Annotated in this window: 58 protein-coding genes (2 of these 58 only partly in view); 34 read left to right on the top strand and 24 right to left on the bottom strand. The window is 52.1% G+C overall.

All coding sequences use genetic code 11. From position 1 onward, the window contains the following. The 4 genes from DZC79_RS19180 to DZC79_RS19165 all read right to left on the bottom strand — a co-directional run. On the bottom strand, positions 1-691 hold the 5' portion of the coding sequence (locus DZC79_RS19180; RefSeq protein ID WP_198666951.1) for a quinone oxidoreductase family protein. The gene continues 344 nt to the left of window position 1, outside the view; 691 of the gene's 1,035 nt are visible here — the first part of the coding sequence; it begins with the start codon at positions 689-691; its stop codon lies off the left edge, out of view. A 173-nt stretch (positions 692-864) separates the two neighbouring features. Further along, entirely contained in the window at positions 865-1,344 is a 480-nt protein-coding gene (locus DZC79_RS19175; protein WP_118953237.1) for a GNAT family N-acetyltransferase, read from the bottom strand. 143 nt (positions 1,345-1,487) lie between these two features. Then, positions 1,488-1,913, bottom strand: a complete 426-nt coding sequence (locus DZC79_RS19170; RefSeq protein WP_118953236.1) for a VOC family protein — start codon at positions 1,911-1,913, stop codon at positions 1,488-1,490. Between the two features lie 39 nt (positions 1,914-1,952). Beyond that, complete coding sequence (locus DZC79_RS19165) at positions 1,953-2,687, bottom strand: helix-turn-helix transcriptional regulator (protein WP_118953235.1); 735 nt, start codon at positions 2,685-2,687, stop codon at positions 1,953-1,955. Between the two features lie 1,035 nt (positions 2,688-3,722). Here DZC79_RS19165 and DZC79_RS19160 point away from each other — a divergent pair. The 15 genes from DZC79_RS19160 (at position 3,723) to DZC79_RS19090 (ending at position 13,100) form a co-directional block, all read left to right on the top strand. After that, on the top strand, positions 3,723-4,136 hold the full coding sequence (locus DZC79_RS19160) for a hypothetical protein (protein WP_157977282.1): 414 nt from the start codon (positions 3,723-3,725) through the stop codon (positions 4,134-4,136). A gap of 43 nt (positions 4,137-4,179) precedes the next feature. Then, positions 4,180-4,620: a hypothetical protein gene (locus tag DZC79_RS19155; RefSeq protein WP_118953233.1), complete on the top strand. Its 441-nt coding sequence runs from the start codon at positions 4,180-4,182 to the stop codon at positions 4,618-4,620. Positions 4,621-4,764: 144 nt separating this feature from the next. Further along, positions 4,765-5,205: a hypothetical protein gene (locus DZC79_RS19150; RefSeq protein ID WP_157977281.1), complete on the top strand. Its 441-nt coding sequence runs from the start codon at positions 4,765-4,767 to the stop codon at positions 5,203-5,205. Between the two features lie 44 nt (positions 5,206-5,249). Further along, entirely contained in the window at positions 5,250-5,684 is a 435-nt protein-coding gene (locus tag DZC79_RS19145; RefSeq protein WP_118953231.1) for a hypothetical protein, read from the top strand. A 33-nt stretch (positions 5,685-5,717) separates the two neighbouring features. Then, positions 5,718-6,158 carry a hypothetical protein gene (locus DZC79_RS19140; protein ID WP_118953230.1) on the top strand — a complete coding sequence of 147 codons (441 nt, stop codon included), beginning with the start codon at positions 5,718-5,720 and terminating at the stop codon, positions 6,156-6,158. A gap of 11 nt (positions 6,159-6,169) precedes the next feature. Then, complete coding sequence (locus DZC79_RS19135) at positions 6,170-6,610, top strand: hypothetical protein (protein WP_118953229.1); 441 nt, start codon at positions 6,170-6,172, stop codon at positions 6,608-6,610. A gap of 19 nt (positions 6,611-6,629) precedes the next feature. Further along, entirely contained in the window at positions 6,630-7,073 is a 444-nt protein-coding gene (locus DZC79_RS19130) for a hypothetical protein (RefSeq protein WP_118953228.1), read from the top strand. A gap of 47 nt (positions 7,074-7,120) precedes the next feature. Further along, positions 7,121-7,561 carry a hypothetical protein gene (locus DZC79_RS19125; RefSeq protein WP_118953227.1) on the top strand — a complete coding sequence of 147 codons (441 nt, stop codon included), beginning with the start codon at positions 7,121-7,123 and terminating at the stop codon, positions 7,559-7,561. A gap of 112 nt (positions 7,562-7,673) precedes the next feature. Further along, complete coding sequence (locus DZC79_RS19120; protein WP_118953226.1) at positions 7,674-8,096, top strand: hypothetical protein; 423 nt, start codon at positions 7,674-7,676, stop codon at positions 8,094-8,096. Between the two features lie 90 nt (positions 8,097-8,186). Further along, positions 8,187-8,624 carry a hypothetical protein gene (locus DZC79_RS19115; protein WP_157977280.1) on the top strand — a complete coding sequence of 146 codons (438 nt, stop codon included), beginning with the start codon at positions 8,187-8,189 and terminating at the stop codon, positions 8,622-8,624. Between the two features lie 41 nt (positions 8,625-8,665). Next, positions 8,666-9,103 carry a hypothetical protein gene (locus tag DZC79_RS19110; protein ID WP_118953224.1) on the top strand — a complete coding sequence of 146 codons (438 nt, stop codon included), beginning with the start codon at positions 8,666-8,668 and terminating at the stop codon, positions 9,101-9,103. Positions 9,104-9,126: 23 nt separating this feature from the next. Beyond that, positions 9,127-9,579 carry a hypothetical protein gene (locus DZC79_RS19105; protein WP_118953223.1) on the top strand — a complete coding sequence of 151 codons (453 nt, stop codon included), beginning with the start codon at positions 9,127-9,129 and terminating at the stop codon, positions 9,577-9,579. A gap of 46 nt (positions 9,580-9,625) precedes the next feature. Continuing rightward, entirely contained in the window at positions 9,626-10,063 is a 438-nt protein-coding gene (locus DZC79_RS19100; protein ID WP_157977279.1) for a hypothetical protein, read from the top strand. Between the two features lie 90 nt (positions 10,064-10,153). Next, entirely contained in the window at positions 10,154-10,594 is a 441-nt protein-coding gene (locus DZC79_RS19095) for a hypothetical protein (RefSeq protein WP_118953221.1), read from the top strand. A gap of 100 nt (positions 10,595-10,694) precedes the next feature. Continuing rightward, positions 10,695-13,100, top strand: a complete 2,406-nt coding sequence (locus DZC79_RS19090; RefSeq protein WP_118953220.1) for an outer membrane beta-barrel protein — start codon at positions 10,695-10,697, stop codon at positions 13,098-13,100. A 100-nt stretch (positions 13,101-13,200) separates the two neighbouring features. Here DZC79_RS19090 and DZC79_RS19085 read toward each other — a convergent pair whose 3' ends face one another. The 3 genes from DZC79_RS19085 to arr all read right to left on the bottom strand — a co-directional run bounded on the left by DZC79_RS19085 (position 13,201) and on the right by arr (position 16,800). Then, complete coding sequence (locus tag DZC79_RS19085) at positions 13,201-14,763, bottom strand: T9SS type A sorting domain-containing protein (RefSeq protein ID WP_118953219.1); 1,563 nt, start codon at positions 14,761-14,763, stop codon at positions 13,201-13,203. A gap of 291 nt (positions 14,764-15,054) precedes the next feature. Further along, positions 15,055-15,987 (bottom strand): hypothetical protein, encoded by a 933-nt coding sequence (locus DZC79_RS19080; protein WP_118953218.1) that lies wholly within the window; start codon positions 15,985-15,987, stop codon positions 15,055-15,057. Between the two features lie 369 nt (positions 15,988-16,356). Next, on the bottom strand, positions 16,357-16,800 hold the full coding sequence (arr, locus tag DZC79_RS19075; protein WP_118953217.1) for an NAD(+)--rifampin ADP-ribosyltransferase: 444 nt from the start codon (positions 16,798-16,800) through the stop codon (positions 16,357-16,359). A gap of 266 nt (positions 16,801-17,066) precedes the next feature. On the opposite strand from arr, the gene DZC79_RS19070 reads away from it, so the two are divergent. Both DZC79_RS19070 and DZC79_RS19065 read left to right on the top strand, forming a co-directional pair. Then, the gene (locus DZC79_RS19070; RefSeq protein ID WP_118953216.1) at positions 17,067-18,035 is read left to right on the top strand and encodes an aldo/keto reductase; all 969 of its coding nucleotides are present in this window, start codon (positions 17,067-17,069) and stop codon (positions 18,033-18,035) included. Positions 18,036-18,132: 97 nt separating this feature from the next. After that, positions 18,133-18,888 carry a helix-turn-helix domain-containing protein gene (locus tag DZC79_RS19065; protein WP_232831883.1) on the top strand — a complete coding sequence of 252 codons (756 nt, stop codon included), beginning with the start codon at positions 18,133-18,135 and terminating at the stop codon, positions 18,886-18,888. A 46-nt stretch (positions 18,889-18,934) separates the two neighbouring features. Here the strand turns inward: DZC79_RS19065 and DZC79_RS19060 are convergent, their stop codons facing one another. Both DZC79_RS19060 and DZC79_RS19055 read right to left on the bottom strand, forming a co-directional pair. Continuing rightward, on the bottom strand, positions 18,935-19,396 hold the full coding sequence (locus tag DZC79_RS19060; protein WP_118953214.1) for a hypothetical protein: 462 nt from the start codon (positions 19,394-19,396) through the stop codon (positions 18,935-18,937). Between the two features lie 31 nt (positions 19,397-19,427). Next, positions 19,428-20,471 carry a hypothetical protein gene (locus tag DZC79_RS19055; protein ID WP_118953213.1) on the bottom strand — a complete coding sequence of 348 codons (1,044 nt, stop codon included), beginning with the start codon at positions 20,469-20,471 and terminating at the stop codon, positions 19,428-19,430. 324 nt (positions 20,472-20,795) lie between these two features. Here DZC79_RS19055 and DZC79_RS19045 point away from each other — a divergent pair, with 324 nt between their 5' ends. Further along, positions 20,796-21,410 carry a hypothetical protein gene (locus tag DZC79_RS19045; protein WP_157977278.1) on the top strand — a complete coding sequence of 205 codons (615 nt, stop codon included), beginning with the start codon at positions 20,796-20,798 and terminating at the stop codon, positions 21,408-21,410. A gap of 11 nt (positions 21,411-21,421) precedes the next feature. Beyond that, complete coding sequence (locus DZC79_RS19040; RefSeq protein ID WP_118953210.1) at positions 21,422-22,180, top strand: leucine-rich repeat domain-containing protein; 759 nt, start codon at positions 21,422-21,424, stop codon at positions 22,178-22,180. Between the two features lie 86 nt (positions 22,181-22,266). Here DZC79_RS19040 and DZC79_RS19035 read toward each other — a convergent pair whose 3' ends face one another. Continuing rightward, positions 22,267-22,635 carry a hypothetical protein gene (locus DZC79_RS19035; RefSeq protein WP_118953209.1) on the bottom strand — a complete coding sequence of 123 codons (369 nt, stop codon included), beginning with the start codon at positions 22,633-22,635 and terminating at the stop codon, positions 22,267-22,269. Between the two features lie 117 nt (positions 22,636-22,752). On the opposite strand from DZC79_RS19035, the gene DZC79_RS19030 reads away from it, so the two are divergent. The 4 genes from DZC79_RS19030 (at position 22,753) to DZC79_RS19015 (ending at position 26,475) form a co-directional block, all read left to right on the top strand. After that, the gene (locus DZC79_RS19030) at positions 22,753-23,187 is read left to right on the top strand and encodes a GNAT family N-acetyltransferase (protein ID WP_198666950.1); all 435 of its coding nucleotides are present in this window, start codon (positions 22,753-22,755) and stop codon (positions 23,185-23,187) included. Positions 23,188-23,285: 98 nt separating this feature from the next. Next, positions 23,286-23,777 (top strand): hypothetical protein, encoded by a 492-nt coding sequence (locus DZC79_RS19025; RefSeq protein WP_118953207.1) that lies wholly within the window; start codon positions 23,286-23,288, stop codon positions 23,775-23,777. A 101-nt stretch (positions 23,778-23,878) separates the two neighbouring features. Continuing rightward, positions 23,879-25,000 (top strand): vWA domain-containing protein, encoded by a 1,122-nt coding sequence (locus tag DZC79_RS19020; RefSeq protein WP_118953206.1) that lies wholly within the window; start codon positions 23,879-23,881, stop codon positions 24,998-25,000. Between the two features lie 20 nt (positions 25,001-25,020). Then, positions 25,021-26,475, top strand: coding sequence for an AAA family ATPase (locus tag DZC79_RS19015; protein ID WP_118953205.1), 1,455 nt, complete (start codon positions 25,021-25,023; stop codon positions 26,473-26,475). Positions 26,476-26,537: 62 nt separating this feature from the next. Here the strand turns inward: DZC79_RS19015 and DZC79_RS19010 are convergent, their stop codons facing one another. The 3 genes from DZC79_RS19010 to DZC79_RS19000 form a co-directional block, all read right to left on the bottom strand. Continuing rightward, complete coding sequence (locus tag DZC79_RS19010) at positions 26,538-27,281, bottom strand: pseudouridine synthase (RefSeq protein ID WP_118953204.1); 744 nt, start codon at positions 27,279-27,281, stop codon at positions 26,538-26,540. A 271-nt stretch (positions 27,282-27,552) separates the two neighbouring features. Beyond that, positions 27,553-28,104 (bottom strand): ferritin, encoded by a 552-nt coding sequence (locus tag DZC79_RS19005; RefSeq protein WP_118953203.1) that lies wholly within the window; start codon positions 28,102-28,104, stop codon positions 27,553-27,555. 129 nt (positions 28,105-28,233) lie between these two features. Further along, positions 28,234-30,657 (bottom strand): TonB-dependent receptor, encoded by a 2,424-nt coding sequence (locus DZC79_RS19000; RefSeq protein WP_118953202.1) that lies wholly within the window; start codon positions 30,655-30,657, stop codon positions 28,234-28,236. Between the two features lie 222 nt (positions 30,658-30,879). Between DZC79_RS19000 and DZC79_RS18995 the strand changes: the two genes are divergently transcribed. The 4 genes from DZC79_RS18995 to DZC79_RS18980 all read left to right on the top strand — a co-directional run bounded on the left by DZC79_RS18995 (position 30,880) and on the right by DZC79_RS18980 (position 36,356). Further along, entirely contained in the window at positions 30,880-32,154 is a 1,275-nt protein-coding gene (locus DZC79_RS18995; protein WP_118953201.1) for a lipase family protein, read from the top strand. 347 nt (positions 32,155-32,501) lie between these two features. Beyond that, the gene (locus DZC79_RS18990) at positions 32,502-34,556 is read left to right on the top strand and encodes a gliding motility-associated C-terminal domain-containing protein (RefSeq protein ID WP_118953200.1); all 2,055 of its coding nucleotides are present in this window, start codon (positions 32,502-32,504) and stop codon (positions 34,554-34,556) included. A 130-nt stretch (positions 34,557-34,686) separates the two neighbouring features. Further along, the gene (locus DZC79_RS18985) at positions 34,687-35,091 is read left to right on the top strand and encodes a hypothetical protein (RefSeq protein WP_118953199.1); all 405 of its coding nucleotides are present in this window, start codon (positions 34,687-34,689) and stop codon (positions 35,089-35,091) included. After that, positions 35,088-36,356, top strand: a complete 1,269-nt coding sequence (locus DZC79_RS18980; protein ID WP_118953198.1) for a hypothetical protein — start codon at positions 35,088-35,090, stop codon at positions 36,354-36,356. Before DZC79_RS18985 ends, DZC79_RS18980 begins: the two co-directional genes overlap by 4 nt. Positions 36,357-36,392: 36 nt before the next feature. On the opposite strand, the gene DZC79_RS18975 is transcribed toward DZC79_RS18980, so the two are convergent. Genes DZC79_RS18975 through DZC79_RS18960 form a run of 4 tightly spaced genes read right to left on the bottom strand, consistent with a single transcriptional unit; the run spans position 36,393 to position 39,792 of the window. Next, positions 36,393-37,076 (bottom strand): LytR/AlgR family response regulator transcription factor, encoded by a 684-nt coding sequence (locus DZC79_RS18975; protein ID WP_118953197.1) that lies wholly within the window; start codon positions 37,074-37,076, stop codon positions 36,393-36,395. After that, positions 37,069-38,109, bottom strand: coding sequence for a sensor histidine kinase (locus tag DZC79_RS18970; protein ID WP_157977277.1), 1,041 nt, complete (start codon positions 38,107-38,109; stop codon positions 37,069-37,071). Before DZC79_RS18970 ends, DZC79_RS18975 begins: the two co-directional genes overlap by 8 nt. Position 38,110: 1 nt before the next feature. Next, positions 38,111-38,875 carry an ABC transporter permease gene (locus DZC79_RS18965; protein WP_118953195.1) on the bottom strand — a complete coding sequence of 255 codons (765 nt, stop codon included), beginning with the start codon at positions 38,873-38,875 and terminating at the stop codon, positions 38,111-38,113. Further along, on the bottom strand, positions 38,872-39,792 hold the full coding sequence (locus DZC79_RS18960) for an ABC transporter ATP-binding protein (protein ID WP_118953250.1): 921 nt from the start codon (positions 39,790-39,792) through the stop codon (positions 38,872-38,874). Before DZC79_RS18960 ends, DZC79_RS18965 begins: the two co-directional genes overlap by 4 nt. A 186-nt stretch (positions 39,793-39,978) precedes the next feature. Between DZC79_RS18960 and DZC79_RS18955 the strand changes: the two genes are divergently transcribed. Further along, entirely contained in the window at positions 39,979-40,338 is a 360-nt protein-coding gene (locus tag DZC79_RS18955; RefSeq protein WP_118953194.1) for a class I SAM-dependent methyltransferase, read from the top strand. A gap of 382 nt (positions 40,339-40,720) precedes the next feature. On the opposite strand, the gene DZC79_RS18945 is transcribed toward DZC79_RS18955, so the two are convergent. Beyond that, positions 40,721-41,644, bottom strand: a complete 924-nt coding sequence (locus tag DZC79_RS18945) for an alpha/beta fold hydrolase (protein WP_118953192.1) — start codon at positions 41,642-41,644, stop codon at positions 40,721-40,723. 179 nt (positions 41,645-41,823) lie between these two features. Between DZC79_RS18945 and DZC79_RS18940 the strand changes: the two genes are divergently transcribed. Genes DZC79_RS18940 through DZC79_RS18930 form a run of 3 tightly spaced genes read left to right on the top strand, consistent with a single transcriptional unit; the run spans position 41,824 to position 45,120 of the window. Beyond that, the gene (locus DZC79_RS18940; RefSeq protein WP_118953191.1) at positions 41,824-42,723 is read left to right on the top strand and encodes a hypothetical protein; all 900 of its coding nucleotides are present in this window, start codon (positions 41,824-41,826) and stop codon (positions 42,721-42,723) included. Between the two features lie 52 nt (positions 42,724-42,775). Further along, the gene (locus tag DZC79_RS18935) at positions 42,776-43,795 is read left to right on the top strand and encodes a phosphotransferase enzyme family protein (protein WP_118953190.1); all 1,020 of its coding nucleotides are present in this window, start codon (positions 42,776-42,778) and stop codon (positions 43,793-43,795) included. 26 nt (positions 43,796-43,821) lie between these two features. Further along, positions 43,822-45,120 carry an aminopeptidase P N-terminal domain-containing protein gene (locus DZC79_RS18930; RefSeq protein WP_118953189.1) on the top strand — a complete coding sequence of 433 codons (1,299 nt, stop codon included), beginning with the start codon at positions 43,822-43,824 and terminating at the stop codon, positions 45,118-45,120. Between the two features lie 76 nt (positions 45,121-45,196). On the opposite strand, the gene DZC79_RS18925 is transcribed toward DZC79_RS18930, so the two are convergent. Next, positions 45,197-45,958, bottom strand: coding sequence for an MBL fold metallo-hydrolase (locus tag DZC79_RS18925; RefSeq protein WP_118953188.1), 762 nt, complete (start codon positions 45,956-45,958; stop codon positions 45,197-45,199). 92 nt (positions 45,959-46,050) lie between these two features. On the opposite strand from DZC79_RS18925, the gene DZC79_RS18920 reads away from it, so the two are divergent. Further along, a complete protein-coding gene (locus DZC79_RS18920) occupies positions 46,051-46,428 on the top strand; it encodes a winged helix-turn-helix transcriptional regulator (protein ID WP_118953187.1) in 378 nt (125 codons plus the stop codon). A gap of 5 nt (positions 46,429-46,433) precedes the next feature. On the opposite strand, the gene DZC79_RS18915 is transcribed toward DZC79_RS18920, so the two are convergent. Beyond that, a complete protein-coding gene (locus DZC79_RS18915) occupies positions 46,434-47,990 on the bottom strand; it encodes a T9SS type A sorting domain-containing protein (RefSeq protein WP_118953186.1) in 1,557 nt (518 codons plus the stop codon). A gap of 282 nt (positions 47,991-48,272) precedes the next feature. Between DZC79_RS18915 and DZC79_RS18910 the strand changes: the two genes are divergently transcribed. Both DZC79_RS18910 and DZC79_RS18905 read left to right on the top strand, forming a co-directional pair. Further along, entirely contained in the window at positions 48,273-48,827 is a 555-nt protein-coding gene (locus tag DZC79_RS18910) for a hypothetical protein (RefSeq protein ID WP_118953185.1), read from the top strand. A 232-nt stretch (positions 48,828-49,059) separates the two neighbouring features. Continuing rightward, positions 49,060-49,248 (top strand): hypothetical protein, encoded by a 189-nt coding sequence (locus DZC79_RS18905; protein ID WP_118953184.1) that lies wholly within the window; start codon positions 49,060-49,062, stop codon positions 49,246-49,248. Positions 49,249-49,548: 300 nt separating this feature from the next. Here DZC79_RS18905 and DZC79_RS18895 read toward each other — a convergent pair whose 3' ends face one another. The 4 genes from DZC79_RS18895 to DZC79_RS18880 all read right to left on the bottom strand — a co-directional run. Further along, positions 49,549-50,568 carry a C10 family peptidase gene (locus DZC79_RS18895; RefSeq protein WP_157977276.1) on the bottom strand — a complete coding sequence of 340 codons (1,020 nt, stop codon included), beginning with the start codon at positions 50,566-50,568 and terminating at the stop codon, positions 49,549-49,551. Between the two features lie 111 nt (positions 50,569-50,679). Next, the gene (locus DZC79_RS18890; protein ID WP_118953181.1) at positions 50,680-51,051 is read right to left on the bottom strand and encodes a hypothetical protein; all 372 of its coding nucleotides are present in this window, start codon (positions 51,049-51,051) and stop codon (positions 50,680-50,682) included. Between the two features lie 9 nt (positions 51,052-51,060). Next, the gene (locus DZC79_RS18885) at positions 51,061-55,341 is read right to left on the bottom strand and encodes a DUF6443 domain-containing protein (protein WP_157977275.1); all 4,281 of its coding nucleotides are present in this window, start codon (positions 55,339-55,341) and stop codon (positions 51,061-51,063) included. A 12-nt stretch (positions 55,342-55,353) separates the two neighbouring features. Next, positions 55,354-56,209, bottom strand: the 3' end of a protein-coding gene (locus DZC79_RS18880) for an RHS repeat domain-containing protein (RefSeq protein ID WP_118953179.1). Its footprint extends 2,750 nt past the window's final position; 856 of the gene's 3,606 nt are visible here — the last part of the coding sequence; the start codon falls outside the window, past its right edge — the gene reads right to left on this strand; the stop codon is at positions 55,354-55,356.

Genomic DNA, 56,209 nt, shown 5'->3' with positions numbered 1-56,209 from the left:
TTGCTTTCCGGATATAGGAGCCGCCTGCCGAATCAAACATCACGTCGATCGCCTTGGCCCCTTCCAGCTGCTCATATTGCGCAAACACATCGCCTTTGCTGCGGTTCAGCGTAGCATCTGCACCCAATGACCTGGCAATCGTTTCCTTCTCTTCTGTGCTGACAATGCCATAAACTTTTGCCTGGTGCAGCTTACAAAGCTGCACGATCAACGATCCTACGCCACCCGCTGCGGCTGTAACGATCACCCGTTCTCCCGCATATACGGTACAAGCTTCCCGGGTGCAATACCAGGCGGTTGCAGCCTGTGTTGCCAATGCCAGCGCATCCGTGAGCGATGTAGCCGCGTCTATCCTGACCACAGCACGCTGATCCGTAACGGCATATTGCGCATAGCCGCCGAAGCGGGTCATAGCGGTAACCCGATCGCCGACAGCAATAGCTGTTACTTCCTGACCTTTGTCCACCACGGTTCCGCAGACATCGTATCCCAGCACACAAGGTAAAGGAGGCGCATCCCGGTATTGCCCGCGGATCGCCATACCATCGGCATAATTCAGTCCAAAAGCTTCCACCCGTATCAGCACCTCGTTAGCAGCTGGTCGGGGAACCGGTACTTTTCTGGTCTCAAATGCCTGCGCCACTTTACCTTTCCTTACCTGGACCACCGCATTCATCATCTTGCTATTCATACTGCAAAATTGGGAAAAGATCATCAAGGAGCCTAGGAATACCCCTTAAGCAATTATTCCTGCCTAAAGTCTCCGCCCCAGGTGGCTCGCTGAATGCCCGCGCCCGCTATATCGGAGCTGCCCGCCACTGTTGGTGTTAGCACCAGCAGCAAACAAGCACCATTTGGCAGCCGTTAACCGAGCCTGTAAATAAATTCTTCTATCTCGGCTTGTCTTGCATTGGCGAAACCCCTGTCCGTGCCAAGCCTTATAAAACCACATTTTTCCAGCACTTTCTGCGAACCTAAATTATCAAAGGCAACCCTGCCGAAAACAGGCCTTGTCTTTTCGATAGCCAGGAAGCTTTTAAGCGCTGCCGATGCAATTCCCTTTCTCCAGTAACTTTTGTCAATCCAATAAGTAATTTCCGTATCTCCTCTCGTTTCAAATTTGGCAATGCTGCCTACAATCGTGTCGCCAAGCAGAATGGTCTGCATATTGATGGTCGGATCATTCAGATGCTTCGTAAATTTTTCCAGGTAAGCTTCTTTATCCAACGGATCTTTTGAGGTGAATGCGGCTAAATAATTCGCCTCTTTGTCCAGCTGAAATTGAAACAAAACGGCTAAGTCAGCGATTTCGGTTGGCCTGAGGCTTGGTTGCAGATGTTGCATCGTGATCGTATTTTAATAGAGGATGAAGTAATAAAGTTTTTCGTGACGCTTTGCATGTGCCGGCCACTATAAGTCAAATGTAAGATCAATGTTCTTCTATCGTTTGCCTATCGCCATCGATGAGGATGGGTATCGGGGCTTTCTCACTCCAGCTTATCCGGCCAGCCGTTCTTAAACTTTGCAATGGCTTCTGGCGTTACTGGTGTAAAGAGGTTCACGAGATGACCATCGGGATCTCTTAACAACAAAGACCGATTTCCCCAGGGCATAGTTGTGGGCTCCTGTACTATGCTGTCTTTTATTGCAGCAGGTAATTGCTCAAAATGTTGCTGCACATCGCCGACCAGGAATTCAATAATAACACTGTGGTTGTGGACAGGCCGGGCGATGTCGTCACCGCCAAAAAACTGCAGCGTATTTGTGCTGCCGATGGCCAGGGTGGCCGTTGGCGTCTTTATTTCGGCGAAATCGGGCGTATACCGGGTGGCTGTTACCCCTGTTACCTGTTCATAAAAGCGGACGAGCTCCTCTATCCTGGAAGTGATGATGCGGACGGATACTAAATGCATAGCTGATTGATTTAATTGTCCGGCTAAGGTATAGGGAGGCTATGACAACTGTTTGTCAGGGCTTATGAAATTTATTTCTTTTTCCTGCAGATATTCCTGGAGACTAAGCTGGTGTGGTGAAAACTTAAGATGGGTAGTATTAACCGTTACGATCCTGTCCAGCCGGAACATCCTGAAGTCATTTCTCAGCCGGCAGAAGGCGATCAGCGTCCATTGCTGCCGGCTGCTGTAATAAAAAGCGAAGGGCTCAATCAGCCTTTCCGTACTTTCCTTTTTACCCGCTGCCAGGTAAGTCATGCGCAGCACGATGAAGCTGGTAAGCGCATCCTGGATGGCCGATAAGGAGCTGCTGGTGGGCTGCTCCAGGCTTGCCAGGCTTACCGCAACACGCCCGGGAAGCAGCGCTATTTTATCTTTTGTTGTATAGTTCAGCACTGCTTTCACTTTATCCACCGCGTCGTTATAGGAGCGGATCAGGGAACTGTCTTTGTTCAGATTGACCAGCTGTCCGGCCGTGATCAGGGCATTGGCCTCCTGTTCTGTAAACATGACCGGGGGGATTTTGTATCCTTCTGCCAGGGAGTAGCCTTTACCTTCAATGCTGGCTATCGGAACGCCGATCTGGTCCAGCACTCTTATATCGCGGTAAATGGTCCGCACGCTCACGGCAAACTTTTCGGCCAGGTCGGTTGCGTTGACGATCCGTCGGGTCTGCAGCTGCAGCAGGATGGCGCTCAGGCGGGTAAGCCTCTTCATATCGGTATGGTTGCTCATAGCTTAACGATCCATCTTCAAAGATACAAAAGCAGCAGGCTTTGCGGGCATTCTGCCCATCCGCATATCCTGCTGGAGTCAATGTTATTATCTCTTAAATCGGTGGTGCGCATCTGTATGCGGTTGCACAACCTGCGATGCCTGTTCATGCATTAATATGCCCGCGGCTTTGACGACAAGCAGAACCGAACATCTGCTCCATGTACACATGCCATTATCCCCGGATTTATCATGATAATCTTAATTTTTACAGCTGTTCCGGTTGCTCATTGGGATAAGGTATCCTTTTATGCAGCATAGCTTATGTCCGTTGCTTCAATATTTCCATTTGTTATTTCAGGTATTATAAACCGTTTATAAGAAAAAAAATACCGTTAGTAAAGAAACCTTTGGTTATTTAAGGTTTTCACCCTTATTTTCAATACTGGTTATATCAATTATATCCTTCAACCAAACACTAACATCTAATTTATGAACGCGCCATTATCCTTCCAGGTGCCTCCCCGCACATTTATATTTATATTACCAGGAGCACACAAGCTTCTGCCAAAATAACCGGGCGCAGCAGCTCCCGGACAATTGCCTTTGCTTCTTCGCAGTGCACCCCGCGAACTTCGTGACTGGCATGTCCCGACTGGCATACAGGCCAAAGTATCTTATACGGATACGGCAACCGGCCTGACCGCAAGCATTTAATATCAACAATACCCATCCCGGATGCGTTGGCGCTGTTCCCGCCTGTTTTACAGCAGCAGCGCCACAGACAGCTCCGGCAGCATGCAGTTTCCGGCGCAATCGGCATATCGCTATGGCAGCGCATGGCTAATGGCCCCCGGTGATCTTGTTTTGCTACAAGCGCTTTCGCTATGCCTATGCTTTGCAGAGAGGACATGCAGGTATCCCGGACTGTCCCGGGCAATGCTCCTTCGCGCTTACACCGCACGGACAAATGCATTCGTTTACCCCACAGTTTAGCGGGGCCCTTTCATCTTCAAGCCTGTTTTATTTTTTAACCTTAAAATTCTATTTGTCCTTATGAAAAAACTATTCATGATCGCCTGCTGCTCCTTGCTGGTACTAAGCTCCAGGGCTGCGTTGTTCATCACCAATAACACGGCTTGCGATGTGTACATCGTACTCCAGGCCCACGATCAGAACCATGGTACCTGCCTGATGCAATCCAACCGTTTCCTTGTCGCTGCCTTTGGGTCCCAGGCATTCAACAATGTGACCTCCCTGAATACAAGCCCCGGCTGGCAGAACGGTCCTGCGGTCACTACCGGCAGCGGCTGGGATTCGGCGCTTTTCGGCGGTGTCAGCATTGGCGGCAACCTGGGCCCCAACTGTGGCGGCAGCACATCCATAACGGTGCCCAACGGTTGCGGGACTACGACTGTACAGGCCGACTGGTACACCATCGGGGGGAATACCTTTATTGACTTTTATTAAACCATACGCTCGTTTTCCTTTATTAAAACATAAAAACCAAACTATGAAAAAACTGCTCCTTGCCGCTTCACTCTTCGCGCTCGGCGCCCAGGCCAAAGCGGCCCTGTTTATCAATAACAACACCGGCTGTCCTTTAAACATTACCATGTTCGCCTTCGACCCGGCCCATCCCGGATGCTGGGGGCTGCAAAGCAACCTGATCACCCTGGGACCCAGCTCCTCCGTTTCTTATACTACGGTGGCCACCCTGAACACAACAGCGCCGTTCTGGTATGGCGGCGCCATGGCGTCCATTTCCGGCGGGCCGACTACCTGGGGCTGGAATGCTGCCAAAACTTTCTTTACCGGTGGTGGTGGCGGCAGCGTAGGCGTAGCCAGCTGCGGGGTACCGGCTTCCGTTACGAGCACTGCCTGCGGTACCAGCGTAACCTTAACCTGGACACCTTTACCGGGCACCAACAACATTCTTGTCGAAGCCAACTAACTGCTTCCTGGTATGGCCGGCCGGCGGGAACGATTTGCAGGCAACTGTATATCGCTCCCGCTACGGTCAAAGCAGGATGTGGAGATACGGCCGCAGCGGAAGCTGGCTGCCTGTTTATCCGTTAGCCAATCTAAAACCATTGCTATGAGAAAACTATTCATCGTCTTGCTGCTATCGTTATCGGCCGCCAGTGCCAAAGCAGCCTTATTCATTACGAATAACACGAACTGTATTATGGTCGTGCTGATCTACGCCCATGACCAGAACCATGGTACTTGCGGACTGGAATCGGGCCGTCTGCAGCTGGACCCCGGCGCCTCCACTGCCTTTAATAATGTGGCAACCATCAACACCACGCTGCCCTTCTGGCAAAACGGCCAGACGGCGACCACCGCCGGCGGCACTGCGATATGGGGCTGGGATGCAGCCATCGTCACCAACGGCGGAACCATGTGGGCGCAAATAGGCAATCCCGGCAGCTGTTTCCCTACGGCATCGGTTACTACGCCGAATGCCTGCGGCACCAACAGCGTAACTGCCGACTGGACCATTTTCGGCGGCAATACCTTCATCGATATCAATTAAAAATCACCCCCTTCTTTAACCAAATCCATCCTAAAAAAAAGCTTATGAAAAAACTGATCCTTGCGGCTTCGCTGCTTGCGCTCGGCGCCCAGGCGAAGGCTGCGCTCTTCCTTAATAACAATACCAATTGTACGGTAATTGTCCAGGTCTATGCGCACGACCTGAATCATGGTATCTGCGGCCTGCTCTCCGGTCGCATCGTTGTGCCACCTATGACGGCACTTCCGTTCAATAATGTAGCGAGCCTTAACACGAACCCGGGCTGGATGGGACAAACGGCCGTAACTACCGGCGGAGCCGCAGTATGGGGCTGGGACGGCATCACCTTCAACGGCGCCAACGGCGGCCCTATAGGCAACCTTACCGCCTGCTTCACCACCGACAACCTGACCGTACCCAATGGCTGCATACCTGTAGCCAACGTAACGGCTACCTGGACTTCCATCAGCAGCACTGCTGCAATAGTGGACTTTAATTAATGCATTTACGCTATCACTCATGAAATACATCTTATGAGAACCTTCCTCATCGCCTTACTGCTATCATTGCCGGCCATAGGCGCTAAAGCGGCCTTGTTCATCACCAACAATACGAATTGTAGCGTCACCGTCACCATATATGCCCACGATCAGAACCATAGCGTCTGTGGCCTGGAATCCGGTAGCCTGCAGCTGGCCGCCGGAGAATCTGCCGCCTTCAATAATGTGGCTACGCTCAACACCACATTACCCGGCTGGCAAAATGGCCAGATGGCTACTACAGCCGGTGGCACTGCGGTATGGGGCTGGGACGGCGCTTTCGTCACCAACGGCAGCACACTGTGGGCACAAATAGGGAGAACCGGAAGCTGTTTCCCAATACCCGTGCTCGCGACACCAAATGCCTGCGGTACCAGCTCCGTAACGACAGCCTGGCACGTGGTAGGTGGTAATGCTTTCCTCGATATCATTTAAAAAGTTTGTCTATGAAAAAAATGATCCTCGCAGCTTCGCTTCTTGTGCCCGGTGCAGGGGCTGAGGCGGCCCTGTTCATTAACAACAACACGGATTGCACGGTATACGTCCAGGTTTATGCGCATGATCTGAACCACGGCACCTGTGGCCTGATCTCAGGCCGGGTGACCGTACTGCCCAATTCCTCCGCTGCATTCAATAATGTGACAAACCTCAATACGACTCCGGGCTGGCTGGGGCAAACAGCTGTAACCACCGGAGGGACTACGGTATGGGGATGGGATGGCGCCGCATTCAACGGCTCCCTCGGCGGCCTGATCGGCAATACCACCGCCTGTTTCAGCACCGACGTGCTGACGGTACCGGATAACGGCTGTGTACCTTCAGCCAGCGTGACCGCGACATGGACTTCTATCAATAGTACTACTGCGATCGTTGAATTCACACCTTAATTCACTTAAAACCATTTTTATGAGAAAACTCTTTATCGCTTTACTGCTATCGCTGTCGGCCGTGGGCGCCAAGGCAGCCCTGTTCATCACCAACAACACGAGCTGCATCATGGTTGTGGTTATACGCGCTCACGACCTGAATCATGGTATCTGCGGACTGGAATCCGGCCGCCTGCAGGTAGACCCCGGCACATCTGCCGCCTTCAATAATGTGGCGACCATTAATACCACGAATCCTTTCTGGATAAATGGCCAGACGGCTACCACTTCCGGCGGCACTGCCGTATGGGGCTGGGATGCGGCCACTGTTGTCTCCCTCGGCGGAACGATGTGGGCAGAAATAGGTAATCCCGGCAGCTGTTTCCCTACGGCTTCGGTTACTACGCCGAATGCCTGCGGCACCAATAGCGTAACTGCCGACTGGACGGTAATGGGCAGCAATACTTTTATCGACATCAACTAAATCCGGGTTCATCTATTCTTTAACCCAAACTTTTTAAAAACCTGCTTATGAAAAAACTGTTTCTTGCTGCTTCGCTGCTTGTGCTCGGCGCCCAGGCAAAGGCCGCCCTGCTCATCAATAACAATACCAACTGTACGATAAACATTACCATATTCGCCTTCGACCCGGCCCATCCCGGATGCTGGGGGCTGCAAAGCAACGTGCTTACGCTGGGCCCCAACAGCTCGGAGTCTTACAATACGGTGGCCACGCTGAATACAGCAGCTCCTCTCTGGGGTGGCGGCGTCATGGCTTCTATCGCCGGCGGACCGACTACCTGGGGCTGGAATGCCGGTAAGTTCTTCTTTTCTGGTGGTGGCGGCGGCGCTACTGTAGGCGTGACCAGCTGCGGGCTTAACCAACTGGAGTCGGTACCCAACCCCTGCGGCGGTACGGCTACCGTAACCTGGCAGCCTTTCGGCAGCAATATTCTGCTGGAAGCCAACTAAGGGCTTTCGTATAGGATCCGGATCATTGGGAGCGATATAAGGCTGTCCGTATATCGCTCCTGTGCCGGTCAATCCTTGTCAGGTTTTTTTCTGTAACATCAAAGATAGAACTATGAGAAAATTATTCACCGCAGCATTGCTCTTCCTCCTCGCCCCTGCTGCAAGGGCAGCCTTGTTTATCAACAATACCAGCAAATGTACCGTGCAGGTGCGTGTCTACGCCCATAGTGAAAAAGGTAAAGCCTGTGAGCTGGAATCCAAAATAATGACCATCCCTTCTATGGGAACGATGGCATTCAATAATGCCGGCCAGGTAGCCGAAAACCCGGGCTGGGAAAAGGGAATGACCGTGGCTGGTGATCCTAAGGCAGCCGTATGGGATGCCCTGGGCTTTCACAATGGTACCAGCACATTGAAGGTAGGAACAGGCTGTGCAACAGTAACTACCGGGGTCGTCAAAGATGCCTGCGGCGCCGACCTGAATGTGAAATGGACCATTGCAGGGCGCAATATCCTGGTGGAGCTATATAATTAAAAAGCCACCACATGGGATACTCCAGGCCCTCTCATGTTCTCTGTCGGGAGCGTTAAGCGTATACCATTTATCAAAAACCTAAAAAAGCGAATGATGAAAAAACTACTCTTTTTTGTTGTGATGGCCTTATTGGGCATGCAAGCCCATGCCGCCCTGATCATCACCAACAACAGCAACTGTACGATCCAGGTACGGGTGCTTGCGCATGATGCCAACAATACAAGCTCCTGCGCCCTGCGCTCCAATGTGATCACCATAGCCGCCAGCGATTTTGTCATGTATGCGGATGTCACCACATTGAACGCTGCACCAGGCTGGCAGGGCGGCACTACGGCCACTATAGCCGGCGGTACTGCGGTATGGGGCTGGGACGCGGTGGAGTATAACGGCGTCGGCAGCATGATCATAGGACATCCCAATACCTGCGCCCAGGGCGTAAGCAATGCAGCGGAAGATCCCTGCGGTGCCGATGTAGGCGGCTATTTCTATGTAGTGGGCACCAATACCGTCGCTGACTTCTTCTATTGATGCCTTATACTGCCTGTCTTTTCACGCTTAAAAGAAGAATAATGAAAAAGATCTTAATCCTGTTACTGTGTTCACTGGGCACGGTCGGCGCAAAAGCAGCGCTGCTGCTGTCGAACAATACGACCTGTACTATTCCGGTTATTATCAAAGCACATGACATTGCACACCTGACCTGCGGACTGCAGTCCAACACATTCATGCTGGGCCCGGGCGTGGCTGCCGTTTTCCAGGATGTGACCAGCCTGAACGTCAGCCCCGGCTGGATGGGAAGCGCCCTTGCTTCCACTGCAGGCGGCACAGCCGTCTGGGGCTGGGATGCAGTTGCCTTTACCTTTCCCATGCTGAGCAGCCAGGTCGGACCACCTACAGGCTGCGCTACCGGTTATTTTTTTACTTATGCCAATGCCTGTTCGGGCAATCCCGTAACGGTTACCTGGACGGCGATCGGCACAAACACTTTAGTAGAATTTAATCCTTAACCTGTAATCAAACCAAACATTTTATGAAAAAACTATTCCCCAAACTGCTCGCCGGAGCACTGCTTGTTACAGCCAGCTCCCAGGCCAGGGCCGCCCTGTTCATCACCAATAACACCGATTGCGACCTGACCATCGAGCTCTATGCGCACGATTTCAACCACGCCACCTGTATGCTTCATTCCAACTGGTTTGTGGTACCGGCAAACAACTCGATCGCCTTTAACAATGTCACCACGCTGAACACAGGAACGCCCTCCTGGATCAATGGTCCGGCCGTACTCACCGGCGGTACCACCGCCTGGGGCTGGGACGCCAGCAAATTCTATTTCACCGTATCCAGCATCAGCGGCGTAATCGGCAATACCGGAAGCTGTGTCAGCAATATGTCCACAACGATGCCCGGCGGCTGCAATGGAAATAATGTAACAGTTATCTGGACCAACCCTGGCGGAAATTCGGTCATCGATATCAATTAAGCAAAGCCCTGAGGGCATTTTCCAATCCACCTTAAAATTCATGATCATGAAACGTTTCCTTATGATTGCCTTAATGGGCTTGTTGTCCTCAGGAGCACAGGCCGCCTTGTTCATCAACAACAATACGAGCTGTACTTATGAGGGCTATATCGTAGCCTACGACATCAACGTGCCGGGCTGCGTGATGCATACCAATCCGATGATCATCCCGCCCATCTCTTCCTTTGCATATAACAATGTAAGCTCTCTGAATGTTTCTCCCGGCTGGGGCGGAGGCTATATGGCCACGACCGCGGGCGGAGCCGGCAGCTGGGGCTGGCGTTCGTTCCTTTTCAATTTCCAGGGGAGCACCGTCGGCGGCACCGTCGGAGACCTTACCTGCACCACAACGAATACAGTAACCGTCCCCAATGTATGCCAGGGCTCCGGTAATGTCGTTGTTACCTGGCTTCCGGGGGCTAATGTCGTTATCGATATCAACTGATTGCTGCATAGTCACCCCGGAATATTATACTCCCTTGCTCATTTTTATTTTTCATTCTTAATCAATCATCCAGTTTAAACATCAAAATCTATGAAAAAGGTTCTCGCACTGGGCATGCTCTGCATGGCCGCCGTTTCTGCCAAAGCGGCTTTATTTATCACCAACAATACCGCCTGCCCGATCAACATGAGCATCCGCGGACATGATGCCGGCCATACGGGCGAATGCACGCTTCAAAGCTTCGAAGTCACTGTGCCTGCTTTCGGCTCCCTGGCCTACAACAACGTGGCCTCCCTGAATACTACCCCAGGCTGGCAAGGTGGTATTACAGCAGTAACTACAGGAGGAACTACTGTATGGGGCTGGGATGCCGTTAAGTTCTATGCCTTGTCCGGCGGTGTATTCGGTGGCGGCCTGGGATCTGCCTGCAGCTCCCCCACTTCGGTTACTTTTCCCAGCGCCTGCGGCGGTGTAACCGTAACCGGCACCTGGACGGCTATTGGCGGCAATACCTTTGTCGATTTTAACTGATGAATGCTTATGCCCCGGAGGCGGGCATATCCGGCGAAGCGGCTCCGGCCGCTTCGCTTACTTCTTTTCATTGAAAGCTTTGTTATCTTAACGAACTGGTATGCTTCAGCGCTTCATAATTGGCCTTATCTTCCTGCTGCTGTCTTTGGATTTATCAGCGCAGGAATCGTATTCACTGAAAGATACTATTGAACTGAAAGAATTCGTCATCGTAAGCCGGAAGGCGATAAGCCGTAAGGGCGATACGACGATCTATGTGGCGGATTCCTTCTACAACGATGCTTCAGCCGTAACAGAAGATATCCTGAAAAAAATGCCGGGGATAGACGTCAGCTCTTCCGGCAGGATCGCTGTGCAGGGAAGAGATGTGACACGCATTTTTGTCAACGGCACGGAGATGGAGGTTAACGACATCCGTTCGATCACCCAGAACCTGCCGGCCGAGATCATTGATAAAATAGAAGTGACCAACCTGTATTCGGAACAGTCGCGCCTGTCAGGGATTAAGGACGGCATCGGGGAGAAAATCATCAATATCCGGATGAAAGAGGACCTGGACGGCGGTGTTTACGGGCGGGCATCGGCCGGCGCCGGTACCCGGCGCCGCTATGCCGGAAATAACTTCCTGAACTATATGAGCGGCAGGCTCCGCATCACTTCTACCGGCTATATTACCAATACCAACAATACAGGGCTCAACGACGATAATGACGCCGGCGGGCAAAGTCCGCCGAACCAGGGCCTCGTGGTCCAGAAAGACATTAACGCCAACTATGTGTACAATAACCCGGGATCTAAGCTGAAGATATCCGGCAACGTCGAGGCCCTGAGCAGGCAGAAGACCCTCGAAGAGCAAGCAGGACGCAGGACCTTCCTGCCGGACGATATTTATTACCAGAACCGGACCGGCAACCAGCGCAATACCAACGATCTGTATAAGCTGAATACCAGACTGGAATACCAGGCCGATCCTTCCAGCACGCTGACCATGGCGCTCAACACCAATTACACCCGCATGGACGGCTTGCAGCACAACCTCGATTCCAACTATTACGGCAGCGGCGCAGGCGGACACTTTTCCCGCCTGGGCGATGCGCGCACTACCCGGAATACACCGGCGGTATCGCTGCTGCTTTCCTATATGAAGCGGTTTGCCACGCCCGGCCGTACCTTATTCATCAGCCTGGACAATCGTTACCAGAGCGGCAATATAGACGGATACAACAACAATACCAGCTTCAGCGACGGCGTGCAGAGTGGCGATCCCAACAAGAGCACCACAGACCAGCAAACCCGGGAACGGAACACCATGCTTTCCCTGCAATATACAGAGCCGCTGGGCGACAAACACCGGCTGGCGGTCGACTACTCCATGCAGCTTTTCAGCAGCAGGGACCAGAAAGATGTCTTTACACCGGAGGCAGGCGGCGAGCATCTTTTCGACAGCCTGCAGAGCTATATTACCCAATTCAGCTACCAGCAACATACGGCTGGCATCAAATACCAGCTGTCCGCCAAAAATCTTACTGCCGGTATCGGCTTCAGAAGCCAGTTCTTTTCGGGCAACAACCGGAATATATATGAGGCAAGCGTTATCCGAAACAGCAAGGTCAGCTATATGCCTGTGCTGAACCTGCGCTACCGGCTGGCCAGCAGCGACGAGCTGGAGTTCAGCTATTCGGGTAATATGCAGCCTCCGGATATCAGCATGCTGAGAACTGCTCCCAATTACCAGGACAGCCTGAACATATTTACCGGTAACCCTGACCTGAAACCGGAGGTGCAGAACAATTTTGCGCTCAACTATAACCGGCTTAATGTAAAAACAGGATCCTCGCTCTGGGCTACCCTCACCTATAACCGTACCGCTAACCGCATCGTCAATAAAATAACGATATCCGGCAACAAGCAATACATACAGCCGGTCAACGTGGATGGCAGCAATATGACGGCTTCCATCAACTATTCGAAAAACATCATCAAGCCGTTGCGGATCATGTTCGCCATGCAGGCCGGCATGACCAGTAACGGGAATATCACAAACGCGGTGGAGCAGACTATACGGGAATACAACCTGCGGCCGACGTTCCGCGCCAACCTGACCACTGCGCTGCTGGAGGGCCAGGTCTCCTATACCTACAGCATGAGCAAGACCGAAAGCCCGCTGATGTATGGCAGCAACAACATCAATACGCAGCTGCTGTCTGCTGATTTCAAATTGCACCTGCCGGCTTATATTACCCTGAGCGGCAGCGTAACCTATTCTGCCAACCAGGGCTATTCCGATGGCCTGGACCGCAACTTTGCCCTGATCGGCGCAGGGATCAGCAAGGAATTTAAAAAGGTGCCGGGCCTGTTTGTGAAAGCACAGATCGCCGACCTGCTCAACAATGAGCCCAATATCCAGCGCACCGTCAGCGACAACTACATCGAAGACCGTAGCTATAACCGGCTGGGACGCTACTTCCTGTTCTCTGTGATGTACCGGTATAAATATTTCCGCTGACAGGAGCTTATAAAACGACATTCACCAGAAATACAATAGCCACTCTAAGAGTGGCTATTGTCGCTTTGCATTCGCTGATATCCTGTTTCACCAGGTAGTCTTACTGCTTGGTTATTTTTTTACTGATCACATTTTTACGGCCATCCACAATATGCAAAAAGTACAGGCCCTTGCTATAGCCGCCCAGGTCGATCTGCTCGGCAGCATGCTGTGCAGTAATCGCCCGGAGCTGATGGCCTGTCGCATCCAGCAGGAGCAGGCTGCTGCCTGGCGCCAGCCCGCTAACGGTAACGTGATCTTTAGCCGGATTAGGAGTCACTGTAGGAACAGGCTCCAGAGAACACTCGCTGCGCAGCTTTACGATGCGGCTATGGTAGGTAATGCTCCCATCACGATCCCGGGTGACGAGGCGGAAGAAAGCATCGCCGCGGGCGATGTTCTCTATCATAAAGCGATATTGACCGGAGGACGCATCGGAACAGGCCATTTCTCCTGCATCCTTATACGATTGTCCGTCCCTGCCATACTGGATCACAAATTTTTCAACGCCGATGATGTTGGCTGCCGCCCATTCCAGGTGAGCAGCACAGCTTCTGTCCATATACCCGGCAAAAGCCGTAATGTCCAGTGGTAAAGGTATTTCCAACACATTGCCTACCGCAATAGCGCTGTATTGGCTCATATCGGGTACGGTGCCCGTAAGCTGGCTGCCTTCCGCAAGTCCGGAGGCGCCGGTGCTGCCACTCAGGTTGTCCCATTGCTGTGTCGTTATGTTCCAGCCGACCAGGCGCACTGCTGTAGCGGAGGAATATCCTCCGTTCCCCGAAAACTCAGGCAGGGATACGGTAACCGTCAGGGAAGAAGTACCGCTTACGGCTATCCAGTCCCAGAAACCGATGGGGGAAACAGAGACCAGCTGATCGACACCCGCCGTACCTGCCGGGTTAAGCGAAGACCTGCTCTGCGTTCCGGATGGTGTAGGGTCCAGGGCCGCCGCTGCGTCGCCTGTCCAGTAGGCGATGCTCAGCTGATCCGTAGCGCTTCCGGGAGCGCTGATCTGCAACGTGCGTACATTATTGCCCGCCTGGCTGCCCACAGGAAAGGTAAACGCACTATTCCCTGTTTTGCTGACATAGCCGTTCACATATTGGGCATCGCCTAAAGCCGAATTGGAATAGGTCGCTCCGTTGGCAAAACGCAACGCGCCATTGCTGTTCAGGCTGCGTACCGTACTTGTAATACCATTGCTGAAGGATAAGCTCGTGGCGATGTTGACGCCGCCGGTATTCGTAATGTCCAGCGGCTGCGCAGCGCCATTAGTAAAGCTGGCGATATCGAAAGTGGGCGCTACGGAACCGGAAATGGTCTTGGTTGCATCAGCCGGAGGCCAGGTGGCCGAGCCGTTGCCGGGAAAAGAATCCCGGGAACCGCCGCCGGCAGTATAAGCACCATCCGTATGGAAAATACTGCCGCCATGCACCGTGAGCGCGCCTGCAGCAGCAGTATAGTTGCCTGCAGCCGTAACCACGGCAGAGTCCTGGAAGTAAGACACGGTACCACCGTTATTATAATGATTCAGCCCGTCAAGATAAAACTGTGCCCTGGCCGGAATCAATCCTATAGATAAACAAAGCGTCGTTAAAAGGCAATGTCTGGTTTTCATACACGACGATTAAAAGGTGAAAAATGGAGATATACAGGTTTGCTGCGTTCAGGCACACATACCGTTCAAGGAACCGATCATGATCTGCAGCACACAGAACCCGTTACCGGTAACAAATCTGCGGCTATACGTATAAAGGCCTACGCTTCCTTTGCGTTTCGCCTTCAGCACCGGGAAGACGCTGGCATGGCTACAGGTCCTGCTGTCCACTTCAAGCCTAACCCGTCAAGGTATAGAGCATCTGTTGCTGCATGCCAGCCTGAACACGGTAAACCGGCGCTGAGAAAAATGCTAATTGGCGATCTTATAACCGTAAAGAGAGCTGACTACTACCTGGTATTCGGTTCCTGTTGTGACCTGAGCTACACCGGACATGCTTACCGTTTCACCGGCATTCAGGTACACGATAGCGGAGACATTATCGCCGACGAGCGTACCCGGATTGGCTTTATAGGATTGTACCAATATTGTTCCGGAAGGGCCAGGATTCTTGACCAGGTACAATACTGTCCAGTTGAAGGCGGGTGTGCCCGGTACTGCACCATTGTCAAACTGGGTAGCGCCATAGAATAAATAGAATCCATTTGCGGGAGCGGTAAAGCGCCCGTTGCCGGTATTCAGTACATTACCGGTATTGATAACGGTGCCCTGGGGATAGATAATTTCCGTTTGCACATAAGGACCGGTGCCTACCGTACTCGTACAGGTCTGCCGGCTTGTCGTAGCTGTCGCTGAAAAAGGATATGTGGATGCCGCAGCAGGAACGCTGTTGGAGCTGGAAAGCAGCACCAGTTCCCAGGTAGTGCCCGTTGTGGTGCCTTTGGAGATGAAGAAAGCATAGTACCCGGAAGGGACATCAACCGTGCCGACCCCGGCTCCGCTTTGATTGTCGATCAGCTCCGCTCCATTAGCAGCTACTGTAAGCGTCGCCGTGCCGGTGTTCTTAAAATGATACATACGCCCCAGGAAATTTCCTGCTCCGCCGATGGCAGCAGGCAACGTCAGCGTGCCGTTCGTGCTGCCATTGTAAGCGAGGTAAAAATCATTGGCGCCTACCGTTCCGCTGGCGGTAACTACAGTATATGGCGCTCCGAAGGAACCGTTTACCGTTAGCCTGGAACCCGGAGTAATAGAACCGATGCCGGTATTTCCGCTCTGGCCAAAGGAAGAGTATCCGGATAAAATAGCGCACAGCGCTACAGCATTGAATAAAATTTTGCGCATAGAATTGAAGCTTTGGTTATGGATCGCCGAAAGTACCTAAAATCCGATATGGAATATTGCCGGTACATATATTAATAGCATTGTTTAATTGTTAAGATCAACTTTTCTATCAAAAGCAGACGCAGCACCTGGTACGCCGGGACACATACCCGGAGCCGGAAGGCCTGGTGATATTGATGCAGCTGCAATATTCCCTGTCCCTCCCGGCGCCGGGAAGAACGTGCCCGCCTGCTTGTTAAATTAATATCAAAGACTAAAAGACGCGACGCGATGGGAGATATGCCGGACAAGCCTGCGCAGATTAATGTACAGGGTACGCCGCATCCTTTAAGGATCTTTAAGGACGTGATGTGAAAGCAGCAGCTTCATTTATTCCTCTATCACCAGGCTCCCTTGCCGCCGCAGCTTTTCCAGCCCCTCTTTCATGGCCTGGATCTGTTCTGCTGAATGCCTTTGCCACACCGTAACCTCGCCAACCACTTTGAAAGGATAAATGGAGCGATAGGACATCGTCGGGTTGCCCGGGAATTTTTTATCCGTCACATTGGGATCATCTTCCAGCGGGCCGGTTGCTTCTACCAGGTATATTCGTTCACGTCCCTCCCCCGATGCCAGCACAGCACCCCATATCGCCGCGTTCAGGGTAGCGGACAGGTAAATGTGCTTCAATTTCCTGTCTACAAAATTGGATGGAAAGCCGGTCTCTATAAGGTCGCCGATGCGCAGATCCGCTTTGGTTCCATGAAAGAAAGTCTGGGAAAAGGCATCCTGGACAGGTGTCTGCGTCTCGTGTACTGCGTTGGCTGTTTCCATTGTATTATGATTTTTAGCGGTTAAATATCCTGGTGAAATTTATCTTATTTTGTAATTATCTTAGTTACAAAGATAAATAAAAGAGTGCGATCAGCCAAAAAATGTGGTTTTGTTTAGCCGGAAGTAGCATAACTCCTGTTTTCTGCATGCCGTTCATATACGAATCAGGCAAGCAGCTGATCCGTACAAGCAAGTAATTTGAGCTGTATGGGAAAGCCGGCAGAGACCGCTACCCCGATCTTTGCATCCTTAATGACTAAAACAATATGACGACGATCAAAAAAATAAACCTCGGACAGAACGGGCCGCTTGTGTCCAAACTTGGCCTCGGCTGCATGCGCATGTCGCCAGTCTGGGGCAGCCAGGCAAGAGATGAAAACGAAAGCATCGCCACCATCCGGGCGGCCCTGGACCAGGGCATCAACTTCCTGAACACGGGTGATTTTTACGGTAGCGGACACAACGAGCTGCTGGTCGGCAAGGCGATCAAAGGCCGCCGCGACGATGCTTTCATCAGCGTAAAATTCGGCGGTATCTTTTACAATAACCAGATGCTGGGCCTGGATCTGCGGCCGGTCGCGATCAAAAACTTTATCAACTATTCCCTGGTACGCCTGGGCATAGACACCATCGATCTCTACCAGCCCTGCCGGCTGGACAATAGTGTGCCCATAGAAGAGGTGATCGGTACCATTGCCGACCTGATCAAAGAAGGGAAGGTGCGTTATCTCGGTGTTTCAGAGATCACGGCAGAACAGCTGCGCAAAGCGCACAGCATACATCCCGTAACGGCATTGGAGATCGGTTATTCGCTGGCCGACCGGCAGATAGAAAGCGATCTGCTGCCTGTTGCTGAAGCGCTGGGTATCGGCGTCGTTGCCTTTGCCAATACCGCTGAAGGCCTGCTTACCGGCGACATGAAGGTTCCCCTGCCTGAAGGCTATCATCATCACTTCTCCCGCTTTCAGGGAGAAAACCTGGTAAAGAATCTGGAAAAAGTAGAAGTGCTGAAGCAAATGGCTAGGGATAAAGGTTATACGCCTGCTCAGCTGGCTATTGCCTGGGTGAATGCGCAGGGCGAACACATCATGCCCCTGGTCAGCATGAGCAGCAGGTCGCGGCTGCCCGAAAATACAGCAGCTATGGAGATCTCCTTCAGCCCGGAGGAGATGAATACCCTGAATACCTGTTTTGCACCGGGCGCCATACTGGGCGGCACCTATCTCCAACGATAAGAGGGTTGCCTGTAAGCCTTGCGTTTAATATCTTTACATAGTGCAGCATAGAACAGAAATCCTTCCGGGAGTCATCTTCTTCTCTTATCTTTCCAGGATGAGAAAGGAGAAGGTGGCTTTCCTTGAAAATAACATCCTGGTTATGCAGGCCGGAGGCCGCTTTTCCCTGAAGACCGCCAGCGAAAGCATATCCATGGAACGGGGACAAATGCTGCTGATCCGGAAAAACCAGTTGGGAGAGATCACCAAAATGCCGCTGGAAGGAGAGGACTATCAAACGGTTGTCATCCGCCTGGAGGAGGCTTTTCTCAGGGCTATCGCCCTTGAAGAGCAGATCGGACCCCGGCAGAAATACAGGGGTCCCGCTAATATCCTGATCCCCGGCAACGACTTCATGCGGGCTTTCTTTCAATCTATCCTTCCTTATGTACATCACCCCGAAGAAAGCATTACCCGAACCCTCGGCATGCTGAAGGTAAAAGAAGCCGTACATCTCCTCTTGTATACCCTACCCGGGCTTGAAGCGCTGCTGTTCGATTTTTCTGAACCCTATAAGATGGACCTGGAAAAATTCATGCTGAGCAATTTTCATTACAACGTGCCCGTTGAAAAATTTGCGCAGCTCACCGGCAGAAGCCTGGCGGGCTTCAAGCGCGATTTTCAAAAGGTATTCGGGATGGCGCCACGACACTGGCTCCAGGAGCGAAGGCTCGCAGAAGCGAGGCACCTGATCGAAACCAAGAACAGGAAACCTTCAGCCATCTATCTCGACCTTGGCTTTGAAAGCCTCTCCCACTTTTCCCATGCCTTCAAGAAAAAATTCGGGAAAGCGCCTACTGAATGGCTGGTGTAGAAAAATAGCTTGTATACAACCCCACTGTTTTCCGCCGGCAAAAAAATTAACTGCCGCAATCCAGGTAATACAACGGGACATCGCTTTGGAAACTTTCTTCCTGGCTTAGTGTAAGACCCTCAAAGAAGATATGATCGCCCAGCTCTTTGTTGTTGGTTTGCTGCTGCAATTGATACATAAGGTCAAGCGCCGTGAAATGAACGTCGTTGGCAGCTTTTAGCCGGGCGCACACTTCCACCTGGTAAAAGCCATTATCCCCGTTGTCTTCATCGAAGGCCTCTTCTTCATCCAGCAGGGTTTCATTAGGCCTCAGGTCCTCTTTGCCTTTGATCCAGGCTTCATAGCAAACATCTATCGCAGCAGCAGGGATAACAACCTGGCTGGCATTCCAACGTGCCCGCTCCTTTAAAATAGCACTTTGATAAGCGGCAATCTCCTGGTCAAATGCTTGTTCGTTTACGTAGGCCTTTCGCTTGAAGGCCCAGGCAATTTCAGGGAGTATGTTCATGTGATGTATTTATTTAAAATGCTTGCGTTTTTTACCTGTGCAACCGTTTTTCTGCCGGGACATTCACCGTACCACAGCCATCTACCAGCCATTTGCCCTGTTCCAGCTTCAGCCGGGCCACCAGTACGGGGTCATCCGAGTCCTGGGCCTTCAGCCAGAAGTAATGGTCTTCTTCGCTGTAAGAATGGATTGTCAGCTGTCCATCCGGGTAATCCTGCGCATCCAGTATGGGATCGGCTTCTAATTGTGGCGTCCTGACCAGCAATTGCCGGTATTGATATTTGAAGGAATCGGTGACGTTTGTATTGGAGAGCACCCAGCTTCTATCTGCTTCAAGGCCTTTGTTCCGATTCAGCTGCCGCAGGTAGCCGTTCACGAATTGCAACAGGTATTGCTGGTTGCGGGCAGTGGACAGATCGTCGATATCATGGATAAAAGCATCCCACTTTTCCTTCGTGTCGAAGATCATCCATTCGTTCCCTTCCTCTTTTATTTCCGGCCGCTCGATCTGTTCACCATTGACGAGCAGGGAACCATCTTTAAGCACCTGATAGGTCCCCATGGCCAGATCACTCAGCATCTTTTCCGCATTGCCGGCGCTGGGCTCGCACCGTGGGCAACCAACTACTGTACCATCGTTCAGGTAACCAATGGTACCCCCGTTGGCAAAAAAGAGATAGCTGATCCTTCGGTCGGCCGGCTTGATGTCCGGGTTCACAAAGGGCGGCAGGTTGAGCGCTTCGCAGGACTTCATCTCATTGACCGCGCCACCGCCGGAAGCAGGCTGTATCCCTACCCATGTGCAGCGGAATACAGCTTTCGGGCCCAGACCGGGATAAGGATTGCCCCAGCGGATGATGATCGTATCCAGCTTCCGGTTGATAAAGGAATGCGAGGAACGATTGTTGTGTTGTCCTGTCCCGATGTATTGCAGGGTATCGCTTACGGGCGCGGTAGTGGCTTTACGCGCTGTGACTGAATCGTTGCTGCCGGCCGCTCCCGGGCTTTTCTGGTCCTGGCAGGCCGCGAGCGATAAGATAAGAAAATAAAGGAGGTGCCGGTGCAGCCTTTTCATAAGCGATCAGAAGTTTCAATCTGTAAACAGTGCTGTTCAAATGTCTTTCTTGCGGCTTAAAATTGCAGGAATAGCAACAGACGGCCAAAACTTTTTACAAGGCCATGGAAGCCGTACACATTTTCATTTTTCTCACCAGGCGCCAAAGCACTGAGCGTATTGCCGCAAGAAACCGGTATACCGTCATTTCCCGGCGGACCGAGCCGATATTTTTGCCTACCGGCTTCCCGGTACAAAAAATACCGGATTCAAGGTATTGATCCCCCGCCGGACAGTGCCTTGCTTTGCAGGGCAAAAGCAGGCACTTGCTTTATTGTTCACCTCATGAGCACAATTATGCATTTTCATTTCAAAACCAGTATCTTCCTTATCCTGCTATCACTTGCCGGTGTATCGGAAGTATGCGCGCAGGAACCCCAATACCTTTTTCCCGCTACCGCTTTTAATGAAGCCGAGGCTGCACAGCTGATGGGAGAAGGCACCGCACGCATCAGGGGTACTGCCAAATTGAGAAAAAGGGGTGTGGATTACCTGCCCTGGCAGGGAGACCGGATAGACTTGTTCCCCGTAACACCCTACCTGCTTGAGTTTGCCGCCTTAAGGAAAAAACACCACAAGGGTAAAAAGATAGCAGCTATGAGCAATGAGGCCTTTACCTACCGGATCGAAGGCAAATTCGTCGATAACAAAGGCACTTTCGAATTCAGGGACCTGAAGCCCGGAAAATACTATATCGCTACCTGGATCACCTTTGAGCGGGAATACAAGGAAACGGTACAGACCGGCACTGAAGTCGGTTATAATTATTACGGTAACGCAGTCGCCTCATGGCCGATCTACACCACCTATACCCACAAGTACACGCTGGACGATGAGGTGACCGGTATCGTAGAGGTAAAAAGCAACGGAGAAACAGTAACCACAGTCATCAGCAATTAAAGCAGGATACGATGAACAGAAAGATCATACAATGCTGCGCGCTCCTGCTTTTAGCAGTAACGGCAGTAAAGGCCCAGACCGTAAAAATAGAAGATCCCAACTTTAAAAAGGCCCTGATCAGCCAGGGTGTCGACCTCAATGGCGACGGAGAGATCCAGGTAACGGAGGCGCAGAAAGTGACGCGGCTTTATGTCGAAAAGCGGCATATTGAATCGCTGTCCGGCATCAAAAGCTTTACCAATCTTGAAGAATTCGGGTTCTATAACAATGAGCTCAAGGAAGCCGACCTGCAGGGCATGACGAAGCTAAAGGCCGTCTATGGTTTCAGCAACCAGCTGGAAGTGCTCAACCTGAAGGGTTGCACCAACCTCGAAACGCTTTATGCTGCCTACAACCAGCTGCAACGGATCGACCTGGGCGGACTGAACCGGCTTAAAGCGCTGCAGCTGCACAACAATAAGCTTTTGGGCGCCGATGTGAGCGGCAAACCGCTCCTGGAGGAATGCCAGCTTAACGACAATGAGCTGTATACCTTCAATGCAGCCGGATCGACAGCAATCAAAGTGCTGCGGCTGGACGCCAACATGCTGGAGTCCCTCAATGTTACCCACCTGAAAGACCTGGAAGAGCTGAATGTATATAAGAACCGTCAGCTGACCAGCCTTAAGGTAGCCGGCCTGCGCAAGCTGAAGGAGCTGAATGCCTATTACTGTGCACTGAACAACCTCAACTTAAGCGGCACCGTAAGCCTGAGGGTCTTTTCCTGGTAGCCTTGCCGTTCCCGTAATCGTATAAGCCGCACCAAAAGGGCTGCTCCTGAGATCGGAACAGCCCTTGCTTTACCTATACACACCCGCTACGACTTATAATAATTCCGCTCGGCGTTTATGACATCCAGCTTGCGCTCTTCCCTGAATATTTTTACCTGTGCCTTGCGTTCGCTTTTTGTCAGCGATGGATCCATTTTCACCGACCTGATCTTATCGGCATAATCGTTCCTGATCCCGGCAATTTCAATATCAAGCTTTGAAGGCGGAGGTGTTATGCTGTTGTAGTAAGGATAGCCGTAATTAAATCCCCATGTGCTATAGAAAGGATGATAAAGTCCTCCGTTCACGACAATGACCCTGTGGCCAAAACCATCCAGGAAATGTCCGCCAGGTACCCTGGCCCAGGCACCTGATACGATTGCTGAAAAGAGCAATACTAATCCTACCTTTTTCATTTTGCTTTGCTTTACAAATGCAATGCTTGGACAGATAATGAGCGCTGAAGTTTGCTGCGGCGGCAGCTTTAACGAATCAATGATCGGTTAAAGCAGGACAGGCGGAATACGGTACCTTTGCGCAAAACCTTATTCCACATGCGCTACCAGGCCAGCTACGCTCCTATTGATACCGAAACCTATTGCTATCTCCGGCAGGCATCCGGCTTAAGTCCCAAGACGGCCGAAGCGGCAGCTGCCGGTCTGCCCCGTTCGGTGTGTACCGTAGTGATCCGTGATCCTGAACAGGATGCTGTAGTGGGCATGGGACGCATTATCGGCGATGGCGCCTGCTTTTGCCAGATCGTCGATATCTGTGTATTACCCGAGCATCAGAAACAGGGATTAGGCAAGCTCATAATGGAAAAGCTGATGGCCTTTGTAGCCCAATCACTTCCGGCCTCCTGCTATATCAGCCTCATCGCCGACGGCGAAGCCTACAGGCTTTATGAACAATATGGCTTCCGGGAGGTTTATCCACGTTCAAGGGGTATGGGCCTGGTGAAAAGCTGAATCATTCATTTCAAATTTTTGGGGTAATGTATAGCAGGCAGCGCTTTTTTCAATTTTATCGTATCATTGTATTCATCCGACCAATAACCGACCGATCCATGGAAGCCTTTGAAAAAGCCGTGACCTTTCTCCGATCCATCGGAATTCCTGTGCTCTTCTGCGAGCTTTCCGCCGAAACGTTCCTGCCCGGCCTGCTGATCGACCAGGGCCGCATCCTCGTAGATAAAGCGCTATTGCGGTACCCCGGCGATATCCTTCACGAGGCCGGCCATATAGCCGTGGTGCCGCCGGAAGAACGCAGCCGACTTACCGGGGATACCATCGCGGCACGCAACAACCGCGCTGCAGAAGAAATGATGGCCATTGCCTGGTCCTTTGCTGCCTGCCGGCACCTGTCGATCGATCCTTCTTTTGTTTTTCATGACGAAGGCTACCAGGACGGCGGCAGCGCGATCGCAAAAGCATTCGGACAGGGGCATACCTTTGGCGTTCCCCTGCTTCAATGGGTAGGCATGACAGCAGAAGTCCACAAGGCAGAGGCCCTGGAACGGGCGCCCTACCCCGCCATGACCCATTGGCTGAGGCCCTGAGCCAGGCGGGGCGCGGTGTCTGCAGGCCATTGAAATTCCTTATCTGCCGAATAGAAAATTGATAAAGGCTTAACGCCAATAGCCTTAATTTTACGCATATTATGGAAACAGATAAAAGGAAAGGGTTCCTGTTCAAACAGTATGAACCGCCTGATATTGCTCCCTTCGACAAACTCTTCGAAATCTTCACCGAACTGATCACGCACACTTCCGGCGACCTGGACGAAGCCATAGCCTGGCTGCGGGAGCTCGACGCAGAATACCAGCTGACCGACGACAAGTACACCATCGATGATTTTATCGAAGACCTGAAGAAGAAAGGCTATATCAGGGAAGAAGTGCAGAACGATGGTACCGGGGGCGGGCTGGGCATCACTGCCAAAACGGAAAGGGCCATAAGGCAGCAGGCATTGAAGCAGATCTTCGGCAACCTGAAGAAAAGCGGATCGGGTAACCACAAGACGAAGTACGCAGGCAGCGGCGACGAGCATACCGGAGAATTCAGGGAATACCATTTCGGCGACGGCCTCGATCGCATTTCACTGACCGAAAGCCTGAAGAATGCCCAGGTCAACAATGGCGCCGATGTGTTCCGTCTTACCGAGAATGATCTCGTGGTCGAAGATGCACAGTACAAATCCCAGATGAGCACCGTGCTGATGATCGATATCAGCCACAGTATGATCCTCTATGGCGAAGACCGCATCACCCCTGCCAAAAAGGTAGCCATGGCGCTGGCTGAGATGATCACCACACGGTATCCCAAGGATACACTGGATATTCTTGTATTCGGTGATGATGCCTGGTCTATCGGGATCAAGGACCTGCCCTACCTCCAGGTAGGACCTTATCATACCAATACGGTGGCCGGCCTGCAATTGGCTATGGACCTCCTGCGCCGCAAGCGCAATACCAACAAGCAGATCTTTATGATCACCGACGGGAAGCCCAGCTGCGTGCGGGAAGCCGATGGTACCTATTATATGAACAGCATAGGATTGGACGAATACATCGTCGACAAATGCTACACCATGGCTCAGCAGGCACGCAAGCTGCATATTCCCATCACTACCTTCATGATCGCCAGCGATCCTTACCTGCAGCGCTTTGTAAGCCACTTTACCGAGGCCAACCAGGGTAAGGCTTTCTATACGGGCCTTAAAGGCCTGGGTGAGATGATCTTTGAAGATTATGAAGCCAATCGTAAGAAACGGATCAAATAATTTTTTCCAGAAAAAGAAACATGAACACAGAACAGATAAAAACATTCGGCGCGCTGAAGCAAGCCGGTTACCAGAGTAAAAGTATTAAAGATGAGCTGCGGCAAAACCTGCGCCGTAAGATCGCTGAAGGCGCACCTGTATTTGAAGGCGTATGGGGATTTGAAAATACCGTGATCCCCGAACTGGAAAGAGCGATCTTGTCGCGGCACAACATCAACCTGCTGGGCCTCCGCGGTCAGGCTAAAACACGGTTGGCCCGCCTGATGGTGAACCTGCTCGACGAATGGATCCCCTATGTGGAAGGTTCGGAGATCAACGACGACCCATTCCGGCCTATTTCCCGTTTTGCCCGCGACCTGGTCGCCGAAAAAGGCAATGAGACGCCCATCGCTTGGCTGCACCGCAACGACCGCTTCTACGAGAAGCTGGCCACACCCGATGTAACAGTAGCCGACCTTATCGGCGACATCGATCCCATCAAAGCGGCAAACCTGAAGTTGTCTTATGCCGACGATCGCGTAATCCACTTTGGCATGATCCCGCGCGCTAACCGCTGCATCTTCGTCATCAATGAACTGCCCGACCTGCAGGCCAGGATACAGGTAGCCCTGTTCAATATCCTGCAGGAAGGCGATATCCAGATACGCGGCTTCAAGGTGCGCCTGCCCCTGGATCTTCAGTTTGTCTTTACCGCCAATCCCGAAGATTATACCAACCGTGGCAGCATCGTCACCCCGCTGAAAGACCGTATCGGTTCGCAGATACTGACGCACTATCCCGAAAACATCAAGATCGCCCGCACTATTACCGAGCAGGAAGCCAACCTCGATGGCAGGCAAAGCGAAGTGATCCATGTACCCTCGCTGGCGAAAGATCTGCTGGAGCAGATCGGCTTCGAGGCCCGTATCAGCGAATATGTAGATGCCAAGAGCGGTGTGAGCGCCAGGATGAGCATCACAGCTTATGAGAACCTGCTGAGCACTGCTGAGCGGAGAGCGCTGAAAGCCGGCGCAGAGAAAACAACCGTTCGCCTCTCCGATTTTATGGGCGTGATCCCCGCCATTACGGGCAAGGTAGAGCTGGTGTACGAAGGCGAGCAGGAAGGCGCCGCTATTGTGGCCGAGCACCTGATCGGGAACGCCATCAAGACTTTATTTCCCCTTTATTTCCCCAAGATCGAAAAGCTGGAGCGGCCGAAAGAGAAAACGCCCTACCAGGAAGCGATCGACTGGTTTGCTGAAAACGAGATCGAGCTGATGGATGAGGATAGCGATTACGACTATCGACAGCAGCTCGATGCGGCAGGGCCCTTATACGGCCTGATCCGGAAGTACCAGCATGATGTGCCTGAAGAAGACCGGCATTTCCTGATGGAGTTCCTGCTCTGGGGCCTTTCGGAATTCAAGAAGCTGGGCAAGACCCGCTTTACCGAGGGTTACCAGTTCCGCAACCTGCTGGGACAGATCTATAATTAATCAGGTATAGCAATGTAAAATCCCCGGCCCTTAAGGACCGGGGATTTTTTATACTTCAGGAGTTAGAAGCTTTCATCTTCGCGCAGGTAGCGCCATTTCCCCGGAGGAAGCTTGCCCAGGTGTACCTTGCCCATGCGGATGCGTTTCAAGCCTACTACATGCAGGCCTACCAATTCGCACATGCGGCGGATCTGGCGCTTCTTTCCCTGTTTCAGGATGAAGCGAAGCTGATCTTCATTTTGCCAGCTCACCTTTGCCGGGCGCAGCTTTTCGCCGTCCAGGCTCAGACCATGGTTCAGCAGGCGCAGACCGTTCTCTGCGATCCTGCCGGTTACCCGCACCAGGTATTCTTTTTCGATACCGCTGTTTTCGCCGATCAGCTGCTTGGCTACGCGGCCATCCTGGGTCAGCACCAGAAAGCCTACGGAATCAATATCGAGACGACCCGCAGGCGCCAGGCCGTACTTCTGCTTCTCATGGTAACGGATGCCGCTCCTGTCTTCGGACCAGTGGTTTTGCGGAATGATCAGCTCGGCGGCAGCCCTGTAGCCCTTTTCAGGCTGGGCGCTCACATAGCCGACCGGCTTGTGGAGCAGTATGGTTACCCTGCCGGCCTGCGCGCGGCGGGCTTCGGGGCCAAGCGTGATCACATCCTTCTCCGCCACCTTCATGCCTTTTTCCCGGGTCACCTGCCCGTTCACCTTCACCCAGCCTTTCAGAATATATTCATCGGCCTCTCTTCGCGAACAATAGCCCAATACAGCCATTCTTTTCGCCAGCCGCATATTGTCATTTGCAGTATCCATATCGGTAGACGGGCAAAGGTAGCTCAAAAACGCTACATGACCGGCCTTAGCGCTGAGCGGCAGTGGCAGCTGCCCCGGCCAGGAACAGACCGAGGCAGCACGGAGGTAAATTTGCAGTAGTTCATGGTGGTTGTTTTTCTTGATTTTGATAAGGCAAGCCTACCCCGGTCCGCTTCAATAGTGATTCAATAAGGTTAACGCGGTTAATCATGCTTAACGACAAACGGCCCGGCTCTGCTGAACCGGACCGCCTGGTATCGGAAAAAATATGCTATGGATTTTCGACCGTTTTGCTTTCCGCCAGCTCCGCTTCATCGGGGGCTTTACCCAGATCGCGGTCCAGGTTGTAGAGCGCATCGGCCGAAGCGTTCTCGCCACCGGCGACCTTGATCTTATCCAGCAGGCCGAGTGCCAGTGTTTCCTCTTCGGTCTGTTCCTGCACAAACCATTGCAGGAAATGCCAGGTAGCCCAGTCGGATTCATCGTGGCTTAGCTTGACCAGCTTATAGATACCGGCCGTATTGTCCACTTCCTGCTGAAATACTTTTTCGAAGCAGGTCTGTACGCTGGTCGGATCATCCGGGGGCTTGGGAATAGCGTCCACCCTTACTTTCCCACCACGCTCGAGAATATATTCCAGGAATTTCATCATGTGGTTCCGCTCCTCATGGGCATGCCGGAACAGGAAGTTGGCAATACCATTATAGCCTTCGTCGGCGGCCCAGGAAGCATAAGACAAGTATACCTGGGCGGCCCAGGCCTCCTGCGTCATTTGTTTGTTAAGTCCTTCCTGCAAAGCGGAAGAAAGCCTGTTCTTGTTCATGACAGCTGCGTTTTGGTTCTTTTACGGAATAACACCATTAAACTGCAAAAGATTAAAAGGCAAGCTGTTTTATGAGGCTTTTAGAATAGATTAACGTTGTGCTGCCAGAGAAGCTACGGAACAGGTTGATCAGAACTTATAAGCAAGGTTCAGCGCAAAATTACGCGGACGCTGCGGATTCACCGACCAGTAGCCGATGTAATATTCCTTGTTGGTAATATTATTCAGGGTAAAACCGATGCGGTAATGATCAGCCTGGTAAGCAAGCGTAGCATTAAGTAAGGTATAGGACGGAAGTACGAATACACCTGTAAGGCTGTTGTCGATTACTTTGTACTCCCCGGCATAGTTGCCACCTACACCCAGCGAGAAATGTTTCAGTACACCATTCGCAGGCCGGTAATTGACCCATAGATTGGCCAGGTCCTGTGGCCCTTGTCCGCCCGGCGCTCTTCCCGGTTCGTTGTAGAAATCGGCCGCATTGCCGGTAAGCACTTCTGTCTTGTTGTGGCTGTAGCCTGCGAGGATGCTGAGGCCGGGCAGCGGATGTGCATTCAGGTCGATCTCGAAACCTTTGCTGCCCACTTTACCGCCCTGCAATGAATTGTTCTGGTTAGCCGGATCGGGATAAACCCTGTTGCCCACGCGGATATCATAATAGGATGCAGTCAGCTGCAGGCGGTCGGAGAAGAGATTGGTCTTGACACCGACTTCCCACTGGTTGGCATGCTCGGGATCGAAAGCTTTCAGCCTGGGATTACTGCCATCGGCATCGGCTACCGAACGGGGCGTTACGTTCACGAAGGCGTTCATGTAATTGGCGAATACAGATACCTGCTCCAGTACGGGCTGGTAAACGATGCCGAATTTGGGTGAAACTGCAAACTGGTTCACATCATCATCGGGAGTAGTCTTATCGCCTTTGGTTACAAAGTAGTCTGCGCGCACGCCGGCCATTAGCGAAAGCCCGGGGGTGATGTTGAGCACATCGGAAAGATAAGCGCTGTAGGTATAATTGTCCAGGTTGCCCCGGGCGCCGCCTGTAGTGCTGAGCATATTGTCCACCAGGGCCTGCGACAGGTAGACCGGAGCTGTTGTATCGCCCGTTGCCGGGTTGATATAGGGCACTTCGCCGCCCTGCGGCGTCACCTTCCGTACTGTAGCCCATCCCGAACCATTGTTGATCATGTTGCGGCTGAAGAAATCCACGCCCACCAGGACACGGTTGCGTAGCTTCCCGATATTAAAGTCGCCGTTGAGGTTCTGCTGTACATCGATCGTCGTGGTTGTCTGCTGTTCCTTGTGAAAATACTGGTCGAAATAATTATCACTGTAGCCATCGTCCCAGATATAGGTATAATAGCCGTTGGATTTGACCGTACCCCTTGAAATAACGGTCTGCGAAGTCCAATGCTCCGAAAGCTTGTACAGTATCTGTGCCTGCAGGTTGAACCTCGGGTTCTTAATGCTGAGGTCATTACTCATAAAAGAAAGACCGGGATTAAGGTTCAGCTCCTTCAGGTTGCGGAAAGGCAGAGGGGTAGCACGATCGGAGTTGAAGAAAATTGGCGCCACAGCCCTGCCTTCCTCCATGATCTCGGCCATTACCAGGAAGGAAAGCCTGTCGTTCACCTTATAGCTCATAGTGGGCGCAAAGAAGAAAGCCTTACGGTAACCGGCATCCTGGATGCTGTTCTCGGTATGGTAGGCAGTGTTGATGCGCACGGCGATCTTTTCCGTTTTGCTCAATGGTATATTGACATCGCCTGCGATGCGGTTGAGACCAAAGCTGCCGGCCGTATAGTTCAGCTCGCCGCCGAATTGGTCGTAAGGCTTCTTGGTAATAGTATTGATGATACCGCCGTAGCTGTAATAGCTGCCGCCGAACAAGGTGGCGGAAGGGCCTTTGATCACCTGTATCTCTTCCACGTTGGCCAGGTCGAGGTTGCCGCTGGGCAGGCCCGGCAGGCCGTTGATGAGCATAGGCTGCGCATCGAAGCCACGCAGGGCGAAATAAGAAGCGCCATCCCCCGCCCTGCCGGTAGATTCCCAGGTACGGGAAATGCCGGGAACATTGCGCAGCGCATCATCGTAGCTGGTAAGGCCCTGCTGCCTGATGGTCTCGGCCGATACACTGTTGTACACCTGCGCATTCTCCAGGTTCTTTAAAGGCATCTTGGAGACAAAATTGTTCACCTTATCGCCCTGGCGTATGGGGATTACGACCTCCTGCAATTCTGCCGCGCTTTCTTTCAGCTGGAAATCGGCCACTAAGGTCTCGCCGGCCTTCAGTGTTACGGATTGCTCCTGGCTTTCCAGGCCGACGGATGAAGCTGTAAGCATATAGGTGCCGGGAGCAATATTTCTTAATTGGTATTGTCCGTGCCGGCCCGTCATTGCGGCTTTATCGCCGCCTTGTATGCTGACGGTCACCCATTCGGCCGGCTTGCCATCGGAAGTGCTGACGAGGCCTTTGATCGTACCGTTCTGTGCAAACAGCCAGCCGGTAGATAAAGAGAAAATAAAGCTTAAAATGAAGATCTTTTGTGTCATTGGTTTTTTTTGAGCCGGGCGCAAAAGTACTGCGTGCAGGTTTAGCCTGTCTGTTTCTTTTGTAAAAAAAACATGACAAAACAGGATTACAAGCCTTGTCCCGGTAAGGTCTAAAGTTTTGTTACAGGAAAAATACAGGTGTTTTCACGTGCAGGATCGCGCTGCGGCGGTAGTATTTTTGTCTCACTAAACCGAATCTCTTAATCAACCAAACCAAAGATCATGTCACAAACTTATTCGCTGGAACAGCAGATCCACTGCCTGTCTTCCATATCCAATGCTGCCTTCGACCTGCAGGAGCCTTCTTTCGAAGCGCTGCAATCACTTACCACAACCATCGTGACCAATGCCCTGAATGATGCCACCATACAAGGCTGCATCGGCAGCTGGGAACTGGTATGGGGCCCTGTTGTGTTTTCCAATAATCCCGACGCCGCCACTGTAGTGGCCGACAACACGATGCTGCTGGCTTATAATGCCGACGAGAACCAATTCGTAGTCGCCATCGCCGGCACCAATGCCGTATCTATGTACGGATGGTTCCAGGAAGATTTCGGGGTCAACAGCCTGGTCGAGTGGGAAAGCATCGTCAACAAGGATGTCAATAAGCTTTTCTTTACGCCTTCGATTGCGGCCGGTACCCACCTGGGCTTGCAGAACCTGCTGAACATGCAGGCCGGCGGCGCAACCATGCTGCAGCAGCTCAATACCTATATCGGCCAGAACAAGATCAGCAGCGCTGGTGTTGCTGTTGCCGGCCATAGCCTCGGCGGCGCGCTGTCCCCGGTAATGGCCCTGTATATGCAGGATACCCAAAGCAGCTGGGATACCGTAAGCGGCGGTATCTCCGCCATCACCGCCTGGCCCACGGCAGGACCTACACCGGGTGATGCCGACTTTGCCACCTATTTCCAGGATAATATCGGCAGCAATTATACCAGCCGTTACAATACCATCGACGTGGTACCGCAGGCCTGGATGTATTCTTCTATGGAAAATATCCCGGCGATATACCCGGAGATCACCGCCCCCGAAGGCCAGGCGCCTTACTATACCACGATGGGCCTGCTGACATTGCTGGCCAACCTGCGCACTATCGATACCTCGGATTTCTATACCCGGATCAAGTACCAGCAGATCACTCCCTGGAATGCCATGACCGGTACCTTCGATAAGGACACCAACGATAAAGCCGATACAGAGGCCGCCCTTATCGGTATCTATGCGACCGGCGCCCTGGCGCAATACCAGCCTTACTTTAAGGCCTTCTATCAATTCCTGATGCAGATGGCCTACCAGCACACAACGGCTTACGATATCCTGCTGAATATCCAGACAGTAACCGACGAGCTCGCTAAAGTGAAAAAGGATGCCACCGGTACCAGCACCGACGAACGCAGGCAGCGCGCTATGTTCACCGCATTGTCTAAATATTACGGTGTGCGGATCGATACCGCAGCCATAGCCGCCGCTAAAGAAACAGCGGCTACCGCTTAAGGGCATTAAAAGATAGAAGCAAACCGGAGCAGGTTTGCTTCATTTTTTTCCAGGAGCGCCCAGCATCGTCACTTCCCGTCATAACGAGCATCTATGACTTATTGATTATGATTAGCCATGGGATTGCCTTCCGGCGTTATGGCCCAAGCGAGCAGGCACAACATCCCGGACCGCAGGAGCACCTAGGGAAAATAAAACGGCCATCCACCCACAGTTGTTTATCATAACAGCCTGCGGCTTCCGCCGCGGCTTTTTTAATGTAGTAATTTTATTCATTTAAAATATAAATCATGGTAAAATGCGCTTTCAGCCCTATCTTTAAAGTCCAATAAACAAACCTGCCGATCATGACGAGATGGTTATCCCTTTTTTATATCCTGTTGCTGATCTGCTGCTACAACGCCGCTACTGCTCAGAAGGAAAACAGCATCTGGTGTTTCGGCCAGGGTGTAGGCCTCAATTTCAACACACAGCCGCCAAGCTTCTTTACACACAATATGGACGCCTTCGAAGGATGCGTCACGGTTTCCAGCGCTACAGGGAATCTTCTTTTCTACTCACTGGGCAGCCGTATATGGGACCGGACCGGCAATGTAATGCCTAACAGCATCGGCTTGCTGGGCAACGGTCCGGTGATCGGCGGCATACCAACAGGCTCGAGCGAAGGCGGAACGCTGGCGCTGCGTTCTGTTACCGATACGAATATCTACTACTCCTTCTGCATAGGGGCCTACGAAGATGGTCAGCCCAAACTCTGGTACTCGGTAATCGATATGCGGCTCAACGGGGGTATGGGCGATGTAGTATCCACGCAAAAGAATATCTTCCTGGCTGACTCCTTATCGGAAAGCCTGACCTTCACTTTCGGCAGCGATTGCAACAGCTACTGGGTAGTCGTAAAGAAAGACTGGCTGCCTGCGACGCGTTACCTGGCTTTCAGAGTGGATGCCTTCGGTGTACATACCACACCGGTCGTTTCTACAGCGCCCCAGGTTGTTGCGGCACCACCGGTATTTTCCAATGATGGTAAACGGATGTACGCTGCGAACGGGAGACTGTACATTTATGATTTCAACCGGGCAACCGGGATGTTCTCTGCTCCCGTTACCGCCACCCCTGCCGACCTGAGCTTTACCTGGCCTATGGCCGTCTCTCCCGACGACACCAAGCTATACTTCTGTACCCTGGGACTGACCGGGCAGGTAACGCAATGTAACATCAGCCTGCTGCCGGATACCAATGCCGTCAAGAGCTCGAAAGTGGCTATAGCGACAGGGCTTTATGTCGATATCCAGCCGGCAACAGACGGCAAGCTTTACCTCGCGGGCCTCAGCACCGCAACACCCCAGGCGGTTATGGCGGCGATTGAGGCTCCCAATAATGCGGGTACGGCCTGCCTGTTCAATCCTTTAATGCTGCAGCTGCCGCCAAGCATGCCATTCCCGGCTTACGATTTTTTCCGCTTCAGCAAGCCCTTCCACCTTCCCGAAGCCGGAGATACCATTATCCGCGCTGTAAAAGATACAACGATCTGCTTCAGCAGCCAGGGGCAGCTGACCTTGCCTTCCTCAAATGTCTATTTATGGAGTACAGGCGAGCAAACGCAAAGCATCACCATAAGCCAGGAAGGCCGTTACTGGGCCTGGTCCAGGGGTAGCTGCAGCAATTATATCGACTCTTTTAATGTACGCTTCGTCGACTTCGATGTCGCTATGGGCGTCGATACCCAGATCTGCCCGGGCGATACCTTCCTGATACAACCTACGATGCCGGATGATGCCGATTATCGCTGGCAGGACGGAAGCACCGCCCGCTCCTATACTGCGACAGCGGCCGGCCGGTACACGGTGGTGGTCAGCAAAGGCGGATGTACCCTATCCGACACGCTTTCAGTAAGGCTCATTGATCCTTATGTACGCATCCTTCAGCGCGACACCAGCTTTTGCAGCGACGTTCCTTTCCGCCTGGATGCTACCGTGAATCCTCCAGGCGACATGCGCTGGAATAACGGCGCTACGGCCCAGGCCATCGACATCGATCAGGCAGGCTGGTACACGGTAGCCGCCGACAATGTCTGTGGCCGCTTTACCGACAGCGTATACATCGATATCAAAGGCTGCCAGTGCCGCAGCTATTTACCCAATGCTTTTTCTCCTAACGGTGATGGTATCAATGACGTGTTCCAGGTAACCTTTAACTGTCCGGATGCGAGCAGCTATGTCTTGTCAGTTTATGATCGCTGGGGCAAAAGAGTCTTTCTCAGCAAAGTTCCCGGCGAAGGCTGGGATGGCAGCCATAAAGGCGGGATGGCCGATGCAGGCACTTATTTCTATTACCTGAGGTATAAGCATTCTTTGCTGGGCGAGGTGATCAAAAAAGGGGATGTGGTGCTGATCCGTTAGCCACCGGCCTTCAGGACATAGTGATTTGATAACCCGGGGGGCACAAAAATGGGGTTGCATAAATAAAGGGAGATTGTAGCTTTGCGTTACCAAACCAATGCTATACCTGATCTAAACCCTACAAACCTTTATGGCTAAATTCAACCTTAAGGATACCCTTGTCCTGCCCGCAAAGTACCAGAACACCAAACTTTACCTGTCAGCCAATGTAGCCCCGGACAACAATGTGATCAGCATTGCCGGTCATTCCGTGATCAATTGCCTGCAGATCGAGATCGAAGCGGTGAGCTTCACCGACCATCCGCTCGACTATGCCAATAAGCTTTATGGCGCTACCTTAAGCGTTGAAGTGAATGTAAGCAAGATCAAGACCGGCGAAAGCGACGATGACGGTTCGAAGATACCGGTAAAGTGCTCGCTGATCGTGGATGCCGGTAACGATCTGCTGCAGGAATACCAGCTGGATGATAAAAAGACGCCGACGGCCAATTCCCGCTTCTTCTTCACCATCACACTCAAAGCCCCGCAGTCATGAGAAAAAGCTATCTGATCATAGCAGGCCTGCTGGGCTTCGGTACCGTAGCGCAGGCGCAGGAACCCGATCTGAAACCGCTGGAGCTCACCGCCAGTCCGGCTTACATCCTGCTGGGCGTTCAGCCGACCAATATCCAGCGGCCTTCCACGCCCAGGGACTTTGCAGCGAGCCTGCAATCGGCAACGGTGAACGGCGTGCTGCAGCCCAATTTTGCCCTGGAGGTCAATCCCTTCAACTGGAATAAAAAGGCGCCCGGGAATCAATATTCCTTCAAGGCCAACGATTATTTTTCTTCTGATATTTTCCCCGCTATTAAAAAGAATTTCGCGATCTCCATTGCCACTTCCAGCACGGACACCGTTAAATTCGGCGACCTTGATAAGGGTACCGGCCTGGGCTACGGCCTTCGGGTAACCCTGCTGCCCGGCACCGTCAACAAGCGGACGACCGAAGACCTGCGCGCCTGGGCCCTCGCGGAAACCCGGCAAATGACGGTAAGCCTGCTGCAAAATCTACTGGCCGTGCCTTCCTTTACTTATGACGACGTACAGCGGGCGTTCGATATGGCAGCGGCACGCACATCGGAACGGGAAGATATACCCGACGCGATGAAGCCCGGCGTGCAAAGCGACCTGCTTTCCTTAAAAGGCAAGGTGGCCGGCATAAGGGATACAGCCGCTCTCCGGCGCTGGCTCGATGAGCAGGAACCCGCGCTCGATTCCGCGAAGCTGGTGGCGCTGGACCGGATCAATAAACGGAAAGCACCTTTTGCCCGGGATGGCTTCATCCTGGAAGCGGCTTATTCCGGAGTGACCGTACTGCAAAACAATAACTGGGATAACAGCGTGTATGCGAAAACAGGTGTCTGGATCACGCCTTCGTACCGTCTCGACCTCAGCAGCGACAAAGATCTGAAACTGGTCCAGTCGCTCGACTTTCTGGGCATCGTACGCTATATCTGGAACGACCATAGGGTCGATCCCGGCAACTACCTGGATTTCGGCGCCAAAGCGCAGTTCAACCGTAACGACTGGAACATTGGCTTCGAGGGCGTCTTCCGCCGGGCCTCGGACATACCCGCCACCCAAAGCTCCCACTGGACTTATTCCTGGGTGGGCAATTTCAGCTATACCCTGCAGGAGAACATCACGCTGCGCCTCAGCTTCGGATCACAGTTCGACGGCAATACCCGTGTCTACAGTAAACCAAACGAGATACTGGCTATCGGTGGTATCAGCTTCGGATTGCTGGGTAAGGGAAAATAACGGACACCGATTAAGGCAAAGGCGGTTCCCGGGATTTTATTTACCTGCGGTAACAATCTCGTAAAACCGCTTACGGTAGGTATCTGAGACCGGGATCAAACGATCGAGGATGCGGATGCCTTCTCTCTCGATGCTGTCGATCTTGTCGATGGCTACCATGAAAGACTTGTGCACCCGGCACACCAGCGCTTCCGGTATATCCGTCTCCAGCTCGCGAAAGGTCTGCAGAGTCATGATCTTCTTGTGCAAGGTGTGGATCATACGGTAATCCCGTCGGCCCTCAATGTACAGCACATCGCTGAGCTGCACTTTCTCCAGCCGGTATTCGGTCTTGATGAAGATAAAGCTGCGGGGCGCTGTTTCTTTACGTTCCAGCTGCTGCTTTACCTTATCCACCGCCTGCACAAAACGATCGAAGGTATAGGGTTTCAGCAGGTAATCACGTACATTGAGCTCATAGCCTTTCAAAGCATATTGATGATATGCGGTGGTGATGATCACCTCGCTTCGGTTGACCGATTCCAGCAGCTGTATGCCCGATAGCTCGCCAATATTGATATCCAGAAAGATCAGGTCGGGCACATGGGTCTGCAGGTAAACAAGCGCGTCGATGCCGTTGTCGAATACGGCTACCAGGTGGAGCCAGGGCAGCTTCTTCAGGTAACCTTTAATGCGCTCCTGGGCCAGGGGCTCGTCTTCTATGATGATGCAGTTAATCATGCGTGTCCAGGATAAGTTGTACAGAGTAAAGCCCGCCTTGGTCCGAAAGGTTTAGCGTATGCCTGCCGGGATACAGTAGCTCCAGCCGCCGCTGTAACAGTTCATTACCCAGGCCGCTGTAAACGTCCTCTTTGATACCCTTGCGCTGGTAGCGGTTTTCACAGCGGAAAACAACGCTATTATCAGTAATATCGATCCCGATTTGCACCACAGGTCCCTCCCGTTTGTTGGCAGCATGCTTGAAGGCATTTTCAATATAGGCGATCAGCAGCATGGGTGCGATCATCAGGTTGCCCGGCTCCCCCTGCAGCGCATAGCGGACAAAATCGTGGTTGGCCGAGCGGATGCGCTGCAGATCCAGGTAAGCATCGATATAGCCCAGCTCTTTCGACAGGGGCACTTTTTCCGTTCGGGTCTCGTACAGCATAAAGCGCATGATACCCGACAGCTTATTGAGGAAAAGCGAGGCCTTGGCTGGATCCTTCCCGATCAGCACATCGATGTTGTTGATGGTATTGAACAGGAAATGCGGATTGATCTGTGATTTGATCAGCGCCAGCTCTGTTTCATGATGGCGCCGCTGCAGCTCTTCCTTAAACCGGATGTCGCCGTACCAGCGGATGAAGCCTTTCAGCACCAGGCCGATGACCCCGTGTATGCCGGCCAGCATCGACAGGAAGAGCCCCATGAAGAAGGTCTGCGGAAAACGAAGGTAGCCGAGGGCATTGAGGGGAAAGCTGAGCAGAAGCGTTGTAAGGCCTCCGGCGACCAGGACAAACAGGATGCCCCAGAGCAGGCAAGCCCATAAACGTTTTCGCATCAGCCAGCGATCGAACAAGATTAGATAGTAAGAATAGAATCCCAGCACACCAGGCAGAAGCGCGAATACAGCCAAAGGAGAAAAGAACAGGACCTGGCCCAGGTGTTCCACCGGCGGGCGGGTCTTGGGTAAGGCCAGCAGGATGGTAGTGATCAACAGCAGGTACAGTAGCCAGTAACCCAGGTGCAGCAAAACGATCATCGGCTTCCGCATATCAGCTCCTTTCCTTTTTGAAGAGGAACAAAAGATAGGCTGCTGCTCCGAATACCAGGGAATAGCCGAGGGCCCAGGCATAGATATTGGTCTTGAATTGATCCTTCATAAACGCTGCTGCACTATAAATGTACGGAACAATGAACGCATATCGCCACTGGATCACCGTCATCGACAAAATGTAAAGGCCCAATCCGATACCTACAGGCACCATGAAGTTCCGGAATTGCAGGCTCAGCAGGAATTGCAGGGACAGCACCGGGAGACAGGTCAACAGGAACTTGCCGTTACCCAACAGGAATTTGCCCCAGGGAAAAGCCTCCGCCGGGAATGGCACCTGTTTCAGGAACAGCGCCGGCAGCACACCGGTAAGATAGATGCCGATATTGAACAGGATAAAGAACTGCAGCAGCATGACCAGGATCACGCCCAGCTTGGCCAGAAAAATCGTAGTGGGCGATTGCGGCGTTACATGAACCTGCTTCCATGTCTGATTGCGGAATTCCAGCTGCCCTACCAGTGTCGTCACCAGGATAACACCCATAGGCAGCAGGAAGAAGGCCATGCTTTGCCAGCAGCGGGAATAAAGCATCTCCCATATTCTTGGCGAACCATTGTCGCTGGCAAGCCGTTCAAAGAAATAAAAGCGCTGGATCAGTATGATCAGCGGGATCATGGTACCGCCTGCGATCGTCAGCCAGGCGCCAGCAGTGCGCTTGCGTTTCAGCCATTCGCTGCGGAAGCTGTTCAGAAAGACATTGCTCATGATAAGGGAGATTGCGTAAGGTTCATAAAAATGGTTTCCAGGTCGTTTTTTTGCACATGCATACCGTAAATGGCTATCCCGTCGCCCACCAGCTCCCGGAGCAGGAGCGGCATTTGTTCCCGCGTTACCTTATCTATTGCCAGCAGCTTACCTTGCCAGCTGAAGGAAAGCTGAAGCCGCTCCACAGCCGCCGTTGCACCCGGGTCGCCGTTACAATCGATAAGAAACCCGCCGGCCTGCTCCCTTTCTTCGGTCAGCCCGGCCAATGTTCCCTGGTATTGCAGCCTCCCCCCGTTGATGATGCCGATATGGGTTACCAGCCGCTCGATCTCCGGTAGCAGGTGACTCGAGATCAGGATTGTTGTGCCCAGCTCGCGGTTGAGTCGTTGCAGCAGTGCACGCATCTCCACGATGCCTGCAGGATCAAGTCCGTTGGTCGGTTCGTCCAGGATCAGCAGCGGCGGCTCGTGCAGCAGGGCTGCGGCGATACCCAGGCGTTGCTTCATGCCCAGCGAGAACCGACCGGCCTTCTTATTGCCGGTACGGTCCAAGCCGGTCATGGACAGCGCGGCAGCGACACGGGAACGGGGACAGCGATAGAGTTTACGCCATACTTCCAGGTTCTCTGCTGCGCTGAGGTGGTGATAGATAGAGGGGCTTTCGATCAGCGCGCCTACCTTTCGGAGCAACGCTGAGCGATGTACAGAAACATCTTGTCCCGAGATGTGGATGCTGCCTTGCTGTTTGCGGAGCAGACCCAGCAAGAGTCTTAATGTAGTGGTCTTGCCTGCGCCATTGGGGCCCAGGAAACCATAGATGGCACCTTCGGGCACCTGGAGCGCGACATCGTCGAGCACTTTTTCGTCTTGCCGGAACCGGTAGCTCAGTCCAGCAGTCTCAATGAGGAATGGCGTCATGACATTTTTTTTGATCCTGGACCAAAAGTAGCCCGCCAGCCCGCATCTGCCGGATGCAATACACCAATTACCCCTGTTTGTCTGCAAAAGGAGCAAATTGTTCTGCAAACCGGCAACGGGTATTTCTTAGCTTTGCTCAACCCATAAAAACATTCGGTCATACAATGGGGCTAAGCCGATAGGTCTATGCAAGCACCGGAAAAAATAAGCGGCTGGGATTTCAGCTACCTTGAGCGCAGCCGCCGGATGGTGAAAAGTCCCCTGCCCCGGAATTATTACAATGAGCTGCTGCCCTATCTGCGACCGGGCATCTGCGTGCTGGACATGGGTACAGGCGGCGGAGCGTTCCTCAGCCTGCTGCCGCATAAAGAGCAATACCATATCTATGCCACAGAAGGCTATGCCGATAATATCCCTGTAGCTGCTGCACGCCTGGCGGGCTTCGGCGCCACATTGGTATCGGAATACGAAGATGATGCCCTACCCTTCGACGATGGCTTTTTCGACCTGGTGATCAACCGGCACGAAAGCTATGTGCTCGGCTAAGTAGCGCGCATCCTGAAGTCCGGCGGCCATTTCATCAACCAGCAGGTAGATGGGCTAAGCGACCGTAATATTGCCGACGTCATTCAACAGAAAACCAAGGACGACTTCCCGCACTGGAACCTGGCCTATGCGCTGAAGGAGTATAAACAAACAGAGCTTACTGTACTGAAGCAGCTGGAGCATACGGGCTACACCCGTTTCTTCGATGCGGAGGCACTGCTCTTCTACATCCGATCGATGCCTTATCTTTTTGACCATTAGGGGCAGTTCGATTTCGGTTTGATCCGCACTTTGCTGGACGCCTGCTTTGTGCAGCAGGTATGCCTCGGTATTGTGAGCAAACGGTTCATCATCTCCGCCCGTAAGCCGCTCTGATCGCGGTTCAGCGCATCCACTGTGTTATATACCTTAGAAAATCCGGCTGCTGATCGACGAAGAGGTAATGCGAACAGTTATCGATAAAGCGGAACTCGTCGGGGCCGACAAGGTTTTTCAGGCCGGCCAGCATCCTGCCGGAAAAAATACGGTCCTGTTCACCATACACGGCATAAATGCGGACGCCTTTTTGCTTCAGCGCTTTCAGATCGGGCCTGGTATCGATATTTTTGCGCGGCTCATTTTTATAGAAGAGCAGCGGCGCATTGCTGTTGCGGATATTCTGCGCGTAAAAAGGACCGGTCTCGTAGGCTTTTCTCAATTCGCGGGATGCCTTAGTGGGCTGTGGCATCTCAAAGTAGTCCATCTTCCCGGCCAGGTCATAGCAACCTTTCCGGTATGCCGCCGACTGTTTGTCTGCGGCCATCAGTACTTTCGTTCGCTGTTGCATCGCCGTATCGTTGTGGTAGCGTGCGTAATCCCCGGCATTCGACAGGATCCAGTCATAAGTCTCCTGCTGGGCAAACAGCGCGCCGGCAAGAACAAGCCTGCTCACCTTTTGTGGATACTGCCGGGTATACAAAGTCGCTACCAGGCCACCAAAGCTATGCCCGATCAGCGCGGCCTGCTTCAGGCCGTACTTCCGGTAAATGCTGTTCAGGTCGTCGAAAGCTTCCTGGTAGGTCAGGGTGGCCTTAGGATCGGGCGACCGGCCCTCTCCTCTCCTGTCGTACACGATCACATAGAAGCCGCTGTCGGCAAGTCTGGCAGCGGTGGTCGCTTCAAATAAAGTGGCATTGCCGCCGGGACCGCCATGCAGGAAGATCACCGGCTGATTCCTGCTGTTCCCATAAGCTTTGCTGTACAATTGCTGTGCGCACAGCATATAGCCGGGCAGACAGGCAAGGAGGAGCATAACGATCGTTTTCATAAATGCGGGTTGCGGTTCAGGCTTCAAAGCTAGGCGAAACAGGACATAAGCCGTTCTTTTTTCTACGATCCCTTTGTTTTTATGGCCACCCTGCAGATGAACCGGCTTTCGCTATTGACGCGAAACACAGGATATTTACCGTTCTTTGCGTTCCCGTTCACCAAAACCGATCCGACACAATGATGCTGCGCGCTTTCCGAATTTACCTGCTGCTCCTTTGCCTCGGCTGCGGTATCCTGCATGCACAGGATACACGTATTCCGTTTCATCTTTCGTCAGACAATAACCTCATGTTTCAGGCGGTGCTTAACGGGACAGATACTGTAAACCTGATGCTGCATACAGCGACGTCAGATCTCAGCCTTACCGAAACGGCTGTAGCCCGGCTGAAAACCCTGCATTTCAACCGGACCGATGAGCACATAAAAAGCTGGGGCGGCTCGGAGAACAGCACCCGTTATAGTGCTCCTAACCGGGTACAGATCGGAACGCTGCAATGGGATTCGATAGCAGTCTGGGAAGACCGGCAATCGGGGCAAGGAACAGATGGCAAATTTGGCCTCGACCTGTTCCGCGGTAAAACCGTTGAGCTGGATTTCGATCAGCAGGTATTGGTCGTTCGCGATACCCTTCCTGCTGCCTGTGCTACCTACGACAAGCTGGCTTTACGGCAACAAGGCGACATGCTTTTTGTCGAAGCGGCGCTCAGTGACGGCAGCCATTCCTGGAAAAATGAATTCCTGCTGCATTCTGGCTATGCCGGTGCGCTGCTGCTCGACGACGCCTTTGTCGCCGTCAGCGGCATCGATGCGCAGCTGAAAGTGTTGTCGGAACAAAAGCTGACCGATGCTTATGGCCATGTGTTGAAAGTAAAAAAAGCCACTTTACCTTCATTGCAATTAGGTCGTTATACGCTGGCGCAGGTCCCTGCCGGTTTTTTCGAAGGCGCCATCGGCCGGCAAAAGATGAGTATCCTGGGCGGCGACGTATGGAAACGTTTCCATGTGTTTATCGATGCTGCACGTGCGTTTATTTACCTTAAGCCGGGAGGCTTGATGGACCTGCCTTGTAAAAGCTGATCAGCAGGGGATACCGGCCAGTAATGATTACTTAATAACTTTTTTGCCCGAGATGGACATTTTCCCGACACAATATTCAACCCTCTCCGCCCCCGCGCTGAACCTGCAGCTACAGCAGGCTTACGGCCTTAAGGACATGCATTGCCGGCTGCTGATCCGTAATGTAAGCGATGCTTATGTGATCGGAAATAACCGGGAAAAGTACCTGTTCAAGATCTACCGCGATGTGCACCGGAAGCCCGATGAGATCCGGGGAGAAGTACAGCTGCTGCACTTGCTGGCGGCAGGTGGCGCAAAGGTGGCTACTCCCGTTGCCGATCTTTCCGGCAGCTATCTCCAGCGCTTCCAGGCTGCAGAAGGAATCCGCTACGGAGTGTTGTTTGACTGGGCCCCTGGCCGGGTGGTAACAGCGCTTAGCAGGGAACAGCTACAGACCGTAGGCCGTGAAATGGCGCTGATTCACCAGATCAGCAGCAGCATTGAGCTGGACCATTTTCGCCGGTCCTATACGCCCTACACAACGATAAAAGAGCCCTTACATCGCATTGCCCCGGCTTTTGAAGGACTGGAAGAGGCTTATCAATACCTCAGACAAACCGGCGACGAAGTGTATGCAACCCTGTCGGAAATGGATACGGCTAACTTCAGCAAAGGCTATTGCCACTACGATTTTCTGCCCAAGAATTTTCACTTCTCTGAAGGCGGGATCACTTTCTTTGATTTCGATTTCGCCGGGAAGGGTTTGCTGGCCAATGATATCGTCTCCTTCTTCAACCACTTTTTCCTGGATACGGTATATGGCAGGCAAACCATAGAAGAAGCGCGTGAAGCTTTCGCTATATTTGTAGCGGCTTACCGGGAAGTAAGGCCTTTGCACGACGAGGAGCTGCAAGCCATCCCTGTGCTCGGGTTTGCCTACTGGATATTCTATCTCGGCTTCCAGCATGATCATTTTGACGACTGGTCCAATTTTTTCTTTGGCCCGAGATTCCTGACAGAAAGGACAGCGCTCATCCGGAAATGGATGGAACTAAGCCCCAAGCTCTTACCTAAGCACAATAGCGATATTTAAACGATACGGAACAAAACATAAGAACGATGTATTTTACGACAGCCGATATAGCAGCGCGCCGGGAAAGGCTGGCGGCGCAATGGCAGGAACAGCTGAACGATGATGAAGCGGTGCTGGTTTACTGTGGACAGCCCATTCAGAAGCCGGGCGGGCTGGACATCACCTATCCCTTTTTACCCCACCCGGCCTACTTCTGGCTTACCGGCCGCCGCCGCGAAGAAGAGGTGCTGCTCTACAGCAAGGGGGAAGGCTGGGTTGAATTCCAGAAGGAATGGACCAAAGAGCAGGCGGTATGGGAAGGCGACCGTAACGATCTCCTGGTACAGCAGCCAGGCAAAGACCTTACAGAACTGGAGGATTACCTGAAGAGTAAGCACTTTAGCACGGTGTATGCATTGGGCCAGGCGCCGGGCAATCCGGCAGTCGAAGGCAAGGCCTTCATACTGCGCACGCTCATGGATCAGACCCGGCGGGTAAAGGATGCTGCGGAGGTAAAGCTTGTGCGCGCTATCGCCGATATTGCGGCCCGGGGCTACCGTACGCTTAAAGCAGCGATCCGACCCGGCGTTTCCGAAAAGGAGTTGCAGCTGGTCTTTGAAACGGAGATCCTCCGCTGTGGCGCGCATACTGTGCCTTATGATACCATCGTGGGCAGCGGCCCCAATGCGGCAACGCTGCATGCCCTGCCTACAGCCAGGATCATAGGAGAAAACGAGCTGGTATTGGTCGATGCCGGCGCCGATATCTATGACTATTGCGTGGACATTACCCGTACCTTTGGCTCTTCCGCAGCCATCGGCAGCCGCCGCAAAGATCTTTACGGACTGGTATTGTCGGTACAGCAGGAATGTATCAGCATGACGCAGGCCGGGGCCTGGTGGCGCGATGTGCACGGCCATGCGGCCAAACGGTTTACCGAAGGTTTGCTGGGCTTCGGTATCTTTAAAGGCAGCCTGGATACACTGATCGAAAAAGAAGTGATCGCGCCCTTCTTCCCGCATGGCCTGGGTCACCTGGTCGGGCTGAGGGTACGGGATACCGGACAGGAAGAAAATCTTTCACCGAAAAAATATTTCGGCAGCCGTCTCCGGGTGGACCTCCGGCTGGAAGCCGGTCACCTCATTACGGTCGAGCCGGGCCTGTACTTTATCAAAGCCCTGCTCGAAGACCGGGAATTGATGAAGCCTTACCAGGATTATATCAACCAGCAGGAACTGGAACACTGGAAAACGATCGGCGGCGTGCGCATCGAAGACAACATCCTCATTACAGAAACGGGCAATGAAAACCTTACTGCAGCTGTGGAAAAGGTAGAAGAGCTATAGCAGCAGCGCATAAAAACATACGGACCGGTCGGCATGCCCCTGCCGGAGGAACCGGCCGGTCCTGTTCATTATCATCTTAAACGATAAATACTTCCCCGTCTTCCGGCACATGGCAGCGCTGTGACAAGCCGGCTTCCGCCATCGCCGTTCTTATTGCCGTACGGCTCTCGCGGCTGTGATTGACCGACTCCAGGTGCACCACGTAAACCTGTGCCTCCGGCGCGTAAGCGCACACCGACCGGATATCTTTAATATCCATCACAATAGGATCGCCGGTCTCAAACCTCGCCCCGCCACCATTGACCACGATCTGCTGCGGCAGGTGCTCATCCAGCACCTGTTTTACTTCATCGCACCATATGGTATCGCCGGCGATGTACAGCCGCTGTCCGCCATATGCCAGCACATAACCTGATACGACACCCATACGCTCCCCGATCTCGCCGGTACCGTGGTGCCCGCCGGTACGGTACAGGCTTATACCTTCCCAATCAAGCCGGTCGTCGACTGCGGTTACATTGGTGAATCCAGACTGCCTGATGACTCCAGCATCTGCAGGCTGACAAAGGATAGGCATCTCTTTGCGCAGCTTTTCTTTAGCTACGGTATCCCAGTGATCGAGGTGAAGATGTGTGAGCAGCACGGCATCCGTCTGTTGCAGCAGGCTGTCCAGAGCAGCTGCATCGATGGGCAGGCCTGCGGTAGGATTGGGAATGTCGTTGCCGGTACCGGGAAAAGCCGGATAGGTACCTTTAGGCGCCAGCATAGGATCGACAAGCAGGTGTTTGCCGTTGAGTGTAAGCCATTGTGTGGCGTTGCGGAGCAATCGTAAAGTCATTGTGCTTAATTTTACACAAAATTGACGCTTCGCCAACCGGCAGCCAAGAAAGTTACCTCCGGGTAACCGGGTTACTTTTAAGTTTACACCTCATGACGGAAAACCAATTCAGATACTGCGGCCTCAATGTGGCACTCAAAGCCCTGTCGGGTAAATGGAAGCCGGCGATCCTCTACCATCTTTTCCACAACAGGGATATCCGTTCCAATGAGCTGTGGCGCGTGATCCCGAAGGTTTCGAAGAAAGTGCTGCTCGAGCAGCTCCGGCAGCTGGAAGAAGACGGACTTATATTACGGGAAGAAAAGCACAGCTTCCCTCCCGAAGTGTATTACCGCCTGTCGGATAAAGGCCGGGCGCTGGGTACCGCGTTGGCCCGGCTTGAAGCCTGGGCCAATGAATATGCTCCGGCACAGGTAGACGATATCCTGGCGCAGGAAAGACACCGGCTGCAGCCGGAATACCGGAAATAGCAGGGCTATTCTTTGACGAAGCGGAGTGTTTCGGTAGCTTCTCTGGCTTCCAGCCGCAGGAAATAAACGCCCGCCGCCAGCGCATGCAACGGGATTTGCAGCGGGCTGTCCTGGTAGCTTCCGCAATAAACAACGCTACCCGCCGTACTATAGATGGTTACCGTTGCTTCCGGGTTACGGATACCGCTGATGGTCAGCGTTACCTGGTCGCCGGCGGGATTGGGATAGAGGGTGACCTGTATATTACCCTTCATTTTTTTCCCGGTACTCACAACCATCGGGCGCCCGAAACGGGCCAGCAGAATGCCGCTGTTCCCGGCATCATCAAAGCTGCCGGCAGCTACCAGCCTGCCATCCGGCTGCACCAGCAGGCTGCGCAGGTGATTTTTTGCAAAGCGATGCGCCTTCAGCTGACCGTATAAGCCTACGGAAGTGTCGGGACTGCCATTGGCATGAAAACCGGAAAGACTAAGCGCTACGGAGTCGCCGCCGGTACGCACAAAGCCGGAAACATACAGCTTACCCCCGGACAGGGCCAGGCCCGATGCTGCCGGAAAGCCGGCATAAGCAACTTTGCCGCCTTGTCCGAAAGCGGGATCCGGCGTGCCGTCGGAGCGGTAGCGCGCCAGGACCAGGCTGGTATCGGAGCTGCCGGCAATACATATTTTACCATCGGGCTGCTGGCGTACGACACGTGCAGCGTCAAACGGGCTGGCCGACGGGGAAAGTGTTGTGAGCACAACGCCTCCGGCGCCGAATGCGGGATCTAAAGTACCGTTGGTCTGTACGCGGGCCAGCGCAATGCGGGTTGCAGGCGGAGCGTTCAGGCTGGCCTCGCCGGAATAGCCGGTCAGCAGCACCTTGTTGTCCGATTGCGCCAGCACATCCCAGAGCACGGCATTCCTGCCTGTCTCCATCACATAGCTGGCCACGCCCGAAACGCCGAAGCCCGTATCATAGCTACCGTCGGGGTTCAGACATACCAGCATCATTTTCAGGGCCGGGTCGCCAACCGTACCCCCCGCGACAATGCGTCCATCAGAAAGCAGGGCCAGGGAGCTCACTTCTTTACGGGCAAAAATATTCAACTGGCCGAGCCAGTGGATTCCGTTATTGCCGAAGCTGCTGTCGCGCTGACCGTTGGCCTTCAGCCGGGCGATAAAGGGTCGGCTGATGATCTGTGCCGGCGGCGTCACATAGATCTCGTTACCGGCTACCAATATCTTGCCGTCGGCCTGCACCCTTACCGCGTGTGCATGGTTATCGAAACCGGTGGTCAGCAAAGCGTGCCCGTTCCCGGCAAAACTGCTGTCGGGCTGGCCATTAGCCTGGAAGCGGCTGACAAGCGTCCGGAAGGAAGATGCTCCGTTACCGGCAATTTCCGTACCGGCGGTCACCAACTTGCCATCGGTCTGCAGAGTGATATCCAGGGCTTCCCGCGCCACATCGCCGGCAAGGCTGGTGGCAATGCCGTTATCGGCAAAGGTGCTATCGAAAGTAAGCTGCTGCGCTTGTACAAGCAGGACGCTGCAGAGCAGCAAGGAGGAAAACAAATATTTCATCGGGCTTATCGTTTCAGGCTCTCTATAAAAAACAAGACGTTATCACTTCCCTCTTTTCTTAGTCAGCTCCTTGCATAATTTAATTGCTGCCCGCCCGCCGCAATGCAAACAAAAAGCCAAATATCATGTCCGGATAAACACAAAGAGCGCTGGGTCGTCTATCCATTGCTCCTGCACATAACAGCAGGTTTCCCTAAAAAAGAAACAAGGTATGCAGCACCAATACCGGACGATCAATATCCCGTTTAAGTTATATTTGCTAACCTTCTAAATACCGTAAAGATGAAACCGTTGATCCTTCTCCTGGCCCTGAGCTTCTCTGCACAATTGAGCTGGGGACAAACCTTCGCTGAAAAGAAAGAAAGCCGTAACAACAAGCATACTGCCAAAACCGGCCTGACCAGGCTGGATCCCGGCGCTGTCAGCGACAGGGCGCAGCAGCAATTCGCACAGGATTTTCAATACACATCGAACATCAGCTGGAAGCGCGAAGCTTACTACGACCGGGTAAGCTTTACCAATGCTAACGGCAGCCGCATGGATGCCTATTATGACAGCAACGCCCGGCTGATCGGAACGACAGCAGCTTCCTCTTTCAAAGAAATACCGTCTGCCGCACAGAAAGAGCTATCCCGCCGCTACGATGGCTGCGATAAAGCACCGGTACTCTTTTTCGATGATAATAGCGACAACGATACGGATATGTATTTGTATGGCGGGCACTTTGACGATGCCGACGCTTACTTTATCCAGCTGAGGGATAAAAAGGGCAAGCTGGAAATCATGAAGATAGACCTGGAAGGTAAGGTGAGCCGTTTTGCCGGCGTACAATCATAGGTATCTTGCGCTGCGCCATAAATCTTTTAGTGATACTGATTCTGACCTTCTAATTCAAGAAGCACTAACGAAATGATACAAGTATATGCGATTTGAACTTTAACCATAAGTATAAATGATGATGTTAGTACAACCATTTACTAAGCTAGTTGTAAATTATACGATAAGCCTATGACTTCGAATATTGAAAGGCTCATTTTGAAAACAGGTATATGGGTTTATTATCATCAGTATGTATATCCGTAACCTCCGGCGCATCCTTTCCATTGAACCGAACGACCGTAAATGGGAACGCGCAATAGCAGCGATCATTTACACCGGCCTTATTACCAATATCGCTAACCTCAACATAAAGGGTATCTACATCGCCATCCGGATAGGACAGGTACATCGTATTAGCGCCTCCGTAGTGGACAATTAGGTCTGCAATATAGCCGCTGCATAATACGCCTTTACCATCCAATCCAGCCGAGCTTCGGGAAGCAGGAAATAGGAAGGTTTTATCATCATAGTTAGCAGGAGGTGCTTCCACTTTACTATTTCCGGAATAGTAAAACAGCTTAATTTTAGATAATATCGAATCTGGAAGGATCGCTCCATTCTGCTTAATTTGAAAAAACAGGACATTGGGAGGAAGAGCCGGAATCTTTTTCGGTTTGCAAGCAGTTAGATTAATACCTAAAAATGTTAGCAAGGCAATGAAACAATATCTGGTCATAATTTAAGGATGAACATTGTGTAAAATGCTGCGCTCATATTGAAACACGCTGCCAGCGGGCCATTCACCGGCCTGAAAGAAGTACCCAGTGTTGGATCCGTCCCAACCCCAATTCATATGGAAGTGAAAGCTGGAAGAACGGCAGGGGTTGGAATATTGCCGATAACCGTCACATATCCAGGCATGGCATGCACCATAGCTCCAATGAAAAAGAGTGGCATTCTCTGTACAGCCATCAAGGATTACCGGCCGTCCTGCATCAATATCCCCCTTAATGGTCCACCGGCTTGTATTGTTGTCAAAATCATCATATTCGCCAAAGGCGTTATAGTAAAGATAGTACCTATAGAAGTTACGAAGGTCTTTTGTGTCCGCACTTGATTCGCCACAGTTCCAATCCATATGGACAGTTTGACCAATGTTCAGCATCAACCGCTGGACACCGGTATCCCCATTGTTACGGTCCATCGCAGCATAATTATAATTTAAGGCAGTGCTGGGTGCTGCCCAATAGTGCGAAAGAATGGCGCCAGCTGTTGCAACGCATCCGGTTAAGGCTTTTCCACAATCCATGGAACAACCGCCAACGGGAATAAGATTATTGTAGCTGCAGCCCTGCCCCCAATTATTATTGACCAAAGGCTCTTTAAGCTGAATCAAATCGGGAAAGCAAATTCTGGCGTTCTCCAAAACCTTTAAATAGAGGAGAACTCTATTTTCGTAAACCGCAGGAATCAATGCGCCCATTTGGACCCAGGAAGCTCTATGATCATCTATAGCATCTGCCATTTCGCCGTTTCGTATGCCTTCAATGATCGCCCTTGTTGTGAGAAACCAGGCAGCCAAAGCAGGAGGTATTTTCTCTGTTTCACCAAGATTGCCTTTTTCAACAAATGCGCTGATGGGTTCGAACCGGCAATCGGCGGGCATCACAACGTATCCACCATCATTGGCATAATTGAAAATATACAGCGATGGAATGTTATTACTATTATTCAAGGTCAATGTAGAAATGATTGTCACTGCTCCCCTTTTTACCAATTCGAATTTATTGTTGAATTGCAGTACATTCAGATACGCCTTGGGCCAGTTGGGATCATCGTTGAGTGAGTTCTGAATATTGAAGGCAGTTTGCTATTGTAAGGAATCGTAGTCTATCATGATTCTTCTTTTATAGGCATGTTCTAATTGCTCGATTGACACCTTGATATCTTTTAAAATCGCTGTATCCTTTTTTACATAATAATAGGAACAGGCAATTAAAAAGGCTTGTTCCGGTTCATTTTCAAAGGCTTCACTCCATAAATCTTTATAGAGACTGTCATTTTTATTTAAGTAAACAGCTTTGAAATTTTTCATTGATGTTATTTCGTAATCTGGAAAACTATCATTTTTCTCCATAGAATTTGTAGATAAACTGGGCTCTGATGCGTTGAACCTTATAAAATAAAATACAGTTAGAGCAATATTAGCTATGAGAGACAATGTTAACAGAATGTTTTTCATAAAATGCTTTTAGTTTTCTTTTTCTATTTCTTTGCCAATAGTAACTGGAGATGGTTCACTAGAACCTGTATTTACATTGCGATTAGTGTTAAATTGAAAATTGCGTTCATACCAAGACGGGGCTTCTTCCGCATCATAATCTCCGGCACTATAAGAACCAGTCATTTTCCCATTTTTAAATACATTCCAATTGCCTTTTTCACTATTCATCTTATGGGCTGTACCAGGTTTATAATCTCCACGTTTGTTCTTAGGATCGTCTATTTTTCTTGGCCCGAGTTCGCCATCATCAGAGAAGGCATCTCTTTCATCTGGTGCAATAATCGTTAGATTGGGAAACTCACCGCTCATATTTTCTGCATAAGAAGGAGTGTAGTTTCCGTCTTCGTCAACATACGATCTACCAACTCTACAGGAGTGTAAAATAACTACTAAATCCTTCGAGTCTTTGTTTTTCTGGTAAACATCACTCTTTTCCAAAATAGCTTTAAAATCCTCCTTCTTGTTAGACCAATTGCCATTTCCTGAAATGTCAACATTTGATGGTGTGCCATGTGCGTAAATATGCACGGCAGACTTATCCGTATTACCTATACCCGCTTTATATATTGTAGGGTCCTTTCTTTCGTTAATTAATACTACCTCCAACCCCTCCAACTCTATACCATTTACTACTTTATTTTCTGAAAACGCATAAGTACTATTATGTACATATTTATCCGACAAAGGATCAACCTGCCAGAATCTTCCGATCTGCGGATCATGCTCCCTGTACTTAAAGCTGTAAATGTTTAGTCCAAAATCATTTTCATGGCTCTGCTTCTGGAATTTATACGGCTGTTCCTTATGTCCGGGACGCGTGTCCAGCGCCAGGGTTAAGCCGAAGGGGTAATAGTGGTTCTCTTCCATTACTTTGCCTGCGTAGTGCTCAATCATAATGTTGTCGAACCAGACATCTTTACCCAGGCTCTGGTTATCGACAAAGACGATGATATAGCCCGCATCAGCACTTACCACACCCACTTCGGTACCTACCGTTCCCGCGGGCATTACCGGTCCGAAGGTCGTCCAGCCGCCCATGCCATCCCAAGGTACTTGAGTTACTGCGCTGCCTCCTCTAACCAATTCAAATTTACTGTTGAACTGCAGCACATTCAGGTGCGCCTTGGGCCTCGCCGGATCATCGTTGAGCGAAAGCTGGGCCAGTTCTCCTACCAGGGCGGGGTTATTGAAAACAGTCTGGATGGTCCGCACATTATCGGGCAGCTCGGCGATGGGTACACCCGAATAGGTATTGCCACCCAGCAATACGCTGGCAAGCGATTCAACCAGTGCTTCCGGCTGCGCCGATCCGTTGTCTTTGAAGCCATCTTCACTAAAGGCATCGGTCCTGATCACGAAACGGTCGCCGGGCATGGTCTTCAGCATAATGGCCGTTCCGATGCGTTTGTCGCTACCATTAAGCCGGGCTGCCATACGATCCTCGGGATCTGTACTGCCGGGCTTTGTATCCCTTACCGTCGGAATATTGTCAAAGACCAATTGCTCGACACCTGCGAGTGATATCTCATGCCGGGCCAGGTAAGTCTCGTCGGACGGCTCTGCGTTCAGCGTGCTGCGCACATTGCCCAGGTGATCCTTTACAAAGTAATCGAAAGTAAATTTCAGCTCATTGCTGCTGTTGGCAACCGGTCGCGCCCTACCTTCGCTGTTCAGCACGTACTGGAGGGTATCGTTCTTATAAACGAAGTTACCGATATAATCAAAGACATCCGTCTTGCTACTGTTTTTTGCTTTGGTCCGTTTCTGCAGCCGGTTGCCAAGGGCATCGTAAATGTTAACGATTTTACCCTCATTAGTTCCACCCATCAAGATGATCTCCGGCTTATTGAGCTGGCTGTAGGCAATAGCGGTATTGATGCCTTTGTTCGCATCCGTGAGCATATTCCCATTGGCATCGTAGGTATATTCCGTAGCGGCATTGGCATTGTTTTTAAAATCGGGCAAAGGCGTAGTAGCCGATGCCGGTATCGCATCCTGCACGCTGATCAGCTGGTTGCTGCCGGGTGCATAGGCATAGGTCAGCTGGTCCATTGCAATCGGTGCGCTGATGCCCGGGAAGGGTACGCCTCTCTGGTTCATGTGCTGGATATTGCCATTGAGATCGTAATCTATTCCCGAAACAGTATAGTCGTAGCTGGTTGTCGGCCACTGCCAGCTGCCGGGACTCTTGCGGCCGTATTGGGCATGGGTCAGCCGGTTGAGGTTGTCGTAGCTGTAGCCGTAGGCCTGGGTATCGGCAGCGCTACCGGCCATGCGCCAGGTAATGCCCGCGATATTGCCGTTGTACAGCCGGCTGCCAAACCCTTTGTCGTAATAAAGGTTTTCCTCGAACAGGTGCACGCTATCCGGGTCATTGTTGGTATTGCGCACATCGATGTGGTTGAGAAAACCCCGCAGGGTATATTCCTGCAGCATATTGGCTGCCGGCGTTTGCTTCACCACCACGCGGCCGAGATGGTCATAATAGAAATTAGCCAGGGGATAATCGAGGGCGCCATCATTGAACTTCTGGGTGACGTTTGTAAGGGACGCCCTGCCGCCACCTATCTGGAAGTCATAGGTATTGGTGGTCAGTATCTTAATATTGGCCGGCGGGCCGCCGGCGACACCCGGCAGCTCTTTTGCATCAGGATTCTCGTGCTGCAGCAGGTTTTTGCCCAGCTGCCCCTGGAAATAATAGGTATTGCTGCTGGTCTCAATACCACCCTTATAGTTCTGCGAACGTGTCTGCATCACGCGCCCCTGTTCGTCATAATAGTTCACGCTGCTGAGCCAGCGTTCGTTGCCGGATTCCGGGTCTTTCACTTTTACCTTGGTACCGGTGGCCAGGCTCCTGGTCTGGCTGCTGAACTGCGAAAGATCGATAGGGTTACTGCTTATGGCAATGCCAGGGAATGGGTTAGGGTCAAAAGGCAAAGACGAGAGCTGATCATAGTTGTCATAGTAAGTATAGGTCTTCACTTCATAACCCAGGCCGGTCTCCGGCGGATAACTGTTATACAAAGCATAATCATTGCAATATTGAAATATAAATCCGTTAGCAATGGTTCCGACATCCATAGTCTGTTGCAGGTTATCTTTATCAAGCTGCATATCGCCATAGGCCTTCAGCTGAATACCGGTTGCAATGGTCCGGTCCAGGGCATCATACAAGGTAAAGGCCCATTTGCCGTTATCTGCCCTTAGCTTGCCATCCTGGTAGAAGACCAGCCGGTCACGCTTATCGTAGATCATGTATTCTACTTCTTTGCCGGGTATCTTCTTCTCTTTCGTGCGCCCTTTGGCATCATAGCCGTACCGGTAACAAAGCTCTGTTACACCGCTCAGGTTCCAGGTAGAAGAGATGGTTGCTACTGCCTGCGGCGGGATCACATAGCGGAGCCGGTTCAGGTTGTCATAAACGTAATAGGTGCAGGCAAAGCCGTTGTGCCCGGTGGTACCGTTGATCCAGTTTTTCTTCAGGATCAGCCGGCCCATCCGGTCTTTATATTCCAGCGTGTATTTACCGTCTTCATCGGTCGTCTTCAGCACGCTGAGGGTGCCGGGAGCATAAGTGCCGGAGGTCTGTGGCAGATCGCCTGCGGCGGCGCCGATCGTAAAGATCCGTACGCCGTCTGCTGCGGTATTGGTTAAATAGGAATAAACCGTACCCTTGCCGCTGCCTACCCAGCTGCGCCCCGGCGGCATTTGTTTCAGCACACGGTTCAGTGGTGACCCATCCGTTTCTGTCTTGCTGTAAGGCTGTTCATCCGGGCCGGCCTGGTCGTAAAAAATGCGCAACCCGCTTTGCGGAACACCTTCCAGCTTACCATCCGACTGTGTCGTCCGTACCGGGAAAGGCAGGTATTGATAGGTTTCCGCGCCGGTATTGTCGTCATAGACAACATGATTGATGATATCGTATCCGTCTTCATAGGCCTTTTTGGCCACCGTTTGCAGCGGCCTGCCCAGGCCGTCTAAGTAAACCGTTGTTTGGCGAAAAGGTATGGAGGAGCCGATAAGCGTCGGTATCGCCTTGTCCGGTATAAAGGTCTTTACGTAATTACCTTTTCCGTTATGGATTATGCTGCCGATTCCGGGATAAGGCACCTGTTGGGGGGTGCCGGGAGGTGTTGGTTGCGAAGGGAGGTTCTGGGCCGGGTTCGGCAATTGCTGTCCGCTGAGGGGTTGCATGGCAAAAACAGCCATCACCGCCAGCAGGCCTGTATAATGAAGTTTATTGTTCACGTGCTTAGGATTTTAGAGATTACCCATGTATTTATACTCGTAGGCTTTGATTGTGTTACCCCTGATATCTTTCTCCGTTTTCAGGCGGCCCATATTGTCGTAATCGTAACGGATAATGCTGCCGGCGCCATCGTCCCTGCTGGTGATCCCGTTCAGCGGGTCATAGGTGAAGCTTTCCATCACCGAACCGACCGGGTAGATCCTCAGCTCATCCAATTGGCCGGTACCGTTAATGGTTACAGGGCCATTCGGGCTGGGGATGAGATGTTCGTAATAGGTCCAGCCATTGGCACTTATGCCGGTGCTGCCGGGACTGCTGCCGCTGACCACTGCCGTTCCGCCTTTCAGCCAATAGGAAACGATATAAGCCGCCGGTGGTGGAATAGGATGCGGGCTGGGATCGCTGTTATCCGCCGGACGGAAATAGAAGGACGGGCTGCCCAGGGAAAGGTCGAGGAACCGTCGGCCGGTTAAAGACTGGCTGGCTGAATTCACGACAGCGCCTTCATTATAAGTCCAGTTGCCGGTGGCCCCTTCTTCAAAGCTGGTAAAGCCCGCTTTCCTGCTGTTATCATTATTGCGTACTACAGCGATGGGGAAAGCGTTGGCATAACCATAAATATATTGTTCGCCCTGGCTGCCGGGCAAGCTAAGGCTGACCAGGTTGGCACGAGTATCATACTCGGCGGCATAAGCTTTCTCTTTATACCGGTTGTCCTTGCTGATGCTGTTACCACTTATTGTTGCGGGTTGAAAGTCAGTGATGCCTTCGCTCAGCTCCAGCTTATAGCTGCGCTTCATCGCCAGGAGCCCGGGCTGTGGCGCCACAAGATTACCAAACTGCTTGTAGCTCGCAGCGATGGTCAGG

It is taken from the genome of Taibaiella helva (genome assembly GCF_003545695.1).
Classification (GTDB): domain Bacteria; phylum Bacteroidota; class Bacteroidia; order Chitinophagales; family Chitinophagaceae; genus Taibaiella; species Taibaiella helva.
This window is presented reverse-complemented; position numbering and strand designations above follow the sequence as displayed.

What these genes read in the sequence shown, in the direction of transcription:
- DZC79_RS19070 (WP_118953216.1), top strand. Translation starts at nt 17,067, where the DNA reads ATGACGACGATCAAAAAAATAAACCTCGGACAGAACGGGCCGCTTGTG.
- DZC79_RS18980 (WP_118953198.1), top strand. Translation starts at nt 35,088, where the DNA reads ATGAGAAAAAGCTATCTGATCATAGCAGGCCTGCTGGGCTTCGGTACC.
- DZC79_RS19105 (WP_118953223.1), top strand. Translation starts at nt 9,127, where the DNA reads ATGAAAAAACTATTCCCCAAACTGCTCGCCGGAGCACTGCTTGTTACA.
- DZC79_RS19085 (WP_118953219.1), bottom strand. Translation starts at nt 14,763, where the DNA reads ATGAAAACCAGACATTGCCTTTTAACGACGCTTTGTTTATCTATAGGA.
- DZC79_RS19155 (WP_118953233.1), top strand. Translation starts at nt 4,180, where the DNA reads ATGAAAAAACTGCTCCTTGCCGCTTCACTCTTCGCGCTCGGCGCCCAG.
- DZC79_RS18970 (WP_157977277.1), bottom strand. Translation starts at nt 38,109, where the DNA reads ATGCGGAAGCCGATGATCGTTTTGCTGCACCTGGGTTACTGGCTACTG.
- DZC79_RS19045 (WP_157977278.1), top strand. Translation starts at nt 20,796, where the DNA reads ATGAGCACAATTATGCATTTTCATTTCAAAACCAGTATCTTCCTTATC.
- DZC79_RS18935 (WP_118953190.1), top strand. Translation starts at nt 42,776, where the DNA reads ATGGACATTTTCCCGACACAATATTCAACCCTCTCCGCCCCCGCGCTG.
- DZC79_RS19170 (WP_118953236.1), bottom strand. Translation starts at nt 1,913, where the DNA reads ATGCATTTAGTATCCGTCCGCATCATCACTTCCAGGATAGAGGAGCTC.
- DZC79_RS19000 (WP_118953202.1), bottom strand. Translation starts at nt 30,657, where the DNA reads ATGACACAAAAGATCTTCATTTTAAGCTTTATTTTCTCTTTATCTACC.
- DZC79_RS18995 (WP_118953201.1), top strand. Translation starts at nt 30,880, where the DNA reads ATGTCACAAACTTATTCGCTGGAACAGCAGATCCACTGCCTGTCTTCC.
- DZC79_RS19060 (WP_118953214.1), bottom strand. Translation starts at nt 19,396, where the DNA reads ATGAACATACTCCCTGAAATTGCCTGGGCCTTCAAGCGAAAGGCCTAC.
- DZC79_RS19020 (WP_118953206.1), top strand. Translation starts at nt 23,879, where the DNA reads ATGGAAACAGATAAAAGGAAAGGGTTCCTGTTCAAACAGTATGAACCG.
- DZC79_RS18920 (WP_118953187.1), top strand. Translation starts at nt 46,051, where the DNA reads ATGACGGAAAACCAATTCAGATACTGCGGCCTCAATGTGGCACTCAAA.
- DZC79_RS19125 (WP_118953227.1), top strand. Translation starts at nt 7,121, where the DNA reads ATGAAAAAACTGTTTCTTGCTGCTTCGCTGCTTGTGCTCGGCGCCCAG.
- DZC79_RS19065 (WP_232831883.1), top strand. Translation starts at nt 18,133, where the DNA reads ATGAGAAAGGAGAAGGTGGCTTTCCTTGAAAATAACATCCTGGTTATG.
- DZC79_RS18945 (WP_118953192.1), bottom strand. Translation starts at nt 41,644, where the DNA reads ATGAAAACGATCGTTATGCTCCTCCTTGCCTGTCTGCCCGGCTATATG.
- DZC79_RS19140 (WP_118953230.1), top strand. Translation starts at nt 5,718, where the DNA reads ATGAGAACCTTCCTCATCGCCTTACTGCTATCATTGCCGGCCATAGGC.
- DZC79_RS19135 (WP_118953229.1), top strand. Translation starts at nt 6,170, where the DNA reads ATGAAAAAAATGATCCTCGCAGCTTCGCTTCTTGTGCCCGGTGCAGGG.
- DZC79_RS18930 (WP_118953189.1), top strand. Translation starts at nt 43,822, where the DNA reads ATGTATTTTACGACAGCCGATATAGCAGCGCGCCGGGAAAGGCTGGCG.
- DZC79_RS18910 (WP_118953185.1), top strand. Translation starts at nt 48,273, where the DNA reads ATGAAACCGTTGATCCTTCTCCTGGCCCTGAGCTTCTCTGCACAATTG.
- DZC79_RS19160 (WP_157977282.1), top strand. Translation starts at nt 3,723, where the DNA reads ATGAAAAAACTATTCATGATCGCCTGCTGCTCCTTGCTGGTACTAAGC.
- DZC79_RS18955 (WP_118953194.1), top strand. Translation starts at nt 39,979, where the DNA reads ATGCAAGCACCGGAAAAAATAAGCGGCTGGGATTTCAGCTACCTTGAG.
- DZC79_RS18940 (WP_118953191.1), top strand. Translation starts at nt 41,824, where the DNA reads ATGATGCTGCGCGCTTTCCGAATTTACCTGCTGCTCCTTTGCCTCGGC.
- DZC79_RS19040 (WP_118953210.1), top strand. Translation starts at nt 21,422, where the DNA reads ATGAACAGAAAGATCATACAATGCTGCGCGCTCCTGCTTTTAGCAGTA.
- DZC79_RS19110 (WP_118953224.1), top strand. Translation starts at nt 8,666, where the DNA reads ATGAAAAAGATCTTAATCCTGTTACTGTGTTCACTGGGCACGGTCGGC.
- DZC79_RS19090 (WP_118953220.1), top strand. Translation starts at nt 10,695, where the DNA reads ATGCTTCAGCGCTTCATAATTGGCCTTATCTTCCTGCTGCTGTCTTTG.
- DZC79_RS18990 (WP_118953200.1), top strand. Translation starts at nt 32,502, where the DNA reads ATGACGAGATGGTTATCCCTTTTTTATATCCTGTTGCTGATCTGCTGC.
- DZC79_RS18985 (WP_118953199.1), top strand. Translation starts at nt 34,687, where the DNA reads ATGGCTAAATTCAACCTTAAGGATACCCTTGTCCTGCCCGCAAAGTAC.
- DZC79_RS19010 (WP_118953204.1), bottom strand. Translation starts at nt 27,281, where the DNA reads ATGGATACTGCAAATGACAATATGCGGCTGGCGAAAAGAATGGCTGTA.
- DZC79_RS19115 (WP_157977280.1), top strand. Translation starts at nt 8,187, where the DNA reads ATGATGAAAAAACTACTCTTTTTTGTTGTGATGGCCTTATTGGGCATG.
- DZC79_RS19005 (WP_118953203.1), bottom strand. Translation starts at nt 28,104, where the DNA reads ATGAACAAGAACAGGCTTTCTTCCGCTTTGCAGGAAGGACTTAACAAA.
- DZC79_RS18925 (WP_118953188.1), bottom strand. Translation starts at nt 45,958, where the DNA reads ATGACTTTACGATTGCTCCGCAACGCCACACAATGGCTTACACTCAAC.
- DZC79_RS19055 (WP_118953213.1), bottom strand. Translation starts at nt 20,471, where the DNA reads ATGAAAAGGCTGCACCGGCACCTCCTTTATTTTCTTATCTTATCGCTC.
- DZC79_RS19080 (WP_118953218.1), bottom strand. Translation starts at nt 15,987, where the DNA reads ATGCGCAAAATTTTATTCAATGCTGTAGCGCTGTGCGCTATTTTATCC.
- DZC79_RS19145 (WP_118953231.1), top strand. Translation starts at nt 5,250, where the DNA reads ATGAAAAAACTGATCCTTGCGGCTTCGCTGCTTGCGCTCGGCGCCCAG.
- DZC79_RS18960 (WP_118953250.1), bottom strand. Translation starts at nt 39,792, where the DNA reads ATGACGCCATTCCTCATTGAGACTGCTGGACTGAGCTACCGGTTCCGG.
- DZC79_RS18905 (WP_118953184.1), top strand. Translation starts at nt 49,060, where the DNA reads ATGTATATCCGTAACCTCCGGCGCATCCTTTCCATTGAACCGAACGAC.
- DZC79_RS19165 (WP_118953235.1), bottom strand. Translation starts at nt 2,687, where the DNA reads ATGAGCAACCATACCGATATGAAGAGGCTTACCCGCCTGAGCGCCATC.
- DZC79_RS19130 (WP_118953228.1), top strand. Translation starts at nt 6,630, where the DNA reads ATGAGAAAACTCTTTATCGCTTTACTGCTATCGCTGTCGGCCGTGGGC.
- DZC79_RS19025 (WP_118953207.1), top strand. Translation starts at nt 23,286, where the DNA reads ATGGAAGCCTTTGAAAAAGCCGTGACCTTTCTCCGATCCATCGGAATT.
- DZC79_RS19015 (WP_118953205.1), top strand. Translation starts at nt 25,021, where the DNA reads ATGAACACAGAACAGATAAAAACATTCGGCGCGCTGAAGCAAGCCGGT.
- arr (WP_118953217.1), bottom strand. Translation starts at nt 16,800, where the DNA reads ATGGAAACAGCCAACGCAGTACACGAGACGCAGACACCTGTCCAGGAT.
- DZC79_RS19175 (WP_118953237.1), bottom strand. Translation starts at nt 1,344, where the DNA reads ATGCAACATCTGCAACCAAGCCTCAGGCCAACCGAAATCGCTGACTTA.
- DZC79_RS18890 (WP_118953181.1), bottom strand. Translation starts at nt 51,051, where the DNA reads ATGAAAAACATTCTGTTAACATTGTCTCTCATAGCTAATATTGCTCTA.
- DZC79_RS19120 (WP_118953226.1), top strand. Translation starts at nt 7,674, where the DNA reads ATGAGAAAATTATTCACCGCAGCATTGCTCTTCCTCCTCGCCCCTGCT.
- DZC79_RS18975 (WP_118953197.1), bottom strand. Translation starts at nt 37,076, where the DNA reads ATGATTAACTGCATCATCATAGAAGACGAGCCCCTGGCCCAGGAGCGC.
- DZC79_RS18965 (WP_118953195.1), bottom strand. Translation starts at nt 38,875, where the DNA reads ATGAGCAATGTCTTTCTGAACAGCTTCCGCAGCGAATGGCTGAAACGC.
- DZC79_RS19095 (WP_118953221.1), top strand. Translation starts at nt 10,154, where the DNA reads ATGAAAAAGGTTCTCGCACTGGGCATGCTCTGCATGGCCGCCGTTTCT.
- DZC79_RS19100 (WP_157977279.1), top strand. Translation starts at nt 9,626, where the DNA reads ATGAAACGTTTCCTTATGATTGCCTTAATGGGCTTGTTGTCCTCAGGA.
- DZC79_RS18915 (WP_118953186.1), bottom strand. Translation starts at nt 47,990, where the DNA reads ATGAAATATTTGTTTTCCTCCTTGCTGCTCTGCAGCGTCCTGCTTGTA.
- DZC79_RS19150 (WP_157977281.1), top strand. Translation starts at nt 4,765, where the DNA reads ATGAGAAAACTATTCATCGTCTTGCTGCTATCGTTATCGGCCGCCAGT.
- DZC79_RS19035 (WP_118953209.1), bottom strand. Translation starts at nt 22,635, where the DNA reads ATGAAAAAGGTAGGATTAGTATTGCTCTTTTCAGCAATCGTATCAGGT.